Annotated in this window: 64 protein-coding genes and 2 pseudogenes (2 of these 66 cut by a window edge); 62 read left to right on the forward strand and 4 right to left on the reverse strand. The window is 68.7% G+C overall.

The window, feature by feature from the left end; genetic code table 11:
- The 7 genes from ACIF8S_RS02860 to ACIF8S_RS02890 all read left to right on the forward strand — a co-directional run.
- Positions 1–1,627, forward strand: partial view of a DNA-directed RNA polymerase subunit beta' gene (locus tag ACIF8S_RS02860; protein WP_399996948.1) — the 3' end only. The gene continues 2,282 nt to the left of window position 1, outside the view; 1,627 of the gene's 3,909 nt are visible here — the last part of the coding sequence; the start codon falls outside the window, past its left edge; it ends in the stop codon at positions 1,625–1,627.
- A gap of 170 nt (positions 1,628–1,797) precedes the next feature.
- Complete coding sequence (locus ACIF8S_RS02865) at positions 1,798–2,331, forward strand: DUF1707 and DUF4190 domain-containing protein (protein ID WP_399996949.1); 534 nt, start codon at positions 1,798–1,800, stop codon at positions 2,329–2,331.
- A 576-nt stretch (positions 2,332–2,907) separates the two neighbouring features.
- Positions 2,908–3,279: a 30S ribosomal protein S12 gene (gene rpsL, locus ACIF8S_RS02870; RefSeq protein WP_003948652.1), complete on the forward strand. Its 372-nt coding sequence runs from the start codon at positions 2,908–2,910 to the stop codon at positions 3,277–3,279.
- 2 nt (positions 3,280–3,281) lie between these two features.
- Positions 3,282–3,752 carry a 30S ribosomal protein S7 gene (gene rpsG, locus ACIF8S_RS02875; protein ID WP_003998848.1) on the forward strand — a complete coding sequence of 157 codons (471 nt, stop codon included), beginning with the start codon at positions 3,282–3,284 and terminating at the stop codon, positions 3,750–3,752.
- Between the two features lie 39 nt (positions 3,753–3,791).
- Positions 3,792–5,918 carry an elongation factor G gene (fusA, locus tag ACIF8S_RS02880; protein WP_399996950.1) on the forward strand — a complete coding sequence of 709 codons (2,127 nt, stop codon included), beginning with the start codon at positions 3,792–3,794 and terminating at the stop codon, positions 5,916–5,918.
- Positions 5,919–6,087: 169 nt separating this feature from the next.
- Positions 6,088–7,281 carry an elongation factor Tu gene (gene tuf, locus ACIF8S_RS02885; protein WP_024883185.1) on the forward strand — a complete coding sequence of 398 codons (1,194 nt, stop codon included), beginning with the start codon at positions 6,088–6,090 and terminating at the stop codon, positions 7,279–7,281.
- A gap of 319 nt (positions 7,282–7,600) precedes the next feature.
- Complete coding sequence (locus ACIF8S_RS02890) at positions 7,601–8,077, forward strand: hypothetical protein (protein WP_399996951.1); 477 nt, start codon at positions 7,601–7,603, stop codon at positions 8,075–8,077.
- 131 nt (positions 8,078–8,208) lie between these two features.
- On the opposite strand, the gene ACIF8S_RS02895 is transcribed toward ACIF8S_RS02890, so the two are convergent.
- Positions 8,209–8,832: a TetR/AcrR family transcriptional regulator gene (locus ACIF8S_RS02895; RefSeq protein WP_399996952.1), complete on the reverse strand. Its 624-nt coding sequence runs from the start codon at positions 8,830–8,832 to the stop codon at positions 8,209–8,211.
- Positions 8,833–8,967: 135 nt separating this feature from the next.
- Here ACIF8S_RS02895 and ACIF8S_RS02900 point away from each other — a divergent pair, with 135 nt between their 5' ends.
- The 4 genes from ACIF8S_RS02900 (at position 8,968) to gdhA (ending at position 14,136) form a co-directional block, all read left to right on the forward strand.
- A complete protein-coding gene (locus ACIF8S_RS02900) occupies positions 8,968–9,990 on the forward strand; it encodes an aldo/keto reductase (protein WP_399996953.1) in 1,023 nt (340 codons plus the stop codon).
- Positions 9,991–10,151: 161 nt separating this feature from the next.
- A complete protein-coding gene (locus tag ACIF8S_RS02905) occupies positions 10,152–10,997 on the forward strand; it encodes an LLM class flavin-dependent oxidoreductase (RefSeq protein WP_399997071.1) in 846 nt (281 codons plus the stop codon).
- A 133-nt stretch (positions 10,998–11,130) separates the two neighbouring features.
- Positions 11,131–12,312, forward strand: coding sequence for an endo-1,4-beta-xylanase (locus ACIF8S_RS02910; protein WP_399996954.1), 1,182 nt, complete (start codon positions 11,131–11,133; stop codon positions 12,310–12,312).
- A 465-nt stretch (positions 12,313–12,777) separates the two neighbouring features.
- Positions 12,778–14,136: an NADP-specific glutamate dehydrogenase gene (gene gdhA / locus ACIF8S_RS02915; protein ID WP_399997072.1), complete on the forward strand. Its 1,359-nt coding sequence runs from the start codon at positions 12,778–12,780 to the stop codon at positions 14,134–14,136.
- Between the two features lie 57 nt (positions 14,137–14,193).
- Here the strand turns inward: gdhA and ACIF8S_RS02920 are convergent, their stop codons facing one another.
- Positions 14,194–14,952 carry a YqjF family protein gene (locus ACIF8S_RS02920; RefSeq protein ID WP_399996956.1) on the reverse strand — a complete coding sequence of 253 codons (759 nt, stop codon included), beginning with the start codon at positions 14,950–14,952 and terminating at the stop codon, positions 14,194–14,196.
- Positions 14,953–15,040: 88 nt separating this feature from the next.
- Here ACIF8S_RS02920 and ACIF8S_RS02925 point away from each other — a divergent pair, with 88 nt between their 5' ends.
- The 43 genes and pseudogenes from ACIF8S_RS02925 (at position 15,041) to truA (ending at position 44,232) form a co-directional block, all read left to right on the forward strand.
- Positions 15,041–15,373 carry a cupin domain-containing protein gene (locus tag ACIF8S_RS02925; protein WP_399996957.1) on the forward strand — a complete coding sequence of 111 codons (333 nt, stop codon included), beginning with the start codon at positions 15,041–15,043 and terminating at the stop codon, positions 15,371–15,373.
- A 100-nt stretch (positions 15,374–15,473) separates the two neighbouring features.
- A complete protein-coding gene (locus tag ACIF8S_RS02930) occupies positions 15,474–16,121 on the forward strand; it encodes a hypothetical protein (protein WP_399996958.1) in 648 nt (215 codons plus the stop codon).
- Between the two features lie 42 nt (positions 16,122–16,163).
- Positions 16,164–16,637: a hypothetical protein gene (locus ACIF8S_RS02935; RefSeq protein WP_399996960.1), complete on the forward strand. Its 474-nt coding sequence runs from the start codon at positions 16,164–16,166 to the stop codon at positions 16,635–16,637.
- A 177-nt stretch (positions 16,638–16,814) separates the two neighbouring features.
- Complete coding sequence (locus tag ACIF8S_RS02940; protein WP_399996961.1) at positions 16,815–21,287, forward strand: DUF6531 domain-containing protein; 4,473 nt, start codon at positions 16,815–16,817, stop codon at positions 21,285–21,287.
- Positions 21,272–21,823, forward strand: coding sequence for a hypothetical protein (locus ACIF8S_RS02945; protein WP_399996962.1), 552 nt, complete (start codon positions 21,272–21,274; stop codon positions 21,821–21,823). The genes ACIF8S_RS02940 and ACIF8S_RS02945 overlap by 16 nt, the downstream gene beginning before the upstream one ends.
- 3 nt (positions 21,824–21,826) lie before the next feature.
- A pseudogene (locus ACIF8S_RS02950) lies at positions 21,827–22,024 on the forward strand (polymorphic toxin type 28 domain-containing protein); the annotation flags it as partial.
- Between the two features lie 82 nt (positions 22,025–22,106).
- Positions 22,107–22,523 carry a contact-dependent growth inhibition system immunity protein gene (locus tag ACIF8S_RS02955; protein ID WP_399996963.1) on the forward strand — a complete coding sequence of 139 codons (417 nt, stop codon included), beginning with the start codon at positions 22,107–22,109 and terminating at the stop codon, positions 22,521–22,523.
- A 166-nt stretch (positions 22,524–22,689) separates the two neighbouring features.
- Positions 22,690–23,112, forward strand: a complete 423-nt coding sequence (locus ACIF8S_RS02960) for a hypothetical protein (protein ID WP_399996964.1) — start codon at positions 22,690–22,692, stop codon at positions 23,110–23,112.
- An 89-nt stretch (positions 23,113–23,201) separates the two neighbouring features.
- Positions 23,202–23,443 (forward strand): annotated as a pseudogene (locus ACIF8S_RS02965) (Scr1 family TA system antitoxin-like transcriptional regulator); the annotation flags it as partial.
- Positions 23,440–23,625 carry a DUF397 domain-containing protein gene (locus tag ACIF8S_RS02970; RefSeq protein WP_058916784.1) on the forward strand — a complete coding sequence of 62 codons (186 nt, stop codon included), beginning with the start codon at positions 23,440–23,442 and terminating at the stop codon, positions 23,623–23,625. The pseudogene ACIF8S_RS02965 and the gene ACIF8S_RS02970, both read left to right, overlap by 4 nt.
- Positions 23,626–24,174: 549 nt before the next feature.
- On the forward strand, positions 24,175–25,149 hold the full coding sequence (locus ACIF8S_RS02975; RefSeq protein ID WP_230229084.1) for an SUKH-3 domain-containing protein: 975 nt from the start codon (positions 24,175–24,177) through the stop codon (positions 25,147–25,149).
- 696 nt (positions 25,150–25,845) lie between these two features.
- Positions 25,846–26,334: a hypothetical protein gene (locus ACIF8S_RS02980; protein WP_399996966.1), complete on the forward strand. Its 489-nt coding sequence runs from the start codon at positions 25,846–25,848 to the stop codon at positions 26,332–26,334.
- Positions 26,335–26,767: 433 nt separating this feature from the next.
- A complete protein-coding gene (rpsJ, locus tag ACIF8S_RS02985) occupies positions 26,768–27,076 on the forward strand; it encodes a 30S ribosomal protein S10 (RefSeq protein WP_003948644.1) in 309 nt (102 codons plus the stop codon).
- 16 nt (positions 27,077–27,092) lie between these two features.
- Positions 27,093–27,737 carry a 50S ribosomal protein L3 gene (gene rplC, locus ACIF8S_RS02990; protein WP_024883197.1) on the forward strand — a complete coding sequence of 215 codons (645 nt, stop codon included), beginning with the start codon at positions 27,093–27,095 and terminating at the stop codon, positions 27,735–27,737.
- 8 nt (positions 27,738–27,745) lie between these two features.
- A complete protein-coding gene (rplD, locus tag ACIF8S_RS02995) occupies positions 27,746–28,405 on the forward strand; it encodes a 50S ribosomal protein L4 (RefSeq protein ID WP_349790926.1) in 660 nt (219 codons plus the stop codon).
- Positions 28,405–28,824, forward strand: a complete 420-nt coding sequence (rplW, locus tag ACIF8S_RS03000; RefSeq protein ID WP_399996968.1) for a 50S ribosomal protein L23 — start codon at positions 28,405–28,407, stop codon at positions 28,822–28,824. Before rplD ends, rplW begins: the two co-directional genes overlap by 1 nt.
- 38 nt (positions 28,825–28,862) lie before the next feature.
- Positions 28,863–29,699: a 50S ribosomal protein L2 gene (rplB, locus tag ACIF8S_RS03005; RefSeq protein ID WP_033272458.1), complete on the forward strand. Its 837-nt coding sequence runs from the start codon at positions 28,863–28,865 to the stop codon at positions 29,697–29,699.
- Positions 29,700–29,711: 12 nt separating this feature from the next.
- Positions 29,712–29,993, forward strand: coding sequence for a 30S ribosomal protein S19 (rpsS, locus tag ACIF8S_RS03010; RefSeq protein ID WP_031076666.1), 282 nt, complete (start codon positions 29,712–29,714; stop codon positions 29,991–29,993).
- Positions 29,994–30,037: 44 nt separating this feature from the next.
- The gene (gene rplV, locus ACIF8S_RS03015) at positions 30,038–30,385 is read left to right on the forward strand and encodes a 50S ribosomal protein L22 (protein ID WP_006130776.1); all 348 of its coding nucleotides are present in this window, start codon (positions 30,038–30,040) and stop codon (positions 30,383–30,385) included.
- Complete coding sequence (gene rpsC / locus ACIF8S_RS03020; RefSeq protein WP_004927271.1) at positions 30,385–31,212, forward strand: 30S ribosomal protein S3; 828 nt, start codon at positions 30,385–30,387, stop codon at positions 31,210–31,212. The genes rplV and rpsC overlap by 1 nt, the downstream gene beginning before the upstream one ends.
- A gap of 5 nt (positions 31,213–31,217) precedes the next feature.
- Positions 31,218–31,637 carry a 50S ribosomal protein L16 gene (gene rplP / locus ACIF8S_RS03025; RefSeq protein ID WP_004984526.1) on the forward strand — a complete coding sequence of 140 codons (420 nt, stop codon included), beginning with the start codon at positions 31,218–31,220 and terminating at the stop codon, positions 31,635–31,637.
- A complete protein-coding gene (gene rpmC / locus ACIF8S_RS03030; RefSeq protein WP_003974259.1) occupies positions 31,637–31,861 on the forward strand; it encodes a 50S ribosomal protein L29 in 225 nt (74 codons plus the stop codon). Before rplP ends, rpmC begins: the two co-directional genes overlap by 1 nt.
- Positions 31,858–32,145: a 30S ribosomal protein S17 gene (rpsQ, locus tag ACIF8S_RS03035; protein ID WP_019526950.1), complete on the forward strand. Its 288-nt coding sequence runs from the start codon at positions 31,858–31,860 to the stop codon at positions 32,143–32,145. The genes rpmC and rpsQ overlap by 4 nt, the downstream gene beginning before the upstream one ends.
- A 128-nt stretch (positions 32,146–32,273) precedes the next feature.
- Positions 32,274–32,642 (forward strand): 50S ribosomal protein L14, encoded by a 369-nt coding sequence (gene rplN, locus ACIF8S_RS03040; protein ID WP_003998823.1) that lies wholly within the window; start codon positions 32,274–32,276, stop codon positions 32,640–32,642.
- A 2-nt stretch (positions 32,643–32,644) separates the two neighbouring features.
- Positions 32,645–32,968, forward strand: coding sequence for a 50S ribosomal protein L24 (gene rplX / locus ACIF8S_RS03045; RefSeq protein ID WP_024883202.1), 324 nt, complete (start codon positions 32,645–32,647; stop codon positions 32,966–32,968).
- Positions 32,968–33,525, forward strand: coding sequence for a 50S ribosomal protein L5 (gene rplE, locus ACIF8S_RS03050; protein WP_006130773.1), 558 nt, complete (start codon positions 32,968–32,970; stop codon positions 33,523–33,525). The genes rplX and rplE overlap by 1 nt, the downstream gene beginning before the upstream one ends.
- A 5-nt stretch (positions 33,526–33,530) precedes the next feature.
- On the forward strand, positions 33,531–33,716 hold the full coding sequence (locus ACIF8S_RS03055; protein ID WP_003948630.1) for a type Z 30S ribosomal protein S14: 186 nt from the start codon (positions 33,531–33,533) through the stop codon (positions 33,714–33,716).
- A 211-nt stretch (positions 33,717–33,927) separates the two neighbouring features.
- Positions 33,928–34,326: a 30S ribosomal protein S8 gene (rpsH, locus tag ACIF8S_RS03060; protein ID WP_024883204.1), complete on the forward strand. Its 399-nt coding sequence runs from the start codon at positions 33,928–33,930 to the stop codon at positions 34,324–34,326.
- 24 nt (positions 34,327–34,350) lie between these two features.
- Positions 34,351–34,890, forward strand: a complete 540-nt coding sequence (gene rplF, locus ACIF8S_RS03065; protein ID WP_024883205.1) for a 50S ribosomal protein L6 — start codon at positions 34,351–34,353, stop codon at positions 34,888–34,890.
- Positions 34,891–34,893: 3 nt separating this feature from the next.
- Entirely contained in the window at positions 34,894–35,277 is a 384-nt protein-coding gene (gene rplR, locus ACIF8S_RS03070) for a 50S ribosomal protein L18 (RefSeq protein ID WP_004927235.1), read from the forward strand.
- A 41-nt stretch (positions 35,278–35,318) separates the two neighbouring features.
- Complete coding sequence (gene rpsE, locus ACIF8S_RS03075) at positions 35,319–35,924, forward strand: 30S ribosomal protein S5 (protein ID WP_004927232.1); 606 nt, start codon at positions 35,319–35,321, stop codon at positions 35,922–35,924.
- Between the two features lie 2 nt (positions 35,925–35,926).
- Positions 35,927–36,109 carry a 50S ribosomal protein L30 gene (rpmD, locus tag ACIF8S_RS03080; RefSeq protein WP_003974250.1) on the forward strand — a complete coding sequence of 61 codons (183 nt, stop codon included), beginning with the start codon at positions 35,927–35,929 and terminating at the stop codon, positions 36,107–36,109.
- A gap of 2 nt (positions 36,110–36,111) precedes the next feature.
- The gene (gene rplO, locus ACIF8S_RS03085; RefSeq protein WP_024883206.1) at positions 36,112–36,567 is read left to right on the forward strand and encodes a 50S ribosomal protein L15; all 456 of its coding nucleotides are present in this window, start codon (positions 36,112–36,114) and stop codon (positions 36,565–36,567) included.
- 242 nt (positions 36,568–36,809) lie between these two features.
- A complete protein-coding gene (gene secY / locus ACIF8S_RS03090) occupies positions 36,810–38,123 on the forward strand; it encodes a preprotein translocase subunit SecY (protein WP_024883207.1) in 1,314 nt (437 codons plus the stop codon).
- A complete protein-coding gene (locus tag ACIF8S_RS03095; protein ID WP_399996970.1) occupies positions 38,123–38,776 on the forward strand; it encodes an adenylate kinase in 654 nt (217 codons plus the stop codon). The genes secY and ACIF8S_RS03095 overlap by 1 nt, the downstream gene beginning before the upstream one ends.
- Before the next feature lie 162 nt (positions 38,777–38,938).
- Positions 38,939–39,775 carry a type I methionyl aminopeptidase gene (gene map, locus ACIF8S_RS03100; protein WP_399996971.1) on the forward strand — a complete coding sequence of 279 codons (837 nt, stop codon included), beginning with the start codon at positions 38,939–38,941 and terminating at the stop codon, positions 39,773–39,775.
- A gap of 170 nt (positions 39,776–39,945) precedes the next feature.
- Complete coding sequence (gene infA / locus ACIF8S_RS03105; protein ID WP_004927214.1) at positions 39,946–40,167, forward strand: translation initiation factor IF-1; 222 nt, start codon at positions 39,946–39,948, stop codon at positions 40,165–40,167.
- Positions 40,168–40,226: 59 nt separating this feature from the next.
- Positions 40,227–40,340, forward strand: a complete 114-nt coding sequence (gene rpmJ / locus ACIF8S_RS03110) for a 50S ribosomal protein L36 (protein WP_003974245.1) — start codon at positions 40,227–40,229, stop codon at positions 40,338–40,340.
- A gap of 192 nt (positions 40,341–40,532) precedes the next feature.
- Positions 40,533–40,913: a 30S ribosomal protein S13 gene (gene rpsM, locus ACIF8S_RS03115; protein ID WP_004984507.1), complete on the forward strand. Its 381-nt coding sequence runs from the start codon at positions 40,533–40,535 to the stop codon at positions 40,911–40,913.
- Positions 40,914–40,977: 64 nt separating this feature from the next.
- Positions 40,978–41,382, forward strand: coding sequence for a 30S ribosomal protein S11 (gene rpsK / locus ACIF8S_RS03120; RefSeq protein WP_003956432.1), 405 nt, complete (start codon positions 40,978–40,980; stop codon positions 41,380–41,382).
- A gap of 145 nt (positions 41,383–41,527) precedes the next feature.
- Positions 41,528–42,550: a DNA-directed RNA polymerase subunit alpha gene (locus ACIF8S_RS03125; protein WP_003966937.1), complete on the forward strand. Its 1,023-nt coding sequence runs from the start codon at positions 41,528–41,530 to the stop codon at positions 42,548–42,550.
- A gap of 191 nt (positions 42,551–42,741) precedes the next feature.
- Entirely contained in the window at positions 42,742–43,245 is a 504-nt protein-coding gene (rplQ, locus tag ACIF8S_RS03130) for a 50S ribosomal protein L17 (RefSeq protein WP_399996973.1), read from the forward strand.
- A 147-nt stretch (positions 43,246–43,392) separates the two neighbouring features.
- Complete coding sequence (gene truA, locus ACIF8S_RS03135) at positions 43,393–44,232, forward strand: tRNA pseudouridine(38-40) synthase TruA (RefSeq protein ID WP_399996974.1); 840 nt, start codon at positions 43,393–43,395, stop codon at positions 44,230–44,232.
- A 15-nt stretch (positions 44,233–44,247) separates the two neighbouring features.
- Here truA and ACIF8S_RS03140 read toward each other — a convergent pair whose 3' ends face one another.
- On the reverse strand, positions 44,248–45,129 hold the full coding sequence (locus tag ACIF8S_RS03140; protein WP_399996975.1) for a hypothetical protein: 882 nt from the start codon (positions 45,127–45,129) through the stop codon (positions 44,248–44,250).
- A 74-nt stretch (positions 45,130–45,203) separates the two neighbouring features.
- Here ACIF8S_RS03140 and ACIF8S_RS03145 point away from each other — a divergent pair, with 74 nt between their 5' ends.
- The 4 genes from ACIF8S_RS03145 to glmM all read left to right on the forward strand — a co-directional run bounded on the left by ACIF8S_RS03145 (position 45,204) and on the right by glmM (position 49,369).
- A complete protein-coding gene (locus tag ACIF8S_RS03145) occupies positions 45,204–46,409 on the forward strand; it encodes a glycosyltransferase family 87 protein (protein WP_399996976.1) in 1,206 nt (401 codons plus the stop codon).
- A 244-nt stretch (positions 46,410–46,653) separates the two neighbouring features.
- A complete protein-coding gene (rplM, locus tag ACIF8S_RS03150; protein ID WP_019526965.1) occupies positions 46,654–47,097 on the forward strand; it encodes a 50S ribosomal protein L13 in 444 nt (147 codons plus the stop codon).
- A 42-nt stretch (positions 47,098–47,139) separates the two neighbouring features.
- The gene (gene rpsI, locus ACIF8S_RS03155; protein WP_033272447.1) at positions 47,140–47,652 is read left to right on the forward strand and encodes a 30S ribosomal protein S9; all 513 of its coding nucleotides are present in this window, start codon (positions 47,140–47,142) and stop codon (positions 47,650–47,652) included.
- A 358-nt stretch (positions 47,653–48,010) separates the two neighbouring features.
- On the forward strand, positions 48,011–49,369 hold the full coding sequence (gene glmM / locus ACIF8S_RS03160) for a phosphoglucosamine mutase (protein WP_399996978.1): 1,359 nt from the start codon (positions 48,011–48,013) through the stop codon (positions 49,367–49,369).
- Between the two features lie 736 nt (positions 49,370–50,105).
- On the opposite strand, the gene coaA is transcribed toward glmM, so the two are convergent.
- Positions 50,106–51,074, reverse strand: a complete 969-nt coding sequence (gene coaA / locus ACIF8S_RS03165; RefSeq protein ID WP_349790919.1) for a type I pantothenate kinase — start codon at positions 51,072–51,074, stop codon at positions 50,106–50,108.
- Positions 51,075–51,250: 176 nt separating this feature from the next.
- On the opposite strand from coaA, the gene ACIF8S_RS03170 reads away from it, so the two are divergent.
- The 4 genes from ACIF8S_RS03170 to ACIF8S_RS03185 all read left to right on the forward strand — a co-directional run.
- A complete protein-coding gene (locus ACIF8S_RS03170) occupies positions 51,251–52,039 on the forward strand; it encodes a hypothetical protein (RefSeq protein WP_399996979.1) in 789 nt (262 codons plus the stop codon).
- Between the two features lie 102 nt (positions 52,040–52,141).
- Positions 52,142–53,989, forward strand: coding sequence for a glutamine--fructose-6-phosphate transaminase (isomerizing) (gene glmS, locus ACIF8S_RS03175; RefSeq protein ID WP_399996980.1), 1,848 nt, complete (start codon positions 52,142–52,144; stop codon positions 53,987–53,989).
- Positions 53,990–54,036: 47 nt separating this feature from the next.
- On the forward strand, positions 54,037–54,408 hold the full coding sequence (locus ACIF8S_RS03180) for a holo-ACP synthase (protein ID WP_024883220.1): 372 nt from the start codon (positions 54,037–54,039) through the stop codon (positions 54,406–54,408).
- 106 nt (positions 54,409–54,514) lie between these two features.
- On the forward strand, positions 54,515–54,791 hold the 5' portion of the coding sequence (locus tag ACIF8S_RS03185) for an RNA polymerase sigma factor SigF (protein WP_037722414.1). It continues 560 nt past the right edge of the window; the window shows 277 of its 837 coding nt (coding positions 1–277); its start codon is at positions 54,515–54,517; the stop codon falls past the right edge of the window.

Below are 54,791 nucleotides of genomic sequence, written 5' to 3' on the forward strand. Positions count from 1 at the left end.
TCTGATCACCAAGGACGAGCGCACGCAGGAGCTCATCGCGATCTGGACCAAGGCGACCAACGAGGTCGCCGAGGCGATGAACGACAACTTCCCGAAGACCAACCCGATCTTCATGATGGTGAACTCGGGTGCACGAGGCAACATGATGCAGATGCGTCAGATCGCCGGTATGCGTGGTCTGGTGTCGAACGCGAAGAACGAGACGATTCCGCGTCCGATCAAGGCGTCGTTCCGTGAGGGCCTGTCCGTGCTGGAGTACTTCATCTCCACGCACGGTGCCCGTAAGGGTCTGGCGGACACCGCTCTGCGTACCGCCGACTCGGGTTACCTCACCCGTCGTCTGGTCGACGTCTCCCAGGACGTCATCATCCGCGAGGAGGACTGCGGCACCGACCGCGGTCTGCGCCTCAAGATCGCGGGCCGCGACGCGGACGGCGTGCTGCGCAAGGCCGAGGACGTCGAGACGTCCGTGTACGCGCGCTGCCTCGCCGAGGACATCGTCGTCGACGGTCAGGTGCTGGCCCCGGCCGGCACCGACCTGGGCGACGTCCTCATCGAGGAGCTCGTCTCCCGCGGCGTCGAGGAGGTCAAGACCCGTTCGGTCCTGACCTGCGAGTCCGCCGTCGGCACCTGCGCGATGTGCTACGGCCGTTCGCTGGCCACCGGCAAGCTGGTCGACATCGGTGAGGCGGTCGGCATCATCGCCGCCCAGTCCATCGGTGAGCCCGGCACCCAGCTGACGATGCGTACCTTCCACACCGGTGGTGTGGCCGGTGACGACATCACCCAGGGTCTGCCGCGTGTCGTCGAGCTCTTCGAGGCCCGTACCCCGAAGGGTGTCGCCCCGATCTCCGAGGCCTCCGGCCGCGTGCGGATCGAGGAGACGGAGAAGACGAAGAAGCTCGTCGTCACTCCGGACGACGGCAGCGACGAGACGGCGTTCCCGATCTCGAAGCGCGCCAAGGTCCTGGTCTCCGAGGGCGAGCACGTCGAGGTGGGCCAGCAGCTCACCGTGGGTGCCACCAACCCGCACGACGTGCTGCGCATCCTGGGTCAGCGTGCCGTCCAGGTCCACCTGGTCGGCGAGGTCCAGAAGGTCTACAACTCGCAGGGTGTGTCGATCCACGACAAGCACATCGAGATCATCATCCGGCAGATGCTGCGCCGGGTGACGATCATCGAGTCGGGCGACGCGGAGCTGCTGCCCGGCGAGCTGGTCGAACGCTCGAAGTTCGAGCAGGAGAACCGTCGTGTGGTCCAGGAGGGCGGTCACCCCGCCTCCGGTCGTCCGCAGCTGATGGGTATCACCAAGGCCTCGCTGGCGACGGAGTCCTGGCTGTCGGCCGCCTCCTTCCAGGAGACGACCCGGGTGCTGACGGACGCGGCGATCAACGCCAAGTCCGACAGCCTCATCGGCCTCAAGGAGAACGTCATCATCGGTAAGCTCATCCCGGCCGGTACGGGTCTGTCCCGCTACCGCAACATCCGGGTCGAGCCGACCGAGGAGGCCAAGGCCGCGATGTACTCGGCCGTCGGCTACGACGACATCGACTACTCGCCGTTCGGCACCGGCTCCGGCCAGGCCGTTCCGCTGGAGGACTACGACTACGGTCCGTACAACCAGTAAGCGAGTCGCCTGAACCGAAGGGCGGTCACCCCGTGCGGGGTGGCCGCCCTTCGGCGTGTCCGCATCACGCGCGGCGGGGGCCTCCGTGGAACCGAACGCCCCGTGCGGTGCGTTCAAGAGGGTGAAAACTCATACTGGGACGTGTCCGTCCCGGCCCTGGGGAGGCAGCCGTGTCGTATCCGACTCCGTGGCAGGGCAACCCCCTGCAGGGACCCGGTGCCCCGTCGATGCTGGCCTCCCACGCCGACCGCGAGCGGGCGGTGGACGTCCTGCGCGCCGGGTACGGGGAGGGCCGGCTGGACCACCCGGAGTTCGAGAAGCGGGTGGCGCGCGCCTACTCCGCCCGTACGGTGGCCGAACTGTCGCTGCTGGTGGCCGATCTGCCGCAGGGCCCGATGCCCCAGCCGCTGACGACCCCCCAGGGTCCGGTGCCGCCGACGTTCCTGCCCCGGCCGCAGCCCCGGACCAACGGCAAGGCGCTCGCCTCCATGGTCTGCGGGGTGCTGTGCGTGGCCACCGGCGGCCTCACGGGGCTGCCGGCCGTCATCCTCGGGCACATGGCGCAGTCGGAGATACGCCGCACCGGGGAGAGCGGTGACGGTCTCGCGCTCACCGGGCTGGTGCTGGGCTGGCTGTCGGTGGCCGGCTGGCTGATCTTCCTGGGGCTGTTCGGACTCCTGGCCGTGATGGCGACCTCGACCTGACGGCATCGACGGGCGGCGTGCCGACCGACGTACGGCGCGTACCCAGCCGTTCCACGGCCCGCTGCGGCACCCCACCCGCGCCGCCTCATGGCGCGACGGCCCGCGGCGACGCGCCCCCGCAGGGGCGTGGGGAACTGCGTGCTCAGCCATCACCGGACCGGCAGACAGTCGCCCAGGTCAGAGCCCCGGCTCCGTCCCCTCCCGGGCCCGCTGCGGCGACGGCACGGCCGGCCGGCGGCCGGGTGGCGCGTGCGGCCCGGGACCGATCCAGGAGCCCCGCCGGAGGATGCACGGGACCCGGCAGGAGGAACCGCAAAAAGTCGGGCGTGTCGAAGCTCGCTCCATTTGTTTTGACCGGAGTCCGTGAGGTAGGTACGCTCAGTCCTTGTGCCTGGGGTGTGCCCTGGCCTTCGTGCGTGCCATCACACCGCACCGGGGGCCGCGAAACGGCCACCGCAATTCAGCGCTTCCTTCTGCTTTGCGGTGGGAGTCCGCCGGATTCGACACACCCGACCGCGTGGGTCGGAGATGTTCCAGGTTAGCTGTACCCATCGGCACACAGAAACCGGAGAAGTAGTGCCTACGATCCAGCAGCTGGTCCGGAAGGGCCGGCAGGACAAGGTCGAGAAGAACAAGACGCCCGCACTCGAGGGTTCCCCTCAGCGCCGTGGCGTCTGCACGCGTGTGTTCACGACCACCCCGAAGAAGCCGAACTCGGCCCTGCGTAAGGTCGCGCGTGTGCGTCTGACCAGCGGGATCGAGGTCACCGCCTACATTCCGGGTGAGGGACACAACCTGCAGGAGCACTCCATCGTGCTCGTGCGCGGCGGCCGTGTGAAGGACCTGCCGGGTGTTCGCTACAAGATCATCCGCGGCTCGCTCGACACCCAGGGTGTCAAGAACCGCAAGCAGGCTCGCAGCCGTTACGGCGCCAAGAAGGAGAAGTAAGAATGCCTCGTAAGGGCCCCGCCCCGAAGCGCCCGGTCATCATCGACCCGGTCTACGGTTCTCCTCTGGTGACCTCCCTGATCAACAAGGTGCTGCTGAACGGCAAGCGCTCGACCGCCGAGCGCATCGTGTACGGCGCCATGGAGGGCCTGCGCGAGAAGACCGGCAACGACCCGGTCATCACGCTGAAGCGCGCTCTTGAGAACATCAAGCCGACCCTCGAGGTCAAGTCCCGCCGTGTCGGTGGTGCCACCTACCAGGTTCCGGTCGAGGTCAAGCCCGGCCGTGCCAACACGCTGGCGCTGCGCTGGCTGGTCGGTTACTCCCGCGCCCGTCGCGAGAAGACCATGACCGAGCGTCTGCTGAACGAGCTCCTCGACGCCAGCAACGGCCTGGGTGCCGCTGTGAAGAAGCGCGAGGACACGCACAAGATGGCCGAGTCCAACAAGGCCTTCGCGCACTACCGCTGGTAGTCGCAGACCCCATCGAGACCGAGAGAAGACTGAAGCCTTATGGCTACCACTTCGCTTGACCTGGCCAGGGTCCGCAACATCGGGATCATGGCCCACATCGACGCGGGCAAGACGACGACCACCGAGCGGATCCTGTTCTACACCGGCGTTTCCTACAAGATCGGTGAGGTCCACGACGGCGCTGCCACCATGGACTGGATGGAGCAGGAGCAGGAGCGTGGCATCACGATCACCTCTGCTGCCACCACCTGCCACTGGCCGCTGGAAGACGTCGACCACACCATCAACATCATCGACACGCCGGGTCACGTCGACTTCACCGTCGAGGTGGAGCGTTCCCTGCGCGTGCTCGACGGTGCCGTGACGGTGTTCGACGGCGTCGCCGGCGTCGAGCCCCAGTCCGAGACCGTGTGGCGTCAGGCGGACCGCTACGGCGTTCCGCGTATCTGCTTCGTCAACAAGCTCGACCGCACCGGTGCCGAGTTCCACCGCTGCGTCGACATGATCAGCGACCGCCTGGGTGCGCAGCCGCTCGTCATGCAGCTGCCCATCGGTGCCGAGGCCGACTTCCAGGGTGTCGTCGACCTCGTGACGATGAAGGCCTTCGTGTGGTCCGCCGAGGCGGCCAAGGGCGAGATGTACGACGTCGTCGACATCCCGGCCACGCACACCGAGGCCGCCGAGGAGTGGCGCGGCAAGCTGCTCGAGGCCGTCGCGGAGAACGACGAAGAGCTGATGGAGCTGTACCTCGAGGGCCAGGAGCCCTCCGTGGAGCAGCTGTACGCGGCGATCCGTCGTATCACCATCGCCTCCGGCAAGGGCGACGGCACCACCGTCACCCCCGTGTTCTGCGGCACCGCGTTCAAGAACAAGGGCGTGCAGCCCCTGCTCGACGCCGTCGTGCGCTACCTGCCCTCCCCGCTGGACGTCGAGGCCATCGAGGGCCACGACCCCAAGGACGCGGAGCAGGTCGTCGCGCGCAAGCCGTCGGACGAGGAGCCCCTCGCCGCGCTCGCGTTCAAGATCATGAGCGACCCGCACCTCGGCAAGCTCACCTTCGTCCGCGTGTACTCCGGCCGTCTGGAGTCCGGCACCCAGGTGCTGAACTCCGTGAAGGGCAAGAAGGAGCGCATCGGCAAGATCTACCGCATGCACGCCAACAAGCGTGAGGAGATCGAGTCGGTGGGCGCCGGTGACATCGTCGCCGTCATGGGCCTGAAGCAGACCACCACCGGTGAGACGCTGTCCGACGACAAGAGCCCGGTCATCCTGGAGTCCATGGACTTCCCGGCGCCGGTCATCCAGGTCGCCATCGAGCCCAAGTCGAAGGGCGACCAGGAGAAGCTCGGCGTCGCGATCCAGCGGCTCGCCGAGGAGGACCCGTCGTTCCAGGTCCACTCGGACGAGGAGACCGGCCAGACCATCATCGGCGGTATGGGCGAGCTGCACCTCGAGGTGCTGGTCGACCGCATGCGCCGTGAGTTCAAGGTCGAGGCCAACGTCGGCAAGCCCCAGGTCGCGTACCGTGAGACGATCCGCAAGACCGTCGAGCGCGTGGACTACACCCACAAGAAGCAGACCGGTGGTACCGGTCAGTTCGCCAAGGTGCAGATCGCGATCGAGCCGATCGAGGGCGGCGACGCCTCGTACGAGTTCGTGAACAAGGTGACCGGTGGCCGCATCCCGAAGGAGTACATCCCTTCGGTGGACGCCGGTGCCCAGGAGGCCATGCAGTTCGGCATCCTGGCCGGCTACGAGATGACGGGCGTCCGCGTCACGCTCATCGACGGTGGCTACCACGAGGTCGACTCGTCCGAGCTCGCGTTCAAGATCGCCGGTTCGCAGGCCTTCAAGGAGGCCGCGCGCAAGGCTTCGCCCGTGCTCCTGGAGCCGATGATGGCCGTCGAGGTCACCACGCCCGAGGACTACATGGGTGAGGTCATCGGCGACATCAACTCCCGCCGTGGCCAGATCCAGGCCATGGAGGAGCGGGCCGGTGCCCGCGTCGTGAAGGGTCTCGTGCCCCTCTCGGAGATGTTCGGTTACGTCGGCGACCTGCGCAGCAAGACGTCCGGCCGTGCCAGCTACTCCATGCAGTTCGACTCCTACGCCGAGGTTCCGCGGAACGTCGCCGAGGAGATCATCGCGAAGGCCAAGGGCGAATAAGGGGCTCCGTTTAACGGACTCCGTATCAACGCTTTAGGCTTGACCCCGGAGCCTGCAAGTGGGCATTCCGCCGTCACACGACGGAATGCCCCGGGCCCGGGTTTCCCAGCAAAGATCACCTGGCGCCGATGAAGTAAGGCGTACAGAACCACTCCACAGGAGGACCCCAGTGGCGAAGGCGAAGTTCGAGCGGACTAAGCCGCACGTCAACATCGGCACCATCGGTCACATCGACCACGGTAAGACGACCCTCACGGCCGCCATTACCAAGGTGCTGCACGACGCGTACCCGGACCTGAACGAGGCCTCGGCCTTCGACCAGATCGACAAGGCTCCCGAAGAGCGCCAGCGCGGTATCACCATCTCCATCGCGCACGTCGAGTACCAGACGGAGACGCGTCACTACGCCCACGTCGACTGCCCCGGTCACGCGGACTACATCAAGAACATGATCACGGGTGCGGCGCAGATGGACGGCGCCATCCTCGTGGTCGCGGCCACCGACGGCCCGATGCCGCAGACCAAGGAGCACGTGCTCCTGGCCCGCCAGGTCGGCGTTCCGTACATCGTCGTCGCCCTGAACAAGGCCGACATGGTGGACGACGAGGAGATCCTGGAGCTCGTCGAGCTCGAGGTGCGTGAGCTCCTCTCCGAGTACGAGTTCCCGGGCGACGACGTTCCGGTCGTCAAGGTCTCCGCTCTGAAGGCCCTCGAGGGCGACAAGGAGTGGGGCAACTCGGTGCTCGAGCTCATGAAGGCCGTGGACGAGTCCATCCCGGAGCCCGAGCGCGACGTCGACAAGCCGTTCCTGATGCCGATCGAGGACGTCTTCACCATCACCGGTCGCGGTACGGTCGTCACCGGCCGCATCGAGCGTGGTGTCCTCAAGGTCAACGAGACCGTCGACATCATCGGCATCAAGCAGGAGAAGACCTCCACCACGGTCACCGGTATCGAGATGTTCCGGAAGCTGCTGGACGAGGGTCAGGCCGGTGAGAACGTCGGTCTGCTGCTCCGCGGCATCAAGCGCGAGGACGTCGAGCGCGGCCAGGTCATCATCAAGCCCGGTTCGGTCACCCCGCACACCGAGTTCGAGGCCCAGGCCTACATCCTGTCGAAGGACGAGGGTGGCCGTCACACCCCCTTCTTCAACAACTACCGCCCGCAGTTCTACTTCCGTACGACGGACGTGACCGGCGTCGTGACCCTCCCCGAGGGCACCGAGATGGTCATGCCGGGTGACAACACCGAGATGAAGGTGGAGCTCATCCAGCCCGTCGCCATGGAGGAGGGCCTGAAGTTCGCCATCCGTGAGGGTGGCCGGACCGTGGGCGCCGGCCAGGTCACCAAGATCAACAAGTAAGCTTGTTGTTCTGACCTGGTAGCTCCTACCGCGAGCACCTGAAGGGGCCCGCACGACTTCGGTCGTGCGGGCCTCTTCGTTTTGACGCGGGACGCGGGAGCTCTGGGCGTCAACGCGCGCCGGGGAGTTCGCTCGGTCGCGTGATCGTTCGGCATATCCGCCAGGCGTATGCCAGCGCGCCCCTGGTTTCGCCCCATGGTCAGCTCATCCCATGAGGCCCTGCCCCGGATCTTCAGCAGGACCCGGGGCTCTCATCGGACCACGGCAGTGGTGCTCGCTCCGCCTGCGCCCTCTCGTCCTCGGTCCCGACGACCTGCCGGTGATCGACAGTCCGGACGAAGCCGCGCGCGACATCCCGCTCACCGTCCTGTCCGCGGCGCTGCACCGCCGTGATCCGGGCGCCGGTGCCATACTGAACGCGCTGGCCAAGGCACTCAAGGGCTTGTCGGCCGACGACGAGAACACCGCGACCACCTGCATCGAACTCACGGAACAGGGCCTGGGCGCGACGCAGGCCGCGGAATTGTGGAGGCATCTCATGGCCGTCGACCTTTCGTTCTTCCAGTCGCAGACCGCGCAGCAGCTTCGGGCGGAGGGCCGGGCGGAGAGCCGGGCGAAGGACCTGCTGATCCTCCTGGGGCACCGGGGTGTCGAGGTCTCCGAGGAGGACCGGGAGCGCGTCGTCGGCTGTGGTGATCCCGATGTGCTGGGCCTGTGGTTCAGGAAGGCTCTCACCGCGGCGTCGACGGCGGAGGTCTTCGCGTCGGACGGGGAGGCCGGGGCGGACGCCGGCTGACGGGTCTCCAGGTCGGGTTTCCCGGGCGGCGGCGGCAGCCGACGCCGCCGTCGGTCACCGTGTTGCCCGGCAGGAGGGGGGCCCGTCACCCCGGTTTCCTGGAGAGGCGGGACTGTGTCCCTCGCCGGTCGTCAGTGCGTTCGCCGGAGCCCGTCGACCAGGGTGGCGGCGAGGCGGCGGGCGTCGTAGTCCGGGTCGGTCTCCGCGCCGATGCAGAGGTTGCCCACACCGCGCATGAGGGTCAGGGCGCTGATGTCCACGCGGATCTCACCGGCCGCGGAGGCGGCGTCGAGCAGCTGGGTGCAGACGGGGACGAGCCGGTCGAGGAAGTACGCGTGCAGGCCCTCGAAGCCCGACTGGTCGGAGCGCAGGACGGCAGCCAGGCCGTGCTTGGTGACCAGGAAGTCGACGAACAGGTCGATCCACTGCCGCAGGGCGTCGTGCGGGGTCGGGGCGGACTCCAGGAGGGCCGGGCCGGCCTCGGCGCACGCCTCGACCTGGTGCCGGTACACGGCGATGATCAGGTCCGCCCGGGTGGGGAAGTGCCGGTAGAGGGTGCCCAGGCCGACTCCGGCCCGGGAAGCGATGTCGCGCACCGGGGCGTCCACGCCCGACGCGACGAAGGCCGCGGCGGCCGCCTCCAGCAGCGTCTCCTTGTTGCGCTGCGCGTCCTTGCGTCGTGACGCGGTGCCGCCCGCGTCGCCGCCCGTCTGCTTCACCGTGTCCGTTCCTCCACCTCGCGCATGCCTCCGCATGGTCTCACGCACGCCTGAGGGTGCTTCCGCATACCCAGTTTCTCTCCCCGCCTAGCAAAACGGAACGTTGTTCCGTATCGTTGGGCGCGTACCGGAACGCTGTTCCGTTTCACCTTCCCCGGAGGAGAGATCGTCATGCAGTACCGCACCCTCGGCCGCACCGGCGTCCAGGTCAGCGCGCTCGCGCTCGGCGCCATGAACTTCGGCGCCATCGGGCGCACCACGCAGGAGGAGGCCACCGCCATCGTCGACGCGGCCCTGGAGGCCGGCGTCAACGTCATCGACACCGCCGACATGTACGGCGACGGCGAGTCCGAGGAGATGGTCGGCAAGGCCATCGCCGGCCGCCGCGACGACATCGTGCTGGCCACGAAGGCGACCATGCCGATCGGCGAGGAGCGCAACCACCGCGGCAGCTCCCGCCGCTGGATCCACACCGCCCTGGACGACAGTCTGCGCCGCCTCGGTGTCGACCACGTGGACCTCTACCAGATGCACCGCTGGGACCCGACGACCAGCGACGAGGAGACCCTGGCGGCCCTCACCGACCTCCAGCGGGCGGGCAAGATCCGCTACTTCGGCTCCTCCACCTTCCCCGCGTACCGCATCGTGCAGGCGCAGTGGGCCGCCCGCGAGCACCGGCTGAGCCGCTACGTGACCGAGCAGCCCAGCTACTCGATCCTGCAGCGCGGCATCGAGGCCCACGTCCTGCCCGTGACGGAGGAGTACGGCATGGGCGTGCTGGCGTGGAGCCCGCTGGCTTCGGGCTGGCTGGCGGGGGCGGTGCGCGCCGGGCAGGAGGTCGCCACCCACCGCTCGGCGATCCTGCCGGAGCGCTTCGACCTCTCGCTCCCGCACAACCAGGCCCGGTACGCCGCCGTCGAGCGGCTGAGCAAGATCGCCGACGAGGCCGGGCTCACCCTGATCCAGCTGGCGCTCGGTTTCGTCACCGCGCACCCCGCCGTGACGGCCGCGCTCATCGGCCCCCGCACGGTGGAGCACCTCCACTCGCAGCTCGCCGCCGCGGACACGGTGCTGTCGGCCGACGTCCTCGACGCGATCGACGAGATCGTCACCCCCGGCACCGACCTGGCCCCCGGCGAGAAGTTCGACACCCCGCCCGCGCTGCTCGACGCCTCCCTGCGCCGCCGTCGCTGACCACCACCACCCGAACCGTAAGGGGGCCCCCGCCCATGCCCGACATGGCACGTCCGCCCGACGCGACCCGTCCGCCCGACGCGACCCGTCCGCCCGACGCGACTCGTCCGCTCGACACGACACGTCCGACCGTCCGGCCCGGGCGGCCCAGCTTCGGCATCATGACCGCGCCCTCGCAGGTCGGCTACGACGACCTCGTCCGCGTCTGGCGCGAGGCGGACGAGGTACCCGAGATCGAGCACGCCTGGCTGTTCGACCACCTCATGCCCATCTTCGGCGACCCCGACGGGCCGACGTTCGAGGGCTGGACGCTGCTGGCGGCCCTCGCGGCGCAGACCCGGCGGATGCGGCTGGGCGTCATGGTCACCAGCAACCGGTTCCGGCCGCCCGCCGTACTCGCCAAGATCGCGACGACCGTCGACATCGTCTCGGGCGGCCGGCTCGACTTCGGCATAGGCGTCGGCTCGCGCCCGTATCCGCCCGAGGCGTGGCGTGAGTATCCGGCGCACGGCCTGCCGTTCCAGGAGCCGGCGCGGGCGGTGGCCAGTCTCGCCGAGGCATGCGTGCTGATCAAGCGGCTCTGGACGGAGGAGAAGCCCTTCGACTTCCCCGGCGAACACCACCGGTTGACGGGGGCGTTCGGCAACCCGAAGCCGGTGCAGCGCCCGCACCCGCCCCTCCTCGTCGGTGGCCGTTCGTCCGCGACGCTGCGCGTGGTCGCCGAGCACGCCGACCTGTGGAACGTCCCGGGTGGCGACATCGACGACGTGCTGCGCCGCAGCGCCCTGCTCGACCGGTACTGCGCCGACATCGGCCGCGACCCCGCGTCGATCGTCCGGTCGGTCCACCTCCCCGTCGACACCGGCCGGCCCGACGCCGTACGGGAGGCGGTGGGGGAGGTGCTGGACGCGGGGTTCGCGCACATCGTGCTCGGGCTGCCGGCGCCGTTCCCCGAGGGCATCGCCCGCTGGGTCGCGGAGGAGGTGATCCGCCCGTCGGTGGGGTGAGGCGGCCCGAAGGCCCGGTCCGTGCACGGGTATTGACGCGCCGCTCGGCCGGATCGTACGGTCCGGCCATCCCTAATGTTTCGGATACGGCTTCGAAACATTCGAGAACCACGACGGGAATGAGAGCCCCCGCATGAGACCGTTCCGTTTCGCCACCGTGGCCCTCGCCACCGCAGCACTGGCCCTGCCGCTTCTTGGCGGTTCCGCGTCCGCCGCCCCGTCGGCCGGACCGAAGCCGCCGCCGCACTCCCACGCCTCGCACGACCGGCTCCGCGCGGCGGCCCCCGAAGGTTTCGTGATCGGCACCGCCGTGGCGGGCGGCGGCCACCACCTGGAGCAGGACTACCCGGACCCCTTCACGTACGACAAGGAGTACCGGAAGGTCCTGGGGCGGGAGTTCAGCTCCGTCTCGCCCGAGAACCAGATGAAGTGGGACTACATCCACCCCGAGCGCGACCGCTACGACTTCAAGCAGGCGGACGCGATCGTGGAGTTCGCCCGCCGCAACCACCAGGTCGTGCGCGGACACACGCTGCTGTGGCACAGCCAGAACCCGGCCTGGCTGGAGGAGGGCGACTTCACCAAGGCGGAGCTGCGCGGGATCCTGCGCGAGCACATCACCAAGGTGGTCGGCCGGTACAAGGGCAAGATCCAGCAGTGGGACGTCGCCAACGAGATCTTCGACGACCAGGGCAACCTGCGCACGCAGGAGAACATCTGGATCCGTGAGCTCGGTCCGGAGATCGTCGCGGACGCGTTCCGCTGGGCGCACCAGGCGGACCCCAAGGCGAAGCTGTTCTTCAACGACTTCAACGTCGAGAGCGTCAACGCGAAGAGCGACGCCTACTACGCCCTGATCAAGGATTTGCGCGCGCAGCGGGTGCCGGTGCACGGCTTCTCCGTGCAGGGCCACCTGAGCACGCGGTACGGCTTCCCCGGCGACCTGGCGGACAACCTGCGCCGCTTCGACGCCCTCGGCCTGGAGACCGCGATCACCGAGCTGGACGTCCGCATGGACGTGCCCGAGGGCTCGCTCCCGACCCCGGCCCAGGAGAAGCAGCAGGCCGAGTACTACCAGCGGACGCTGGAGGCGTGCCTGGACGTCGAGGGCTGCAACTCCTTCACCATCTGGGGCTTCACCGACAAGTACTCGTGGGTCCCGGTGTTCTTCGAGGGCGAGGGCTTCGCGACGGTCATGACGGACGACTTCGACCGCAAGCCGGCGTACCACGCCCTGCGCGACACCCTGAAGGACGCCCGCCACGACGACTGCGGGAAGGGCGGCCCGAAGGGCCCGAAGCACCGCAAGCACTGAGCGGTCCCCGCACGTCCCCCGCACCGCCGCCCCGCACCGCCGCCCCGGCCCGGTCGCCCGTCACCGGCCCGGGGCGGTCCCATGCGGCAGCCGCCCCCGGCACCGTCCACGTCCGCGACTCCAAGGCCCATCCCGGCCGGCCCCCGCCTCGCCCTCGCGCCTGCCGCGTGGGCCCGCTTCGTGACGCATTCCTCGAAGCGCTGAAGCGCACACCGGCCCGCCGTGCGGGGCATCCGTACTCCGTACACCACGTCCAGATAGCGGACGATCGGGCTCGCCCCTTGGTATCCGCTTAACGCAGGAGTAACACTGGGAGGGTCGGCCGTCCTGTCGTATACGAACGGGCGGCCGCCGTCCCGCGCGCGGCAACGGCGCCGAGCGCTCCTCACCGGTTCCCGTCCATGGGTCCCCCATGCGCCCGCGAACCGGCCGCCCGCCGTGCAAGAAAGGGACCCCGTGACCTCCGTGACCTCACGCCCCGACCCCAAGATCTCGCTCGACCAGCTCCGTGCCGAGGTGGAGCGCCGCAACCCGGCCGAGCCGGAGTTCCACCAGGCAGCGCGTGAGGTGCTGGAGACACTCGCCCCCGTACTCGCCGCGCGCCCCGAGTACGCCGACCCCGGCCTCGTGGAGCGGCTCGTCGAGCCCGAGCGGCAGATCATGTTCCGGGTGCCGTGGACGGACGACAACGGCCGCGTGCACGTCAACCGGGGCTTCCGTGTCGAGTTCAACAGCGCCCTCGGCCCGTACAAGGGCGGCCTGCGCTTCCACCCCTCGGTGAACCTCGGGATCATCAAGTTCCTCGGCTTCGAGCAGATCTTCAAGAACGCGCTCACCGGGCTCGGCATCGGCGGCGGCAAGGGCGGCAGCGACTTCGACCCGCAGGGCCGCAGCGACGCGGAGGTCATGCGCTTCTGCCAGTCGTTCATGACGGAGCTGTACCGGCACATCGGCGAGTACACCGACATTCCCGCCGGTGACATCGGCGTCGGCGCCCGCGAGATCGGCTACCTCTTCGGCCAGTACCGGCGCATCACCAACCGCTGGGAGGGTGGCGTCCTCACCGGCAAGAGCGCCGGCTGGGGCGGCTCGCTCATCCGCCCGGAGGCCACCGGGTACGGCAACGTGCTGTTCGCCGAGGCCATGCTGCGCGCCCGCGGCGAGGAACTGCTGGGGCAGACCGCGGTGGTCTCCGGCTCCGGCAACGTCGCGATCTACACCATCCAGAAGCTCGCCGCCCTGGGAGCCAACCCGATCACCTGCTCCGACTCCGGCGGCTACGTCGTCGACGAGAAGGGCATCGACCTGGAGCTGCTGCGCCAGATCAAGGAGGTCGAGCGCGGCCGGGTGAGCGACTACGCGGACCGCCGGGGCGCCTCCGCGCGGTTCGTGCCCGGCGGACGGGTCTGGGAGGTCCCCGCGGACGTCGCCCTGCCGTCGGCCACGCAGAACGAGCTGAACGCCGTCGACGCCGACGCCCTCATCCGCAACGGTGTGAAGGCGGTCTCCGAGGGCGCGAACATGCCGACCACGCCGGAGGCCGTGCAGCTCTTCCAGCGGGCCGGCGTCGCCTTCGGCCCCGGCAAGGCGGCCAACGCGGGCGGTGTCGCCGTCAGCGCGCTGGAGATGACGCAGAACGCGTCGCGCACCAGCTGGAAGGCCGACCAGGTCGAGGCCGAGCTGGCCCGGATCATGACCGACATCCACAGCACCTGCGCGGAGACCGCCGAGCGCTACGGTGCCCCCGGCGACTACGTGACCGGCGCGAACATCGCCGGCTTCGAGCGGGTCGCGGACGCGATGCTGGCGCAGGGCGTCATCTGAGGCGTACGGCGTACGGTCGTGGGGCCGGGGGCATCGCGCCCTCGGCCCCGCCGCCGTTCAGGGGGTGGGGATGCCCGCCGGACGGGCCGGGCGGCCGAAGCGGGCGGGGACGCCCGGGGAGTACAGCACGCTGACCGGTGCCCCGGCCGGTGCCGGCAGCCCGGCCGCCGCGACCAGGTCCTCCTCGCACTCCAGCAGCTCGGCCCGGTACAGGGGCCAGCGCGGATGGGCGTTCGGGAGATACATCGACCGCCCGAAGAACGTGCCGTGCATGCCCCAGCGGGCGGTGAGGAAGTGCTCCAGCTCCGTCGGCTCGGCGATAGCCTCTCCCCGCCGCACGGTGAGCCGCGTACCGGCGCCGCGCGGGCCGGGCCAGCGCCGGGCGGCCGTGTACGTGACGGTGCGGTCGTCGACGTGCCGCACCCGCATCCGCGACCAGAGGTACGGCATCCCGAAGCCGAGGCGGCCGGCCAGCACCGGGATCAGCCGGGAGGCGTCCAGGGAGAGGAACACCACCCCGCGCCGCCCGTGGTCGTCCACCGAGTAGAGGCGGACGTTGGTCTCCGGGAAGTTCCCCAGGTACGGCACGCCCGGCAGCCTCAGCCAGCCCACCCGGTGCATACGGAACGCGACGAGACCGACGTACGTGACCCCGTCGAGGGTGTCGGGCACGGCGCCCGGCGGCAGCAGCCCCGCCACGTCGGCCGGGTCCACCGCCCAGTGCACGAAGGTCAGGTCGAGCCAGGACTGGGTGAGCAGCGGACGCGCGATCGTCTCCGGCGGGTCGGGCGTCACGGGCTGCGGGGTGGAGGGCACGGCGCCAGTATCGCGGAGGCGCCGCGGTGTTCAGCGGTGGCCCATGTGGCCCTGGCCGCGGCGCGGAGGCGTCGGCCACGCTGGACGTATGCAGAAGCTCTCGCTCGACGCCCTCGTCCGCACCCACCTGGAGCAGGCCGCCACCGCCTCCAGCGGCCGCAGCGCGACCACCGTCCACGGCGGCCACGAGCACACCCTGCGCCAGACGCTGCTCGCGCTGACCGCCGGCACGAGCCTCGCCGAGCACGACAGCCCCGGCGAGGCCACCCTGCTCGTCCTGCGCGGCCGCGTCCGCCTCACCAGCGACGCCGCGGACTGGGAGGGCCGCACCGGCGACCTCCTCGCCATCCCGGACGCCCGGCACGGCCTGCACGCCCTGGAGGACGCGGCGGTGCTGCTGACGGTCGCGAAGGAGGGCTGACGTCGGTGAACTTGGACGACTGAGGGCCCCGCGCCGCACGCGATGACGGTGCGATGACACGATGTCGGCACGTCATCGACCGAAGGGGGACGCCGGCGACATGGCCCGTTACATGGAAACGCTGACCGTCGAACGGGGCGGTTTCCGGATCAAGGTGCCGGAGAGCTGGTGGGAGTTCGACGTACGGCCGGAGTCGCGGGACGACTCGATCCACCGCATGGTGACCGAACGCCTGCGCGCCCACCCCGAACTGGCCCCGCACCGCGACACGTACATCTCCTTCCTGCGCAAGGCCGCGGCGGACGCCTGGAAGTCGGGCGCCCTGTACTGCGGCTGCATGGCGGAGACCTTCGGGGGCGACACCCCGATCACCGGCTCGGTCACCGTCTCGCTGGTCGGCGGCCGCACCAGCAAGGGCGACCCGCTCCCCACCGACCCCGAGGCGGTCACCGCCCAGCTCGCGGTCAAGGAGGCGAAACGGGAGGGCGACTCCTGGCGCGAGGTGACCACCGTCGACATCCCGGGCGTCGGCCCGGCGGCCCGGACGTACGGCATCGAGGACGTGCCGGTACCGGGCGACGAACTCGGCCGCACGATCCGGGCGGTGCTGATGCAGACGTTCATCCCGGTGCCGGGGCAGGAGGGCAAGGTCGCCCTGGTCGCGGGCAGCAGCCAGGTCCTGGACCTGGCGGAGTCCTTCTTCGACATCTTCGACGCGATCACGTCGACGTTCCGGTTCGCGGACTGAGCGGACTGAGCGGACTGAGCGGGCTGAGCGGGCTGAGCGGGCATGACGCGGTCGTGGGACTGGGCGACCGGGGAGGGCCTCCTGGGGCTCGACAACCCGGAGGAGTGGGACGCCGCATTCGAACGCGGTGAGCGGAGTCTGGGCACGGCGGCGATCGGCCTGGCCTTCAACTGCCCGCTGGAGGACGCCTCCCCGCGTCTCGTCCGCGCGACGCAACTCCGGGACACCGCCCAACGAGGCTTCGCCTTCACGGCGGTGGGGACGGCGGCAAGGCTGAACGGGGCGCTGACACCGGAGCTGTACGAGGTGCTGCGGGCGGCGGGTCCCGGCCGCAGAAGCATCGCGGTTAACGCCGTCGACGACACCCTGACCTTCGTACCGTTCCGCGACCTGCCGCCGTGGTTGAAGCGGTGGGCGGTGTACCGGGCGGTGCGGGACAAGGCGGAGGGGTGGTGGCTGCGAGGGGAAGACGCGGTGGGGGATGCCTGGCGGGCTCTGCGGAAGCGCCGTTCCTGAACACGGGCGGCAGCTGTCCGGCCTTTCAGTCGAACAGCCGTGCCCGGTAAGTTCACGTGTGCATACGGGTGTTGGCGATGTGCGCGTGACGGGGGTTGCGGGATGGCGGGTCATCGGCCGAGTGATTGGCATGTCCTTGATCTGGACAAGGATCCGACGCCCGGCGACCCGGAGCGGGTGCGCAAGCTCGCGAGGTTCCTGCACGACTTCGCCGATGACGTCTCCGAGGCGTTGCGTCTGGTCAAGGGAATGGCCGGTGAGGGGACGTTGGCGGAGTGGGCCGGCAAGTCGGCGAAGGTGTTCAAGGAGGAGTTCTCCGGCGTTCCCAAGAATCTGCGGAAGCTGGAGAAGTCGTACGCGCTGTGCGGGGACGCGCTGGCGGACTACTGGCCGAAGCTGGAGCGGGCGCAGGCGCTGGCGGACAAGGCGTTGGCGAAGGCGCGTGAGGCGCAGGCGGACCTGACGTCGGCGAAGTCGAAGCTGGCGTCGGCGGAGTCGTGGGTGGGGCGGGCGACGAAGGAGGCCGACAAGTACAAGGACGACCCGACGGGGTCGAAGTCGGACGCGGACAAGCCCGACGAGGCGAAGGTGCGGGCCGCGACCCGGGACGTGCAGAGCGCCAAGAGCGCGCACACGAAGGCGCAGTCGGATGTGACGTCCGCGCAGAACGCGCTGGACGCGGCGAAGAAGATGGCCGCGGACGCGCGGAAGATGCGCGAGGAGGCGGCGCGGGACGCGAAGTCGAAGATCGACGAGGCCTCAGACGCGGGGATCCAGAACCGGTCGTGGTGGGAGGAGATCGGCGACTGGTTCACCGACAACTGGGACAACATCGTCGCGGCCTGCAAGATCGTGGTGGCGGTCGTCGGCATCGTCGCGATGATCATCGGCGGGCCGATCCTCGGCGCGATCGTCCTCATCGCCGCCCTCGTCGTCCTCGCCGACACGCTCTACAAATATTCCAAAGGCCAGGCCTCCCTCTGGGACGTCGGGCTCGCCGCGTTGGGTTGCATACCCGGCATGAAGGGGCTGACCACCCTCGGCGGACTCGCCCGGGGTGCCAAAGCCCTGGGGCAAGGCGGCCTCAGGGGCATGGCGGCGGCCGTACGGGGTCTGGGCAAGAGCGCCCGCAGCATGGTCACTGGTACCAAGGGGGCCTGGAACCGGCTGAGCAAGGTGGTCCGCTCCAAAGGCAGCGACCCCGTGGACATGGCCACGGGCGCGATGTACCTGCCGCAGTCGGACATCGAGTTGCCGGGTCTGCTGCCGCTCGTCTTCACGCGACGCGTCGCCTCCGACTACCGGTGCGGCTGGTGGTTCGGTCCCACCTGGGCCTCGACCATCGACCAACGACTCGAGGTCGACACGGCCGGCATCGTGTATGTCACCGAGGACGGACTGCTGATCGCGTACCCGCATCCGGTAGACGTACAGACACCAGTACTTCCCGTGGCAGGGCCGCGGTGGCCACTGACTCGCACCGAGGGCGGCGGCTACCGGATCGACGACCCGGCGACCGGGCACACCCGTCACTTCGCCCGCCCCGACGGTCAGGGCATCGCACTGATCACAGGTATCAGTGACCGCAACCACCACACGATCACCTTCGACCACGACGAGCACGGCACTCCGCTCGCAATGCGTCACTCCGGCGGCTACCACCTCGCCTTCACTACCGAAGGTGGCCGGGTCACCACCCTCAGTCTGCTCGGCGCCGCCGAGGACGGGTCGGACGTCGTCGTCAGGCGTTACGGCTACACCGAAGGCAGTCTGACCGAAGTGATCAACTCCTCGGGCCTGCCACTGCGTTTCACCTACGACCACCGTCTCCGCGTCACGTCCTGGACAGACAGGAACAACAGCCGTTACGCGTACACCTACGACGAATGGGACCGCTGCGTCGCCGAAGGCGGCGAGGCCGGCCACATCACCGTCACCCTCGACTACGACGGCATCGACTCCAGGTGGCCCGACTGCCGCGTCACCACTCTCACCACGGCCGAAGGCGCGGTCAGTCGTTTCGTCGTCAACGCCGGCAGCCAGGTCGTCGCCGAGATCGATCCTCTCGGCGGGATCACACACACCGCCTACGACGACCACCACCACGTTGTCTCTCAGACCGACGAACTCGGCCACACCACCGAGTACGTGAACGACGAACTCGGCCGCCCCCTAGTCATCCGCTATCCGGACGGGACCCGGACGACGATCGCGTACGACGAGCTGGGCCTGCCCGTCGAGACGGCGATGCCGGACGGAGGACGGTGGCTGCGCACGTACGACGCACGTGGCAACGGTCTCACCCTCACCGACCCCACGGGAGCGACGAGCCGTTTCCGCTATGACGAGCAGGGCGGTCTCGTGGAGTTCACGGACGCCCTCGGAGCGGTCACCCACCTCGTGAACAACGACGCGGGCCTCATCGTGGAGGCCACGGACCCGCTCGGCGGACGAACACTGCTGCAACGTGACGCCTTTGGCCGGAGGCTCTCGGAGACCGGCCCACTGGGCACCGTGACCTGGTGGCGCTGGAACACGGAGGGCGAGCTGCTCGGCCTCACCCGTCCCGACGGGTCCACCGAGTCCTGGACGTACGACGCGGAGGGCAACTGCACGGGCCACACCGACGCGATGGGCGCCGAGACCCGCTGGTCCTACACCCACTTCGACCTGCCCAGCGCCCGCGCCAACCCCGACGGGACGGAGTACCGCTTCGAGTACGACCCGTCGCTCCGGCTGACACGGGTGACCGGCCCGACGGGCCGTACCTGGGACTACACCTACGACGCCGCAGGGCGTCTGACCGAGGAGTCGGACTTCGAGAACCGGGTCGTCCGCTATGCGTACGACGCGTCGGGCCGGCTCACCGCACGGACCAGCGCGGCCGACGAGGTCATCCGTCACACCCGGGACGTAATGGGGCGGTTGGTACGCACCGAGTCCGGTGGTGAGGCCACGGACTTCACCTACGACGCGTCCGGCCGCCTCACGGGGGCCGTATGGCCGGGCGGACGACTGTCCCGCTCGTACGACGCCTCGGGGCAGCTGACGGAGGAGACGATCAACGGGCACACACTGCACCTCGCGTACGACCCGGCGGGGCAGCTCATCCGGCGCCGCACCCCCTCCGGTGCCGACACGACGTACTCTTTCGACGCCGCCGGCCGGAGGACCGGGCTGACCTCGGGCCGACACACCGTGGCCTCGGCCCATGACGCGGAAGGTCGGGAGACGAGCCGGACCTGGGAGCAAGCCCTTCACCTGGCGCAGGCGTGGGACTCCGCCGGCAGGCTGGTCGGCAGCCGGGTGCGCGGGCCCGACGGCTCGGTGGTGTCTTCGCACGAGTACCTGTGGAGGCCGGACGGTGCACCGTCCGGAGCCGGGCCACGGAGTTACAGCCTCGACACCGCCGGGAGGGTCGTCCAGGTACACGCGGCCGACTGGACCGAGACGTACGTCTACGACCGAGAGGGCAACCAGTCGGAGGCCCACTGGCCCCCGACGCACCCCGGTACCGAGGCTTCGGGGCCGCGCGAGTACGCAGGAGCGCGGCTTGTCGCCGCCGGACGGACGCGGTACGAGCATGACGCGAGCGGGCGGCTCACCGTACGGCGCCGCACCCGCCTGTCCCGGAAGCCGGACGTGTGGCGTTACACCTGGGACGCGCAGGACCGGTTGTCGGAGGTCATTACCCCCGACGGGACCGTTTGGCGCTACCACTACGACCCGCTCGGGCGCCGTACGGCCAAGCAACGCCTGGGCGACGACGGGCGGACCGTGCTGGAGGAGACCCGGTTCACCTGGCACGAGGGGATTCTGGTCGAGCAGTGCACGACCATGGCCGGAGTGCCCGTTGCCCAGACCATGACCTGGGAGTTCGACGAGAGCGGTATGGAGCCGCTGGCACAGGCGGAGCGGTACACGCGTGTCGAAGGCCTGCCGCAGGACGAGGTGGACAGCCGCTTCTACGCCATCGTCACCGACTCCATCGGGCTCCCCAGTGAGTTGCTCGACGAGCACGGCACCGTCGTCTGGCGCCGTACCTCGACCTTGTGGGGGGTGACCACATGGAACCCCGACGCGACGGCGTACACGCCCCTGCGCTTCCCGGGCCAGTACCACGATGCCGAGACGGGGCACCACTACAACCTGCACCGCCACTACGACCCCGAGACGGGTCGGTACCTCAGCCCGGATCCCCTGGGTCTGACCGCGGCCCCGAACCCGGACACGTACGTCCACAACCCTCTGACGTGGCTCGACCCCTACGGGCTCTCCCCGTACCCGCCGATCAGGGTGAGGCCGGGGCAGCAGGTGAAGAAGGGCACGCCGTACGAGATGAGCCCGCCGGAGCGGGAGTTCGTGGAGAAACTTCTGGAGAAACGAACGAACTTGCGCGTCTACCGTACTCACGGAAAGCAGGCAGAGGGAGATTTCGTGATCGTGGACATGACCAACAAGAATCATAAGGTCGGGTGGGTGGTCGACCACAAGATGAATGCCGACAAGGTCACCAAGGGTAACCAATTCACAAATGCGGCTCGAGCGGCGAAGAGTCTCGGTCTTGAGAAGTACGAGATTGCGACGGGTGACACCGGAAAATTGTTGAGCATTCTCAGTCGTGGTCGCGGCGCGTGGGGCGGAAGCTGATCATGATTGTATTTCCCAGGCTCCTCAGTGATCTGCTGGACGAGATGGACGGTCCGCGAGCGGGCCATCTGGCGTTGGACTTCGCATGGCATGTGCTGGATCTGGAGCGGGAAGGAATCGAGGAACCGGTACTGTCCGCGTGCTTGGAGTACATCGAGGCGGCTCATGAGGCGATTGACCTAGGAGAGGCCGTGCCTCGCTTGTTGGAAGTCAGGGAACGCCTGGATGCGGTTGCCGAGCGGAGGGTTTCCAACATGTTTTTCCTTGCCGGCGAAGCGCAGTTCACGGTGGATGCGGCGCGTGTCGGTGTGGGATTGATGCTGGACAAGGCGTACGAGCGGGGTCCGTTCAGTCACCCTTCCTGCCTGTCCGTCGCCCGCCAACTGCAGGCGGAGGTCGGCCGCTGGGTCGCCCAACATTGTGAGGGCGGTGCCGATGAGCGTCTTGTAGCTCGCCGGGCCCGTTGGGAGGAAGCCCGTTGGCAGGTGTTGCACATCCTCAGGACGGAACCCAATCCGCACAATGACGCCGGGTGACCTCTGTACCGCCCGCGTCGCACCACCCCGGCCGGCACGGTCAGTACGTACGCGTACGACGCCGCCCACAACCCCGTTGAAATGGGCGCCGCCCGGCGCGAGGCCAACGGTCTGAACAGCATCCGCAAGATCATCGAGCGGGAGATGCAGAGCCCGCCGCAGGGGTTCACCGAACGGGGACTGGAAGTACTGATCAAGAAACGGAGGGAGAGGCTTACCGGCCAAGGAGCCGGGCCGGGAAGGTGCTCCCCCTGCCAGTCGGCAATCGCGAAAGGACTCCTCGGTGTCCCAGCCCGTCGACCCCACCCAGTCCCTGGAACGGCTCGAGGGGCAGCGCTGGACCGAGCCGCCGGAGGACGCCACTGCGCTGGTCAGAGCGGTCCACGAACTGCGGCGTCGCCCTGTCGGCGACCTTCGGCCCGACGAGCTGGCCCGCCTGATCACCCAGGACGTCGGGCTGCTCTGGCTGCTCCCACTCGCGGTCCGCATCCTCCGGGACACGGCCCCGTCCCAGATCGCGGGAGGTTGGTACGACGACGACCTTCTGTACGCAGTGGTGACGCGGAAGACGCAGGTGTGGGAACAGTTCCCGGAGCTGGCCCGTGAGCTGAAGGCGACTGTCGAGACACTGGTCGACCTCTCGCGCTATGTACGGGAGGAGGCCGCTGCCTTCTGCGCCGCAGTTCCCGAGGCATCGTGATGGCCGATGCCCACGACATAGCGCGGACAGTGTCGCCACCTCCCGTACGGTCGGGCCGCATGGTGGCTTTGGATACCAAGTGACGTCTCGTGTGGAGTTCGGGTGGAGGCAATGGTGCGGTATGGCGTCTGAATGTGACTGGGAAGGTGGCGAAGGGCTGCTGGGCATGGACGACCCGGCAGAATGGGACGCGGCATGCGAGCGTGGTGAAAACCATCTCGGCACCGCGGCGATCGGGCTGGCCTACAACTGTTCGTTGGAGGAGGCGGCGCCGCGAATTGTCAGAGCGATGCAGTTTTCGGATTCCGAGCAACGAAGGTACGCGTTCACTGCCGCGGGTGCGGCGGCGCGGGTCAATCGAAATCTGACGCCGCAACTGTACGCAGCCCTCCGCGATGAAGGGCCGAAAGGCCTTGCCATGCACGCCATTGCAGACACTCTCTACGCCGTACCGTTCCGGAATTTGCCCCTGTCGTTCAAGTGGCGGAAGGTGCGGTCGAAGGCGCGGAACAAGCTGGAGAGTTGGTGGCTGCGCTCCGGTGAAGCGGTGGGTGACGCCTGGCGGTCCCTGCGCGGTCGGCGTTCCTGAGGAGCGACAGGCCGGCCGGGCCATGGCCGGCACTGGGGCGCGGGATGTCGCGCGTGCCTCGGTGGCTGGCTGGTTGAGCCGTCATCGGAGTGGAGCTTCAGGTGATGCCGACCACCCGCGCGAACCATCCCGAACTGGGGGCCGTATCCAAGTGCTGAAGTTCGCAGATGGTACGGGGATGGGGCGTACCGATGCTGACTTCGGAGGCCGCCCGGTGTCGAACCCCAGGCAGCTCCGCGTCCTGGACCTGCGCCATGGCATCATCCGGGCTCAGGCGCTCACACCAGAGGAGTCTCTGGCATCCATCGAGCAAACGCTGAGAGAGCCATGAGCACGCCCGAACTTCACTGGTTCAAAAGCAGCTACAGCGACAGCAGTAACGGCAATGACTGCATAGAAATCGCCCCCACCACCACCGTCCACGTCCGCGACTCCAAGAACGCATCCGGCCCGCGGCTCACGCTCACGCCGGAGGCGTGGGGGGACTTCGTGACCTACGCGTCGCAGAGCTGACCCCACGACGCCCGCGCCCCACGCGAAGCTGAAGTCTCGCGTGGGGTGTTCCGCGCCGGTGACGGATCAGTCGTCGGGGCTCCGCACGCACCCCCTGTGCGACGCCCGTGCCTCACTGCGCGATCTGATCTGGCTGAATTCCACCATGCCGAGAACGCATCGCGGCCGAGCAGCCCGCGGTGCTGGACGAGTACCTCGTGAAGGCTGCGACCACTGACGTGTAGTGCGTACTCCTCGCCGAAGCCCCAGCAGCTGTCCTCCAGGATGCGGTGGAGTTCGTCATGTTCCTTGACACGTGGCTTCGCTTCCGGAACGAGGACGAGGTCTGCCAGAGCGGCGAGGAAGTCGATGCGGTCGGCCACGCGGTCGAGGCCTTGATCAGCGCTGAGACGGTGGTCCGGTCCAGGAGCCGGACCAGCTCGCCCCTGCGGGACGATGGCGGCCGTGAACTCACGTGCGGAGGGCAATCCGGTGCACGGAACACCGAAGGCGCCGTGCCCGTCCTGTGTTCATGTGCTGGATCAACTGGGAGTTCGGGCGGTGGTGTGAGTGAGTAACGACCTGACACGCGGGTGGTCGCGGGAGACCGGGGACGTGCTGCGCCGTGCGGGCTGGAAGCCTGGACGTGCCGTGCCCACGGGGACCTGGGGGTCGGTACTGGGCGAGCGCGGGGCATTCGTGCTCCATGGCGCCGCCGAGGCGTTCCTCGCCGAGTTCGGCGGCCTTGTCACGTACGGCTGGCCGGCCGACTCGATCACCACCGCGTCGGCGGTCCGGTTCGACCCCCTGGGGGCCGCGTGGCAGAGGGAGCGCTTCGCCGAGGCCTGCCGGGAAGCGGGAACGTCGTTGTGTCCGGTGGGCACCGCGGACCAGGGAGCAAGCCTTCTCGGCATCAGCGAAGACGGTGTGATCCACCTCGTGCGGGAGAGTGCGGAACCGATAGGGACGAGCATCGATCAGGCGCTGGACCGCCTGGTGGAGACACAGCGGGCGCAGTCCGGGCTCTGGTCACCTGGAGGGGCAGCCCAGGAGCACCCCTTCTGGCGGCGCTTCCGTGCCGGGCACGCCGGTCCGGACACCGAGTCGCGTCGACCTGAGGAGACGGGACGTGTGCTGAGGGCGGCGGGCTGGTCCCCGGGCCGGAAAGTGGCCACGGACACGTGGGAGAGCATTCTCCTGCACACCGATGAGTTCGAGTTGCACGACGCCGCCCGCCGCTTCCTCGCCGAGTTCGGTGCCCTGGGCGTCCCCCACCGGGAGCCCGCGGACTCGATGCCGTGGATGGAGTTCTCGCTCGACCCCCTCGCGGCGATGTGGGACGCCGAGATCATCGACGACCTCGCCGAACAGGCGGGTGCCGAGCTGTACCCCATCGGTACGCGGGACCGCGGCAACCAGTACCTCGCCATGGCGGAGGACGGCGCCGTGTACGCGGGCATGGACCAGGTCCACCTGCTGGCCCCCACCCCTGACGAAGCCCTGCGCAGGCTCACCTCCCGGATCCGCCCGGAGGCCACCCCATGACCGCCCGGGCCCCCTCGGCCGTCCGCCGGCGCCGAACCACTACGCGTACGTCAAGAATCCACCGCAGCGGAAGGATCCACTCGGGCTGGAAGCCCTGTGCACGGTGGATCTGTGCCATGGCACCTTCCGAAGCGCCGCCGACAACATCATCACCAATGGAATCAACCCCGACATCAGCCCGCACGGTGCGTCCGTCGGGGACCTCACGGGGTGGGAAACGCGGTCGGCCCCTCCGAAGGGCTCACACGTCTGGACGCTCGCCGAGTGCACGCCCCGGAGCCAGGGTCCCTGGATCCGGGCTGTCCCCGATCCTGCCGGCGGCATCGCGGAGACCGGCGCCCTTCGCGCCAAGCGAGAACTCGCGAGGAGGGGGGGCGAATGACAGAGACGTTCATTCAGGAAGTCGGAGAGGGATACTCATGCACGTGACGATGGAGACATGATGGATGTTCGGGCAGAAGTGACCCGGTTCGCGGGAGCTTCCCCCTGCCGGGCCTCGTCGACGCCTGGCACTGGTCGCCGGCGCCCGGGATCGACTTCGCCGGGGCGCTTTCGAGGGACGGCGAGAGGCTGCTGCAGCTCAGTGGCAGGGATTCGTACGACGCGGAGCTCGCGACGCGCACCCTTGCCTTCGCTCGCGAGCACGAGGACGAGATCTTCGCGCGCAATGCCTTCGTCGGCGCTCTTGAGGGCTTCGTGGCCCCGGAGGGCACGCGCTCCGACGCCGTCGTCGGCATCGCTCCCGAGGTGCACCGGTTCTACAAGAACGAGAGGCCCGAGCTGACGCCGCGCGTACGGCTCGCCTTTCCCGCGTACTCCTGCGAGTTCTCCGGCAACGAGACACTCGACGAGGCGATCACCCGCTACCGCACGCTCGGTCTGACCGACCTGCGCCGAGGTCCCTCGCCCTTCCTGAAGATGAGGTATGCCAACACCAGGACCAGAGGGCGCAGCACCGACCCAGGGCGTGGTCTCGCCGACCCCGACCGGCTCCTCGACGAGCTGCGCGCGATCGAAGGCGGCGCCGGCAGCTTCGTCGAGTTCGAGAACCGGCACGGTGACGTCTGGCGGGTCGAATGGCACGGGGCGTACCACATCGCGGAGTGGAACACAGGAGACGGCAGGCCGCGGGAGATCGGAGTCGACGACCTCCTGGACTTCGCCGTCGCACGTCTGCACGCATAGTCGCACTGGTTCGAAACCCGCCCGCCGACAGCGGGTGGGTTTGCTCACGCCACCCCCCGGGGTACTCTCTTCCGCCCGATTGGCCAGTCCCCCTCCCTCTGTGGCAGACTGTCCGAGTTGCTCGGTCGAGCGTTGATGCTGCGCGCCTCCCGCCGGGAGGACCGGAAGCGAGTCCCACAGTACTCGTCGTCCCTGATTAGGGGCGGACGTACGGGAATCTTCCGGGAAGTGTGGTGCGGCGCCGGCCAGGCGCCCGGTGGGCCTTTCGCCCCCGGTCCGCGGTTCTGGTAGGGCCGTGTCAATCCCGCAGGGATGTTCGAACAAGGGACATCTGTGTCAGCGGGAGCGCGACACGCCCGACCGCGTGGGTCGGAGGTGAGGGGAGCCGCTCCGGGTTCCAGAGCGTAATGAGAGACAGGACTACGAAGTAGCCATGGCGGGACAGAAGATCCGCATCCGGCTCAAGGCCTACGACCACGAGGTCATCGACTCTTCGGCGAAGAAGATCGTCGAGACGGTGACTCGCACTGGTGCGTCGGTCGCGGGCCCGGTGCCGCTGCCCACTGAGAAGAACGTGTACTGCGTCATCAAGTCGCCGCACAAGTACAAGGACTCGCGCGAGCACTTCGAGATGCGCACGCACAAGCGCCTGATCGACATCCTCGACCCGACCCCCAAGACCGTTGACTCTCTGATGCGACTCGACCTCCCGGCCGGTGTCGACATCGAGATCAAGCTCTGAGGCCGGTGATCTAGAGATGGCAAAGCAGATCAAGGGCATCCTGGGCGAGAAGCTCGGCATGACGCAGGTGTGGGACGCGAACAACCGCGTCGTCCCGGTCACCGTCGTCAAGGCCGGCCCCAATGTCGTCACCCAGGTCCGCACGAACGACGTCGACGGCTACGAGTCCGTCCAGATCGCCTTCGGCGAGATCGACCCGCGCAAGGTGAACAAGCCCCTCAAGGGTCACTTCGCCAAGGCCGACGTCACCCCCCGTCGTCACCTCGTCGAGATCCGCACGTCGGACGCCTCCGAGTACACGCTGGGCCAGGAAGTCACCGCCGAGGTCTTCGAGTCCGGCGTGAAGGTCGACGTCACCGGCAAGAGCAAGGGCAAGGGCTTCGCCGGTGTCATGAAGCGTCACAACTTCAAGGGCCTCGGCGCCGGTCACGGCACCCAGCGCAAGCACCGCTCGCCCGGTTCCATCGGTGGCTGTGCCACCCCGGGTCGTGTGTTCAAGGGCCTCCGCATGGCGGGTCGTATGGGCAACGAGCGGGTCACCACCCAGAACCTGACCGTCCACGCCGTTGACGCGGAGAAGGGTCTGCTGCTCATCAAGGGCGCGGTTCCTGGTCCGAACGGCGGCCTCGTCCTGGTCCGCACCGCGGCCAAGGGGGCCTGAGGTAACCGATGAGCACTGTTGACATCCTTTCGCCGGCGGGCGACAAGGCCGGTACCGTCGAGCTCCCCGCGGAGATCTTCGACGTCGAGAAGGTCAGCGTTCCGCTGATCCACCAGGTCGTCGTCGCGCAGCTGGCCGCTGCCCGCCAGGGCACCCACAAGACGAAGACCCGTGGCGAGGTCCGTGGTGGCGGCAGGAAGCCGTACCGCCAGAAGGGCACCGGCCGCGCCCGTCAGGGCTCGACCCGCGCGCCGCAGTTCGCCGGTGGTGGCGTCGTGCACGGTCCCGTGCCGCGCGACTACTCGCAGCGCACGCCCAAGAAGATGAAGGCTGCCGCCCTGCGTCACGCCCTCACCGACCGGGCGCGCCACAACCGCATCCACGTCGTCACCGGCGTGGTCGAGGGCGAGAACCCCTCGACGAAGGCCGCCAAGACGCTGTTCGGCAAGATCTCGGAGCGCAAGAACCTGCTCCTGGTCGTCGACCGCGCCGACGAGGCCGCGTGGCTTTCCGCCCGCAACCTGCCCCAGGTCCACATCCTGGAGCCGGGCCAGCTGAACACGTACGACGTTCTCGTCTCGGACGACGTGGTCTTCACCAAGGCCGCTTTCGAGTCCTTCGTCGCCGGCCCGAACAAGGCCAACGACAACGAAGGGAGCGAGGTCTGATGGCTGCCCGTCACCCCTCGATCGCCTCGAAGGCCGCCAAGGCGGCCAAGGCCCGTCGCGTCGCCAAGGCGCGCCGCCACGAGGCCGAAGGCAAGAACACCGTCGTCACCCCGGCGAGCAAGTCGTACACGGACCCCCGTGACGTGCTGCTCAAGCCGGTCGTGTCGGAGAAGAGCTACGCGCTGATCGACGAGAACAAGTACACGTTCCTCGTCGACCCCAACGCGAACAAGACCCAGATCAAGCAGGCCGTCCAGGCGGTCTTCGAGGTCAAGGTCACCGGGGTCAACACGATCAACCGCATCGGCAAGCGCAAGCGGACCCGCACCGGCTTCGGCCAGCGTGCGGCGACCAAGCGCGCGATCGTGACCCTCGCCGAGGGCGACCGTATCGACATCTTCGGCGGTCCGACCGCGTAAGCGGTCAGGATCGTTCGATATCGGACGAGGACTGAGAAATGGGTATCCGCAAGTACAAGCCGACGACTCCGGGCCGTCGTGGCTCCAGCGTCGCCGACTTCGTCGAGGTCACGCGGTCCACGCCGGAGAAGTCGCTGGTCCGTCCCCTGCACAGCAAGGGCGGCCGTAACAATTCCGGTCGTGTGACCGTCCGCCACCAGGGCGGTGGCCACAAGCGCGCCTACCGCGTGATCGACTTCCGTCGTCACGACAAGGACGGCGTGCCGGCGAAGGTCGCGCACATCGAGTACGACCCCAACCGCACCGCGCGCATCGCGCTCCTGCACTACGCGGACGGCGAGAAGCGCTACATCCTCGCGCCGCGTGGCCTGAACCAGGGCGACCGCGTCGAGAACGGTCCCGGGGCCGACATCAAGCCGGGCAACAACCTTGCCCTGCGCAACATCCCCGTGGGTACGACGCTGCACGCCATCGAGCTGCGTCCCGGCGGCGGCGCCAAGTTCGCCCGCTCCGCCGGCGCCTCGGTGCAGCTGCTCGCGAAGGAGGGCACCATGGCCCACCTCCGCATGCCCTCCGGTGAGATCCGCCTGGTCGACCAGCGCTGCCGCGCCACGGTCGGCGAGGTCGGCAACGCCGAGCAGAGCAACATCAACTGGGGCAAGGCGGGCCGCAAGCGGTGGCTGGGCGTCCGCCCGACCGTCCGCGGTGTCGTCATGAACCCGGTGGACCACCCGCACGGTGGTGGTGAGGGCCGGACCTCCGGTGGCCGTCACCCCGTGTCCCCCTGGGGCAAGAAGGAAGGCCGTACTCGTTCGCCCAAGAAGGCGTCGAACAAGTACATCGTCCGCCGCCGCAAGACGAACAAGAAGCGCTAAGGACGGGTTGAGATGCCTCGTAGCTTGAAGAAGGGACCCTTCGTCGACGACCACCTGATCAAGAAGGTGGACTCGCAGAACGAAGCCGGTACCAAGAACGTCATCAAGACCTGGTCCCGTCGCTCGATGATCGTCCCGGCGATGCTGGGCCACACGATCGCGGTGCACAACGGCAAGACCCACATCCCGGTGTTTGTCACCGAGTCGATGGTCGGCCACAAGCTCGGCGAGTTCTCGCCGACCCGCACCTTCCGGGGCCACGTCAAGGACGACCGGAAGTCGAAGCGCCGCTAGTCGGCGGGGTGCAATCGACCATGACAGACACTGAAGGGACAACCATGGAAGCCAGGGCCCAGGCGCGGTACATCCGCGTCACGCCCATGAAGGCCCGCCGCGTGGTGGACCTCATCCGTGGCATGGACGCCACGGAGGCTCAGGCGGTCCTGCGTTTCGCCCCGCAGGCCGCGAGCGTGCCGGTGGGCAAGGTGCTGGACAGCGCCATTGCCAACGCCGCGCACAACTACGACCACACCGATGTCGACAGCCTCTTCATTTCCGAGGCCTACGTCGACGAGGGCCCGACCCTGAAGCGGTTCCGTCCGCGCGCCCAGGGCCGCGCCTACCGGATCCGCAAGCGGACCAGCCACATCACCGTGGTCGTCAGCAGCAAGGAAGGAACCCGGTAATGGGCCAGAAGGTTAACCCGCATGGGTTCCGGCTCGGTGTCACGACCGACTTCAAGTCGCGTTGGTACGCCGACAAGCTGTACAAGGACTACGTCAAGGAAGACGTCGCCATCCGTCGGATGATGACGTCCGGCATGGAGCGCGCCGGCATCTCCAAGGTCGAGATCGAGCGCACCCGCGACCGTGTGCGTGTGGACATCCACACCGCGCGTCCGGGCATCGTGATCGGCCGCCGTGGCGCCGAGGCCGACCGCATCCGCGGCGACCTCGAGAAGCTCACCGGCAAGCAGGTCCAGCTGAACATCCTCGAGGTCAAGAACCCCGAGACCGACGCTCAGCTGGTCGCCCAGGCCGTCGCCGAGCAGCTCTCCTCCCGCGTCTCCTTCCGCCGCGCCATGCGTAAGAGCATGCAGTCGGCCATGAAGGCGGGCGCCAAGGGCATCAAGATCCAGTGCGGTGGCCGCCTCGGTGGCGCCGAGATGTCCCGCTCGGAGTTCTACCGCGAGGGCCGTGTGCCCCTGCACACGCTCCGCGCGAACGTGGACTACGGCTTCTTCGAGGCCAAGACGACCTTCGGCCGCATCGGCGTGAAGGTCTGGATCTACAAGGGCGACGTCAAGAACATCGCCGAGGTCCGCGCCGAGAACGCCGCTGCCCGCGCCGGCAACCGCCCGGCCCGTGGCGGTGCCGACCGCCCGGCCCGTGGTGGCCGCGGTGGCGAGCGTGGCGGTCGCGGTCGCAAGCCGCAGCAGGCTCCCGCTGCCGAGGCCCCCAAGGCCGAGGCTCCGGCGGCCGCTCCGGCTGAGAGCACCGGAACGGAGGCCTGACCACCATGCTGATCCCCCGTAGGGTCAAGCACCGCAAGCAGCACCACCCGAAGCGCAACGGCATGTCGAAGGGTGGCACGCAGGTTGCGTTCGGCGAGTACGGCATCCAGGCGCTCACCCCGGCGTACGTGACGAACCGTCAGATCGAAGCGGCTCGTATCGCCATGACCCGCCACATCAAGCGTGGCGGCAAGGTCTGGATCAACATCTACCCGGACCGCCCCCTCACCAAGAAGCCGGCCGAGACCCGCATGGGTTCCGGTAAGGGCTCCCCGGAGTGGTGGGTGGCCAACGTCAAGCCCGGACGCGTCATGTTCGAGCTGTCGTACCCCAACGAGAAGATCGCGCGCGAGGCCCTGACCCGTGCGGCTCACAAGCTGCCGATGAAGTGCAAGATCGTCAAGCGCGAGGCAGGTGAAGCGTGATGTCGGCCGGTACCAAGGCGTCAGAGCTGCGCGAGCTGGGCAACGAGGAGCTTCTGGCGAAGCTCCGCGAGGCCAAGGAAGAGCTGTTCAACCTCCGCTTCCAGGCGGCCACGGGTCAGCTCGAGAACCACGGTCGGCTCAAGGCCGTCCGCAAGGACATCGCGCGGATCTACACCCTGATGCGTGAGCGCGAGCTGGGCATCGAGACGGTGGAGAGCGCATGAGCGAGAACAACGTGACTGAAGAGACGAAGGCCGCCCGCGGTTTCCGTAAGACCCGTGAGGGTCTGGTCGTCAGCGACAAGATGGACAAGACCGTCGTCGTCGCCGTCGAGGACCGCGTCAAGCACGCGCTGTACGGCAAGGTCATCCGCCGTACCAACAAGCTCAAGGCGCACGACGAGCAGAACGCCGCCGGTGTCGGCGACCGCGTCCTCCTCATGGAGACCCGGCCGCTGTCCGCCACGAAGCGCTGGCGCGTCGTCGAGATCCTCGAGAAGGCCAAGTAGGTAATTCCCGCAAGGGAATTCCAAACAGTACGTTCCTGCGGGGCATTCCTCGCAGGACAGTTCCGCCAGGCTCCGGGGGCCGTTCCTGAACGGCCCCCGGGGAACCGGCAGACAAACAGGAGATAGACGTGATCCAGCAGGAGTCGCGACTGCGTGTCGCCGACAACACTGGTGCGAAGGAAATCCTTTGCATCCGTGTGCTCGGTGGCTCCGGTCGCCGCTACGCGGGCATCGGTGACGTCATCGTCGCCACCGTCAAGGACGCGATCCCCGGTGGCAACGTGAAGAAGGGTGACGTCGTCAAGGCGGTCATCGTTCGCACCGTCAAGGAGCGCCGCCGTCCGGACGGCTCGTACATCCGCTTCGACGAGAACGCCGCCGTCATTCTGAAGAACGACGGCGACCCTCGCGGCACCCGTATCTTCGGCCCCGTGGGCCGTGAGCTGCGCGAGAAGAAGTTCATGAAGATCATCTCCCTCGCGCCGGAGGTGCTGTGAGCATGAAGATCAAGAAGGGCGACCTGGTTCAGGTCATCACCGGTAAGGACAAGGGCAAGCAGGGCAAGGTCATCGCGGCCTTCCCCCGCGAGGACCGCGTCCTGGTCGAGGGTGTCAACCGGGTCAAGAAGCACACCAAGGCCGGTCCGACCGCAGGCGGTTCGCAGGCCGGCGGCATCGTGACCACCGAGGCCCCGATCCACGTCTCCAACGTCCAGCTGGTCGTGGAGAAGGACGGCAACAAGGTCGTCACGCGCGTCGGTTACCGCTTCGACGACGAGGGCAACAAGATCCGCGTTGCCAAGCGGACGGGTGAGGACATCTGATGACGACCACCACCACTCCGCGTCTGAAGACGAAGTACCGCGAGGAGATCGCGGGCAAGCTGCGTGAGCAGTTCTCCTACGAGAACGTCATGCAGGTTCCCGGCCTCGTCAAGATCGTGGTCAACATGGGTGTGGGCGACGCCGCCCGCGACTCCAAGCTGATCGAGGGCGCCATCCGCGACCTCACCACGATCACCGGTCAGAAGCCGGCCGTCACCAAGGCCCGCAAGTCCATCGCGCAGTTCAAGCTGCGTGAGGGCCAGCCGATCGGTGCCCACGTCACCCTCCGTGGCGACCGCATGTGGGAGTTCCTGGACCGCACCCTGTCGCTCGCGCTCCCGCGCATCCGCGACTTCCGCGGTCTGTCCCCCAAGCAGTTCGACGGCCGGGGCAACTACACCTTCGGTCTCACGGAGCAGGTCATGTTCCACGAGATCGACCAGGACAAGATCGACCGTGTCCGGGGTATGGACATCACCGTGGTGACCACGGCGACCAACGACGAAGAGGGCCGTGCCCTTCTCCGTCACCTCGGCTTCCCGTTCAAGGAGGCGTGAGCGAGATGGCGAAGAAGGCTCTCATCGCGAAGGCTGCTCGCAAGCCCAAGTTCGGAGTGCGCGGCTACACCCGCTGCCAGCGCTGCGGCCGTCCGCACTCCGTGTACCGCAAGTTCGGCCTGTGCCGCGTCTGCCTTCGTGAGATGGCTCACCGTGGCGAGCTGCCGGGCGTGACCAAGAGCTCCTGGTAGTCGGGTACTTCCCCACTCCCAGGACTCTCGGTAAGCAACTGGGGCGGCAGGACGCCCACTCCCCATGGCTTAGGCTTGTGGGGTTGGGCGCCTGCCGTGCCCATACGACTTACTACGCCGTAGGTCCACCGCGCCGCACCCGTCCCGTCTCGGATCGGGGAGAGGGATGGCGCACCAGGAAACCCCGGCGAGAGAGGCCGAAGGCCAATTCATGACCATGACTGATCCGATCGCAGACATGCTTACGCGTCTGCGGAACGCGAACTCGGCGTACCACGACACCGTGGCGATGCCGCACTCGAAGATCAAGTCGCACATCGCGGAGATCCTCCAGCAGGAGGGCTTCATCACGGGCTGGAAGGTCGAGGACGCCGAGGTCGGCAAGAGTCTCGTCCTGGACCTCAAGTTCGGTCCCAACCGTGAGCGCTCCATCGCGGGCATCAAGCGGATCTCCAAGCCCGGTCTCCGGGTGTACGCGAAGTCCACCAACCTGCCGAAGGTGCTGGGCGGCCTCGGCGTGGCGATCATCTCCACGTCGCACGGGCTCCTCACCGACAAGCAGGCCGGCAAGAAGGGCGTGGGTGGGGAAGTCCTCGCCTACGTCTGGTAGCGGAAGGGAACGGAGGAAACAGCTATGTCGCGCATCGGCAAGCTCCCCATCGCGGTTCCCGCCGGCGTGGACGTCACCATCGACGGCCGTACGGTTTCGGTCAAGGGCCCCAAGGGCTCGCTGACCCACACCGTCGTGGCGCCGATCGAGATCGCCAAGGGTGAGGACGGCGTTCTGAACGTCACCCGCCCCAACGACGAGCGTCAGAACAAGGCCCTGCACGGCCTGTCCCGCACGCTGGTGGCGAACATGATCACCGGCGTGACCCAGGGTTACGTGAAGAAGCTCGAGATCAGCGGTGTCGGTTACCGCGTTGTCGCCAAGGGTTCGAACCTGGAGTTCTCCCTCGGCTACAGCCACCCGATCACGGTCGAGGCCCCCGAGGGCATCACCTTCAAGGTGGAGGCCCCCACCCGTTTCTCGGTCGAGGGCATCGACAAGCAGAAGGTCGGCGAGGTTGCGGCCAACATCCGCAAGCTGCGCAAGCCCGACCCGTACAAGGCCAAGGGCGTCAAGTACGAGGGCGAAGTCATCCGCCGCAAGGTCGGAAAGGCGGGTAAGTAAGCCATGGCATACGGGCAGAAGATCCTCAAGGGCGACGCCTACAAGCGTGCTGCTATCAAGCGTCGTCACATCCGGATCCGCAAGAAGGTCGCCGGCACCGCCGAGCGTCCTCGCCTGGTCGTGACTCGTTCCAACCGCCACATCGTGGCGCAGGTGATCGACGACCTGAAGGGTCACACCCTGGCGTCGGCGTCCACCCTGGACGCGTCCGTCCGCGGTGGCGAGGGCGACAAGTCCGCGCAGGCCAAGCAGGTCGGCGCCCTGGTCGCCGAGCGCGCCAAGGCCGCCGGTGTCGAGGCCGTCGTGTTCGACCGTGGTGGCAACCAGTACGCCGGGCGCATCGCCGCTCTGGCGGACGCCGCCCGCGAAGCCGGACTGAAGTTCTGAGCCGGTTCCGTAGCTAGCGGAAACAGAGAGAGGTAATTCCAATGGCTGGACCCCAGCGCCGCGGTGGCGGTGCCGGTGGCGGCGAGCGGCGGGACCGGAAGGGCCGTGACGGCGGCGCAGCTGCCGCCGAGAAGACCGCATACGTTGAGCGCGTCGTCGCGATCAACCGTGTCGCCAAGGTTGTGAAGGGTGGTCGTCGCTTCAGCTTCACCGCGCTGGTCGTGGTGGGCGACGGTGACGGCACCGTGGGTGTCGGATACGGCAAGGCCAAGGAGGTGCCGGCCGCCATCGCCAAGGGTGTTGAGGAGGCCAAGAAGCACTTCTTCAAGGTCCCCCGCATCCAGGGCACCATCCCGCACCCCATCCAGGGTGAGAAGGCTGCCGGCGTCGTGCTGCTCAAGCCCGCGTCGCCCGGTACCGGTGTGATCGCCGGTGGTCCGGTGCGCGCCGTGCTCGAGTGCGCCGGTATCCACGACGTGCTGTCGAAGTCGCTCGGCTCCGACAACCAGATCAACATCGTGCACGCGACCGTGGAGGCTCTCAAGGGCCTGCAGCGTCCCGAGGAGATCGCGGCCCGCCGCGGTCTGCCCCTCGAGGACGTCGCTCCCGCGGCTCTTCTCCGTGCGCGTGCCGGGGCGGGTGCGTAATCATGGCGCAGCTCAAGATTACGCAGGTCAAGTCCTACATCGGCAGCAAGCAGAACCACCGTGACACCCTGCGCTCCCTTGGTCTCAAGGGCATCAACACGCAGGTCGTCAAGGAGGATCGTCCCGAGTTCCGCGGCATGGTGCACACCGTCCGCCACCTCGTGACGGTCGAGGAGGTCGACTGATCATGGCGGAGAACAACCCGCTCAAGATCCACAACCTCCGTCCCGCCCCCGGTGCCAAGACCGCGAAGACCCGTGTCGGTCGTGGTGAGGCGTCGAAGGGTAAGACGGCCGGTCGTGGTACCAAGGGCACCAAGGCCCGTTACCAGGTTCCGGAGCGCTTCGAGGGTGGGCAGATGCCCCTCCACATGCGTCTCCCGAAGCTCAAGGGCTTCAAGAACCCGTTCAAGACCGAGTTCCAGGTCGTGAACCTGGACAAGCTCGCCTCCCTCTACCCCGAGGGCGGAGAGGTCACGGTCGAGGACCTGGTCGCCAAGGGCGCCGTACGCAAGAACAGCCTCGTCAAGGTCCTGGGCCAGGGCGAGATCTCCGTGGCGCTGCAGGTGACGGTCGACGCCGTCTCCGGCTCCGCCAAGGAGAAGATCACCGCCGCCGGCGGTACCGTCACCGAGCTCGTCTGACCCGTCAGGTGTCTTGATGACGTAGAGCGATCCCGACCGGGGATACCCCACAAATGGGGTATCCCCGGTTGGTCGTTCCTAGGGCGGCAGTCTCGCCGGTAAGGTGGCCTGCGCTGCCCGTTGACCTCGGGCGCCCCACGCGGGGCACTCAGGGCGGCAGTTGACCGTTACGTATTCGTCCTCAGTCGGAATCTCAGACCATCACCCTTGACGCAGTTGCGCGGGGGGTCGCAGGAGGCACCGTGCTCACCGCGTTCGCCCGGGCGTTCAAGACGCCCGACCTGCGCAAGAAGCTGCTCTTCACGCTCGGCATCATCGTGGTGTACCGGGTCGGTACGCACATTCCCATCCCGGGTGTCGACTACCGGAACGTCCAGACCTGTATCGACGCCGCCCAGGCGAACCAGGGTCTGTTCGGTCTGGTGAACATGTTCAGCGGCGGTGCGCTGCTCCAGATCACGGTCTTCGCGCTCGGCATCATGCCGTACATCACGGCGAGCATCATTCTGCAGCTGCTGACCGTGGTGATCCCGCGCCTGGAAGCCCTCAAGAAGGAGGGACAGGCCGGCACGGCGAAGATCACGCAGTACACCCGTTACCTGACGGTCGCGCTCGCCATCCTGCAGGGCACCGGCCTGGTGGCCACCGCCCGCAGCGGCGCCCTCTTCCAGGGCTGCCCGGTCGCGGGCCAGATCGTCCCCGACCAGTCGATCTTCGTGACCATCACCATGGTCATCACCATGACCGCCGGTACGGCCATGGTCATGTGGCTCGGTGAGCTCATCACCGACCGCGGCGTCGGCAACGGCATGTCGATCCTGATGTTCATCTCGATCGCCGCCACCTTCCCCTCCGCCCTGTGGGCCATCAAGGAGCAGGGCAGCCTGGCGGGCGGCTGGATCGAGTTCGGCACCGTCATCGCCGTGGGCCTGGTCATGGTCGGCCTGGTCGTCTTCGTCGAGCAGGCCCAGCGCAGGATCCCCGTCCAGTACGCGAAGCGCATGATCGGGCGCCGCTCCTACGGCGGCACGTCCACCTACATCCCGCTGAAGGTGAACCAGGCCGGTGTGATCCCGGTCATCTTCGCCTCGTCGCTGCTGTACATCCCGGCGCTGATCGCGCAGTTCTCCAGCGGCACCTCAGGCTGGAAGACCTGGATCGAGTCGCACCTCGTCCGCGGTGACCACCCGATCTACGTGACGCTGTACTTCTTGCTCATCGTGTTCTTCGCGTTCTTCTACGTGGCGATCTCGTTCAACCCCGAGGAAGTCGCGGACAACATGAAGAAGTATGGTGGCTTCATCCCGGGCATCCGGGCTGGCCGACCGACCGCTGAGTACCTGAGTTACGTACTCAACCGGATCACCTGGCCGGGTTCGCTGTACTTGGGGTTGATCGCTCTCGTACCGACGATGGCGTTGGTTGGTTTCGGGGCGAACCAGAACTTCCCGTTCGGCGGGACCAGCATCCTGATCATCGTGGGTGTCGGTCTCGAGACCGTGAAGCAGATCGAGAGCCAGCTCCAGCAGCGCAATTACGAAGGGTTCCTCCGCTGATGCGAATCGTCCTCGTCGGGCCGCCGGGTGCTGGGAAGGGCACGCAGGCAACCCGCCTTGCCGAGAAACTGCGCATCCCGCACATCTCCACGGGCGACCTGTTCCGCGCCAACATCAGCCGGCAGACCGAGCTCGGGAAGCTCGCGAAGTCCTACATGGACGCCGGTAACCTCGTCCCCGACGAGGTCACCATCGCCATGGCCAAGGACCGCATGGAGCAGCCCGACGCCGAGGGCGGTTTCCTGCTGGACGGCTTCCCGCGCAACGTGTCGCAGGCCGAGGCGCTGGACGAGCTGCTGAAGACCGAGGGCATCAAGCTGGACGCGGTGCTCGACCTCGAGGCCCCCGAGGACGAGGTCGTGAAGCGGATCGCCGGCCGGCGCGTCTGCCGCAAGGACTCCGCGCACGTGTTCCACGTGACCTACAGCCCCTCGAAGCAGGAGGGCGTCTGCGACGTCTGCGGTGGCGAGCTGTACCAGCGTGACGACGACTCCGAGGAGACCGTCCGCACGCGGCTGGAGGTCTACCACACGCAGACCGAGCCGATCATCGACTACTACCGGGCCCAGGGCCTGGTGGTGACCATCTCCGCGATGGGTCCCGTCGACGAGGTCACCGGCCGGGCGCTGGAGGCGCTGAAGAGCCGCCAGTAGCCCCGCTCCCGCCGTTCACAGCCGCGGTTCCCCTCCGAGGGGCCGCGGCTGTGGCGTGGGCGGGACCCGCTTTGCCGCCCCTCGGCGGGAACCGGGGCGGCGGACGCCCGTATCGTTGGAAGCGTTCGTCTTTACCTCTGGTCCAGAAAGGCCGTCGTCCCCATGGTGCAGATCAAGAGCCCTGAGCAGATCGCCAAGATGCGCGAGGCGGGGCTGGTCGTCGCCGCCATCCACGCGGCCACCCGGGAGGCCGCGGTGCCCGGGGCCTCCACGAAGGATCTGGACCAGGTCGCCCGCAAGGTGCTCGCCGAGCACGACGCCAAGCCGAACTTCCTCGGCTACGGCGGCTTCCCCGCCACCATCTGCACCTCGGTGAACGAGGTCGTGGTGCACGGCATCCCGTCCGACGACGTGATCCTCAAGGACGGGGACATCATCTCCGTCGACTGCGGCGCGATCATCGACGGCTGGCACGGCGACGCCGCGTACACCGCGTTCGTCGGCTCGGGTCACTCCCCGGAGCTGATCGAGCTGTCGCGGGTGACCGAGGAGTCGATGTGGGCCGGCATCGCGGCCATGAAGCAGGGCAACAGGCTGGTCGACATCTCCCGGGCCGTCGAGACGTACATCCGCCGCCAGCCCAAGCCCGGCGGCGGCAAGTACGGGATCATCGAGGACTACGGCGGCCACGGCATCGGCACCGAGATGCACATGGACCCGCACCTGCTGAACTACGTGGACCGCAAGCGCGGCAAGGGCCCCAAGCTGGTCCCCGGCTTCTGCCTGGCGATCGAGCCGATGGTCTCCCTCGGGACCCCCCGGACCGAGGTCCTCTCCGACGACTGGACCGTGATCACCACCGACGGCACCTGGTCCTCGCACTGGGAGCACTCGGTCGCCCTGACCGAGCAGGGCCCGCTGGTCCTCACCGCTCCCGACGGCGGCAAGGCGAAGCTCGCCGAGATGGGCATCACGGCGGCGCCGGACCCGCTGGCCTGACGATGGCCGGCGCTCGGTTAAGGATCTCCCGGATGGGGCAGGATCTCTCGATTCGTTTTTCCGGGTGCGCTGACGTAGACTGACTCGTCGGCTCTTGTGCACCCGCATGTCTGCATGTGGTCATGGTGCACGCGAGAGTCGATCAAGGTAGTCGATTCGAAGGGCGAAGCGTGGCCAAGAAGCAAGGTGCCATCGAGATCGAGGGCACTGTCGTCGAGTCTCTTCCGAACGCCATGTTCAGGGTCGAGCTCCAGAACGGCCACCAGGTCCTGGCACACATCAGCGGCAAGATGCGTATGCACTACATCCGCATCCTCCCTGACGACCGGGTCGTGGTGGAGCTGTCTCCGTACGACCTGACGCGTGGCCGGATCGTCTACCGGTACAAGTAGATCTTGCCCGCTCCCCGGCCCGCCGGGGTGATGGCACTGACCCGGAGAACCTCACACCCATGAAGGTCAAGCCGAGCGTCAAGAAGATCTGCGACAAGTGCAGGGTGATCCGCCGTCACGGCCGGGTCATGGTCATCTGCGACAACCCGCGCCACAAGCAGCGCCAGGGCTGACCGCAGCACTGATCCACCCTCTGCGACTTCCGCAGACTTCGCGCGACGCGAGCAACACACGTTCATACGCAGGACCCGAGCCGCACGGCTCGACACCCCCGGCTCGGAGGCCGGGGACCCGGCCCGTACCTGGTACGGCGGGCGGGGATCCGGTCCTGTGGAAGACCTCCGACAATCAACTGGAGCCATTGAATGGCACGCGTTTCCGGTGTTGACATCCCGCGCGAAAAGCGCGTGGAGATCGCCCTCACCTACGTGTTCGGCATCGGCCGGACCCTTTCGCAGCAGACGCTGGCCGCCACCGGCGTCGACCCGAACACCCGCGTTCGCGACCTCTCCGAGGAGCAGCTCGTCGCGATCCGCGAGTACGTCGACAACAACATCAAGACCGAGGGTGACCTCCGTCGCGAGATCCAGGCCGACATCCGCCGCAAGGTCGAGATCGGTACCTACCAGGGTCTGCGTCACCGTCGCGGTCTGCCCGTCCGCGGTCAGCGCACCAGCACCAACGCGCGTACCCGCAAGGGCCCGCGTCGCGCCATCGCCGGCAAGAAGAAGCCGGGCAAGAAGTAGTCCTCAGCGGACGCTCATCCAGCGGTCTTGCTGCAGGACCGACCACCTCCCGTAGGAGTTATAGATGCCCCCCAAGGGTCGTCAGGGCGCTGCCAAGAAGGTGCGCCGCAAGGAAAAGAAGAACGTCGCTCACGGCCACGCGCACATCAAGAGCACGTTCAACAACACGATCGTCTCGATCACGGACCCGTCCGGCAACGTGATCTCCTGGGCCTCCGCCGGCCACGTCGGCTTCAAGGGCTCCAGGAAGTCCACGCCGTTCGCCGCGCAGATGGCCGCCGAGTCGGCTGCCCGCCGCGCCCAGGAGCACGGCATGCGCAAGGTCGACGTGTTCGTCAAGGGCCCGGGTTCCGGTCGTGAGACCGCCATCCGCTCCCTGCAGGCCACGGGCCTCGAGGTCGGCTCCATCCAGGACGTCACCCCGACCCCGCACAACGGCTGCCGTCCGCCCAAGCGCCGCCGCGTCTGAGGCACCGGTTTCCTGAGGTTCCGGGCGGTACGGCTCGCAAGGGCCGTATCGCCCGTACCCTTGCAGTACCCGCACTTGTCACCGGGTGCGGTTTCCGTCGGGCGTCAAATAGCGGGCGTCCACGAAAGAAGGATCTGATCCACACATGCTGATCGCTCAGCGTCCCTCGTTGACCGAAGAGGTCGTCGACGAATTCCGCTCCCGGTTCGTGATCGAGCCGCTGGAGCCGGGCTTCGGTTACACCCTCGGCAACTCCCTCCGCCGTACCCTCCTGTCGTCGATCCCCGGTGCCGCTGTCACCAGCATCCGCATCGACGGCGTCCTGCACGAGTTCACCACCGTGCCGGGCGTCAAGGAGGACGTCACCGACCTGATCCTCAACATCAAGCAGCTGGTCGTCTCCTCGGAGCACGACGAGCCGGTCGTGATGTACCTGCGCAAGCAGGGCCCGGGTCTGGTCACCGCCGCCGACATCGCGCCCCCGGCCGGTGTCGAGGTGCACAACCCGGACCTCGTCCTCGCCACGCTCAACGGCAAGGGCAAGCTGGAGATGGAGCTGACCGTCGAGCGCGGTCGCGGCTACGTCTCCGCCGTGCAGAACAAGCAGGTCGGCCAGGAGATCGGCCGGATCCCGGTCGACTCGATCTACTCGCCGGTCCTCAAGGTCACCTACAAGGTCGAGGCGACCCGAGTCGAGCAGCGGACCGACTTCGACAAGCTGATCGTCGACGTCGAGACCAAGCAGGCCATGCGCCCGCGTGACGCCATGGCGTCGGCCGGCAAGACCCTGGTCGAGCTGTTCGGTCTCGCCCGCGAGCTGAACATCGACGCCGAGGGCATCGACATGGGTCCGTCCCCGACGGACGCCGCCCTCGCCGCCGACCTGGCGCTGCCGATCGAGGAGCTGGAGCTCACGGTCCGGTCGTACAACTGCCTCAAGCGTGAGGGCATCCACTCCGTGGGTGAGCTCGTCGCGCGGTCCGAGGCGGACCTGCTCGACATCCGCAACTTCGGTGCGAAGTCCATCGACGAGGTCAAGGCCAAGCTGGCCGGCATGGGCCTGGCGCTCAAGGACTCGCCTCCCGGGTTCGACCCGACCGCCGCCGCGGACGCCTTCGGGGCGGACGACGACGCGGACGCCGGGTTCGTGGAGACCGAGCAGTACTGAGCTCGGGACCTGCGGTCCGTTGCTGACTGCCGGCCGGTTTCGGCTGGTCGCGCAGTTCCCCGCGCCCCTTCGGGGGCGCGGGTCCTCCAGGACGTCTGTGAAGGCGTCCTGGATCTCCGACAGGCGTCCGCCTGCTCGGATACTGACTCCGGTACCTGATACGGCCGGGGCAGACACACAGGAGATACATCATGCCGAGGCCCACCAAGGGTGCCCGTATGGGCGGCAGTGCCGCGCACGAGAAGCTGCTTCTCGCGAACCTCGCCAAGGCGCTGTTCGAGCACGGCCGCATCACCACCACCGAGGCGAAGGCGCGCAAGCTGCGTCCCTACGCCGAGCGTCTGGTCACCAAGGCGAAGAAGGGCGACCTTCACAACCGCCGTCAGGTGCTCCAGGTCATCACGGACAAGAGCATCGTCCACACGCTCTTCACCGAGATCGGCCCGCGGTACGAGAACCGTCCCGGTGGCTACACCCGCATCACCAAGATCGGTAACCGCCGTGGCGACAACGCGCCCATGGCCGTCATCGAGCTGGTCGAGGCGCTGACGGTGCAGCAGGCCGCGGTCGGCGAGGCGGAGGCGGCGACCAAGCGGTCCGCCAAGGACGCCGAGGCTGCGGAGGCCGTGGAGACCAAGGTCGACACGACCAAGGGCGACGACGAGGCCGCGGCCGAGGAGTCGAAGGACGCGTAAGCGTTTTTGGCGGGGACTGGGTGGTCGCCTTGGCTGCGGCTCTCGTCGTGGCTGGTCGCGCAGTTCCCCGCGCCCCTTCGGGGCGTACCGGTGGGCCCGCTTCTTTCGAGGAGCGGGCCCGCTTCGTTTGGGAATGGAGTTGTCCGGGTGAGTGGTGTGGTGCGGGTTCGGCTGGATCTTTCCTACGACGGGACCGAGTTCTCCGGGTGGGCCAAGCAGGCCGGCGGGCGGCGGACCGTGCAGGGGGAGATCGAGGACGCGCTGCGGACCGTGACGCGGTCCACGACGACGTACGAGCTGACCGTGGCGGGGCGGACCGACGCCGGTGTGCACGCCCGCGGCCAGGTCGCGCACGTGGACCTGCCGCGCGAGGTGTGGGCCGAGCACCGCACCAAGCTGCTGAAGCGGCTCGCCGGGCGGCTGCCGCGGGACGTACGGGTGTGGGCGCTGCGGGAGGCGCCGAGCGGCTTCGACGCGCGGTTCTCCGCGATCTGGCGGCGCTACGCCTACCGCGTCACCGACAACCCCGGCGGGGTCGACCCGCTGCTGCGCAACCACGTGCTGTGGCACGACTGGCCGCTGGACGTGGACGCCATGAACGAGGCGGCGCGCGGACTGCTGGGCGAACACGACTTCGCCGCCTACTGCAAGCGGCGCGAGGGCGCGACGACGATCCGGACGCTGCAGGAGCTGAGCCTGGTGCGCGGGGACGACGGGATCATCACGGCCACCGTGCGGGCCGACGCCTTCTGCCACAACATGGTGCGCTCGCTGATCGGCGCGCTGCTGTTCGTGGGCGACGGCCACCGCCCGCCGGACTGGCCGGCGAAGGTCCTGGCGGCGGGCGTACGGGACTCGGCGGTCCATGTCGTACGCCCGCACGGCCTGACCCTGGAGGAGGTCGGCTACCCGGCCGACGAGCTGCTCGCGGCGCGCAGTGTCGAGGCGCGCAACAAGCGGACCCTGCCGCCGGCCGGCTGCTGCTGACATCGCGCGGCGGCGCTATCCGACCGCCGCCGCCGACGCCTGCGCCTCGCCCCTGCGGCGGATCTGACGGTACGTGAACTCCTGGAGGTCGTCGCCGGTCTTGAAGACGGCCTTGTCCTTCTCCGTCACGTCCTTGCCGTTGGTGAAGCCGGCCAGGGTGAAGTAGGCGTAACGGCCGTAGGCGTTGGTCGTCGAGCGGCACACCGCGCCGACGCAGAAGTCCTTCACGCCGCCGCCCGACAGCGACTTGACGATGCTTTTCTTGTCCGCCTGCTGCTTGGCCTTCGTCGCCTGCGCCTCGGTAGCGAACACCGCCACGCCCACCGTCACCGCCACGCCGTCCCGGGTGTAGGTGACCCGGATCAGCCGCGTGCACGTGTTGTCGGTGAGGACCTTGGGGAGCGTCGCCTTGGCCGCGGAGCCGCAGTTGGTGGTGTCCGCCGTCGGGCCCTTCTTGTAGACCGTGTCGCCCATGGTCAGCTGCGTGCCCGGGAACAGGATGTCGGGGCTCAGCGGCGCCTTGTCCTTCTGCGCGCTGGCGACGAACTCCTTCGGGTCCAGCGGGGGCGGCGCGCTCGTCGGCGCGAACGACGGGACCGTGCCGGTGGGGCTCGGCAGGTCGGAGGTCCCCGGCAGCTGGGAGGAGGTGCCCGGGGAGGCCTGGTTGCTGCCGTTCGCGGACACGACGGCGACCGCCACGGCCGTGCCTATCGCGACGGTGGCGAGTGCGCCGCCGCCTATGAACAGCAGCCGGCGCCGCTTGGCGCGTGCCTCGGACGCGTCGGCGAGCGCGGCCCAGTCGGGTGACCCGCCGGCGCTGCCGCTGTTCCACTGCTGCTGGGAATTCGGTTTCCAGGGATCCCACTGCTGCGGAGGTCCCCCCTGCCCAAAGCTCATGGGGCGCATCTTAGACGGGGCAAGGGGTGTGCTGGTCCGCCTCAACGGGCCCGCGAGGCCCTAGCGTTGCGTCCATGGCGACGGACAAAAGCGACATCTCCGGGTGGTTGGTGCGACCTGCGGGTGCGCTCTGGTGGGCCGGACTGCTGGCGGTGCTGGGCGCGCTGACGACCCGTACGGTGCTGGTGACCTCGGACGGAGGCATGGACAACAGCATCGTCGTGGACGCGGCGCGCACCTGGCTGGACGGCGGATCGCCGTACGACGACGCGCACTTCCTCTATTTCCCGAGCGCGGTCGTCGCCGCCGCCCCGCAGGCGCTGCTGCCGCGGTCCGTGCTGGACGTCCTGATGCCGGTGCTGGTGACCGTCGCGCTCGTCCTGGGCTGGGTGTGCGCGCTGCTGCTGCACAGGGTCGCGCTGCACAGCAGGCTCGCCGTCCTCGGGCTGACCGGCCTGGCGGTCGGGTTCGCGCCGTTCGCGCAGCTGGTGCGGCTGGGCAACTGGACGGTGACGGCGGTACTGGCGCTGCCCCTGTGCCTGCTGCTGGCGAGCCGGGGCCGGTGGGTGGCGGCGGGCGCGGTGATCGGGGTGGCGGTGGCGCTGAAGCCGCTGCTCGCGCCGATGGCGCTGCTGTTCCTCTTCGCGCGCCGGTGGGGCGCGCTGGCCCTGGTGGTGCTGGTGCCGGCGGCGTCCTCGGTGGTGGCCGCGCTGTTCCTCCCCGATCCCACGGGCTTCCTCACGCAGACCCTGCCCTTCCTGTTCACCGCCGACGACGCCTTCCTGCGGCTCTACGAGGCGGGCCCCGCGGCCGTGCTGCCCCGGCTCGGCGTACCGCAGGCCCTGGCCACGGCGCTGGCGGTGGCCGCCGCCGCGGTGGGCGTGGTCTGCGCGTACCGGCGGTGGCGGGGGTCGGGGCCCGAGGCGCTGCGCCTGTCCGAGACGTCCGCCGGGCTGATGCTGTCCGCGTTCCTGGTGTCCCGGCCGTCCTACAACCACTACCTGCTGGTGGTGCTGCCGCTGCTGCTCGCCGGCCTGCCGTACGCGGGGTCGGTGGCCCGGCGGCCGTGGTTCTGGCTCGCGCTGGTGCCGCAGCTGCCGGGGGTGACCTGGCCGTGGCTGGAGTCGGACAAGCGGCGGGCCTTCCGGGACGCGGTCACGCTGTGTGTGCTGGCGGGGACGGTGGCGTACCACGGTGTGCGGGGGGCGCGCGGGGCGGCGGATCCGGGGGAGGAGCCGAAGGAGTGGCGTTCGCCCGTGGAGGGCGGGGTGCGGCCTTAGACTCGGGGGCGCCCCACGGTCGGCGGGCTCGTTTTGACCCGTCCGGCCGAGCGCGGGTATTCTGCATCTCTGTTGTGTGTAGTGGCTTACTCATTCTCACGTGAGGGGCCCTTACACCGGTCCACCGGGCCGATGACCAGCGACCAGCACGCGGTTTGCGTCACCGCTGTGCGGTCAGGGCTGTCGTGATCGTCTTCGGTGACCTTGTCAGGACCATTCACTGAAGAAGCGAAGGCTACGAACCGTGCGTACGTACAGCCCCAAGCCCGGCGATGTGACGCGCCAGTGGCACGTCATCGACGCTCAGGACGTCGTCCTGGGCCGTCTGGCCTCCACTGCCGCCTCCATCCTGCGTGGCAAGCACAAGCCGATCTACGCCCCTCACGTCGACACCGGTGACTTCGTCATCATCATCAACGCCGACAAGGTGCACCTCTCCGGCAACAAGCGGACCCAGAAGATGGCGTACCGTCACTCGGGCTACCCGGGTGGTCTGCGCTCCGTCCGCTACGACGAGCTGCTTGCCAAGAACCCCGAGAAGGCCATCGAGAAGGCCGTCAAGGGCATGCTCCCCAAGAACACCCTGGGCCGTCAGATGCTCTCGAAGCTGAAGGTCTACTCGGGCGACCAGCACCCGCACGCTGCCCAGCAGCCGGTGCCGTTCGAGATCACCCAGGTCGCGCAGTAAGTCCGGCCACCCCCTAAGACTGAAGAGAATCTGAGGAGAATCGTGGCCGAGACCACTGCCGAGCAGCCGCTCGAAGAGCTTGACATCGACAGCTACACCACCGAGTCGGACGCGCCCGTCGAGGGCGAGTACACCTCGGAGTCCATGGCCTCCCGCTTCGGCGAGCCCCAGCCGGCCGCCGGCCTGGGCCGTCGCAAGAACGCCATCGCCCGTGTCCGGATCGTCCCGGGCACCGGCAAGTGGAAGATCAACGGTCGCACCCTCGAGGACTACTTCCCGAACAAGGTGCACCAGCAGGAAGTCAACGAGCCCTTCAAGGTGCTCGAGCTCGAAGGCCGCTACGACGTCATCGCCCGCATCGCGGGTGGCGGTGTCTCCGGTCAGGCCGGTGCGCTCCGTCTCGGTGTCGCCCGTGCGCTGAACGAGGCGGACGTCGACAACAACCGCGGTCCGCTGAAGAAGGCCGGCTTCCTGCGCCGCGACGACCGTGCGGTCGAGCGGAAGAAGGCCGGTCTGAAGAAGGCCCGCAAGGCCCCGCAGTACAGCAAGCGCTAATCACAGGGCGCTCGCGCGTACTCCGAACGCCCCGGCGGCACGCCAACGTGCTGCCGGGGCGTTCGTTTATTCACTGCCGTGGGCGTATAACGGCACAAGGCGCTCAAACGCTAATGTGATCGGATGGTCGGGCGGTGACGCCGCGGTGTACGCCCGGTGAGGTCGTGGTGCGCGTTCCCGTCGCTCGGGAGCCGCGGACGGTCCGCGACCGTCGAACATTCAACGGTCGAACACAGTAGAAGCTCAGCTTTGTCAGTGGCACAGCCGTCGGCCGTACGGGCCGGTCCATCGCCTCGGCGGGACCTCGGTGGCGGGGCCCTGGACGGCTGTCGATACTGACGCATCCTCAGGAGGACAAGTGGGACGACTCTTCGGCACGGACGGCGTGCGCGGTGTCGCCAACGCGGATCTCACGGCGGAGATGGCGCTCGGCCTCTCCGTGGCCGCGGCGCACGTACTGGCCGAGGCGGGCACGTTCGAAGGGCACCGGCCCACCGCCGTCGTCGGGCGGGACCCGCGCGCCTCCGGTGAGTTCCTGGAGGCCGCCGTGGTCGCCGGCCTCGCCAGCGCGGGTGTGGACGTCCTGCGGGTCGGCGTGCTGCCGACGCCGGCCGTCGCCCACCTCACCGGCGCGCTCGGCGCGGACCTCGGCGTGATGCTCTCCGCGAGCCACAACGCCATGCCGGACAACGGCATCAAGTTCTTCGCCCGCGGAGGGCACAAGCTCGCCGACGAGCTGGAGGACCGGATCGAGGCCGTCTACGCGGAGCACCGCACCGGCGCTCCCTGGGAGCGGCCGACCGGGAGCGGGGTCGGACGTGTGCGGGATCACGAGGAGGGGCTGGACACGTACGTCGCCCACCTCGTGAGCGTGCTGCCGAACCGGCTCGACGGGCTGAAGATCGTGCTGGACGAGGCGCACGGGGCGGCCTCCCTGGCGTCCCCCGAGGCGTTCCGGCAGGCCGGGGCCGAGGTCGTCACCATCGGGGCCGAGCCGGACGGGCTGAACATCAACGACGGCTGCGGGTCCACGCATCTCGCGCAGCTGAAGGCCGCCGTCGTGGAGCACGGGGCCGCGCTGGGGATCGCGCACGACGGTGACGCGGACCGGTGCCTGGCCGTGGACCACACGGGCGAGGAGGTCGACGGGGACCAGATCCTCGCGGTCCTCGCGCTGGCGATGCGGGAGCGGTCCGCGCTGCGGTCCGACACGGTGGTCGCGACCGTGATGTCGAACCTCGGGTTCAAGCTCGCCATGGAGCGGGAGGGGATCCGGCTCGTCCAGACGGCGGTGGGGGACCGGTATGTGCTGGAGGAGATGAAGGAGCACGGGTTCGCCTTGGGCGGCGAGCAGTCCGGGCACGTCATCATCCTCGACCACGCGACGACCGGGGACGGGACGCTGACGGGGCTGCTGCTGGCGGCGCGGGTCGCGGAGAGCGGGCGGTCGTTGCGGGAGCTGGCTTCTGTGATGGAGCGGCTGCCGCAGGTGCTGATCAATGTGCCTGATGTGGACAAGTCGCGGGTGAAGACGTCGGCGGAGCTGGCCACGGCGGTGTCGGAGGCCGAGCGGGAGCTCGGCGAGACGGGGCGGGTTCTGCTTCGTCCGTCGGGGACGGAGCCTCTGGTGCGGGTGATGGTGGAAGCCGCTGACATCGACCAGGCGGGGTCGGTGGCGGGGCGGCTGGCTGATGCGGTGAAGTCGGCGCTGGGCTGAGGGTTGTGCCTGCGGCGCGGGTGCTGTCCGGTGGGGGGTGCGGTGTGACGCCTGCGGCTCTGCCGGGTGGGGCGTGCGGTGTGACGCCTGCGGGTCTGTCCGGTGGGGCGCGTGCGGTGTGCGGCTGTGGGTCTGTCCGGTGGGGGCTGAGGTTTGATGCCTGCGGCGCAGGGTTCTGTGCGGTGGGGGTTGCTGTAGCGCCCACGGTGGGGTGGTGGTGCGGGGCCGCGGCGGGGGCGGTCGTCCTCGGTCTGGCGCGAGAGTGCGTCTCGAGTGGCACAGCGCGCGGACGCGCCAGCCGCTGCGGGCGCCCACCCCCACCCCGTCCCCTCCCCGCCGCGGGCGGCTACCTCCCGCCTACGCCGGGTTCCTCACCTTCGCCGTACGCGGCTACCGGCCCGCGCGGGGCGGCGGGGCACCCGCTCCGTCAACCGCGCGTGCGCGGCCGGCGGCGGCCGCAAGTGTCGCCAACCGCGGGTATTCGTGCCTCCCCCAGTGCCTTGAGGGCCTGGGAGGTGCCCCCAGGGCGATGGAGGTCCCCCCGCTCGAGCGGAGCGCCGAGAGTGGGGGAGGGTGGGCGCGGCGGCACCCTGTGAGCGCCAGGTGCGCAGACACCCCCTGTCCACACCCACGCCGGGTACGTGAATAAGCACCGGGGTGTGCAACACGCCCTGGGCCCGCACCCGCGCCGGGTGGTCAATGCACCCGAGGTGCGAAAGGTGCCGTGACTCGGGGGTCAGAGTTTGCGTAGGCTCAGGCGTTGGACCTTGTGGTCCGGGCCTTTGCGGAGGACCAGCGTCGCCCGGCCCCGCGTGGGGGCGATGTTCTCGACGAGGTTCGGCTTGTTGATGGTCCGCCACATCGTGCCGGCGTAGTCCAGTGCCTCCTCCTCGGACACCTGCGTGTACTTCCGGAAGTACGAGGACGGATCCTGGAACGCCGTGTCCCGCAGCTTGCGGAACCGGTTCAGGTACCACCGCTCGATGTCCTCGGCCCGGGCATCGACGTACACGCTGAAGTCGAAGTAGTCGGCGAGACCGACGCGGGTGCGGCCGTCCTTGCCGGGAAGGGCCGGCTGGAGGACGTTGAGCCCTTCGACGATCAGGATGTCCGGCCGTCGCACCGTGAGTTTCTCGTCCGGGACGATGTCGTAGATGAGGTGGGAGTAGACGGGGGCGGTGACTTCGGCCTTGCCCGCCTTGATGTCGGCGACGAACCGCGTCAGCGCGCGGCGGTCGTAGGACTCGGGGAACCCCTTCCGCGACATCAGGCCGCGTGCCTGGAGTTCCCTCGTGGGCAGCAGGAAGCCGTCCGTGGTGACCAGTTCCACCCGTGGGTGTTCCGGCCAGCGGGACAGCAGGGCCTGGAGAAGGCGCGCCACCGTCGACTTGCCCACGGCGACGGAGCCGGCGACCCCTATGACGAAGGGCGTGCCGGACTGGGAGCCCTTCTCGCCGAGGAACGTGTTGAGCGCCCCCCGCAGGCCGTCGGTGGCGCGGACGTAGAGGTTGAGCAGCCGGGACAACGGCAGATAGATGTCCCGCACCTCGTCGAGGTCGATGACGTCGCCGAGGCCACGCAGCTGCTCGACCTCCGCCGCCGTCAGCGGCAGCGGCGTCTTGTCACGCAACGCGCTCCACTCGGAACGGGTGAGGTCCACGTAGGGAGTCGCCTCCGGCCGCTGCCGGTGGGCGCTCCGGGGCATCGGGGAGACCGGAGAGATCACAGTCCATTGTTAACGGAGTTCGACCGCGGCGACAGGTGGGCTGTGTCACGCCGGATGTCGTGGGGGACCCGATGATCAACTGTGAAGCAGCTGTGTTTAGAGTGCGCGCACGTGATGCGGATCATCACTTCGCACCTTCGAGAAAGAGTTCCTCCGTGAGAACCAGTTCCGTCCGTCGCACCGTGCTCGCCGCCTCCGCCGCCGCGCTGGCCCTGCTCGTCACCGCCTGCGGCGGTTCCGGCGACGACCAGGACACGGCCGACGAGGGCAAGGGCAAGGCCGCGCCCACCGCCTCCTCCGCCGCCCCGGCCAAGGCGCTCACCGCCGCCGAGCTGGAGAAGGCCGCCCTCGCACAGGCGGACGTCAAGAGCGGCAAGGTCGCCACCAAGCTCCCCGCGACGGACGACATCGCCGTCGACAAGGTGGAGACGAAGGACGCCGCCTGCCTGCCGCTGGCGCACGCCCAGGCCGGCGTGGCCCAGGGTGAGCCGGCCGCGTCCGTGAAGCGGTCCTGGACCGGCGACCCGGTGAAGCCGTCCGCGGACACCAAGCCCGAGGACGCGCTGCTGGCCGCGCTGGACACCGAGAAGATGCTCATCAACCTCGCCTCCTACGACGGCGACGGCGCCGAGCAGGCCGTGAAGGGCCTCGTCACGGCGGCCGAGAAGTGCGCGGGCGGGTTCAAGGCCACCGTCGTCGGCGAGCCGCTGGACGTCGCGAAGGTCGCCACCGGCGACGCGCCCGAGGGCGGCGACGAGGGTGCCGCCGTCACGCTGACCGTCGCCGCCGAGGAGGGCGTCGAGGCGCCCGCCAAGATCGTCGTCGTGCGCAAGGGCTCGACCGTGGTCACCTTCAGCGCCGTGAACCTCGCGTCCATGGCGACGGGCAAGGACTTCGAGGTCCCGGCCGACGTCGTAGCCGCCCAGGCCGGCAAGCTCGGCTGACGCGGAACCTCTCCCACCGGTGCCTCGCGCACCGGTGGGAATTTCCGATTTCGGGCACGCGGAGGCCGTTTCCGGCGGCTGACGGACCGTAGGCTGCCGCTCATGTGCGGAATCGTGGGTTATGTGGGGCCGCAGTCGGCGCTCGACGTCGTGACGGCCGGACTGAAGCGGCTGGAGTACCGGGGCTACGACTCGGCGGGCGTCGCCGTGCAGGCCGACGGCGGACTGGCCACGGCGAAGCGGGCCGGGAAGCTGGTCAACCTGGAGAAGGAGCTGAGCGAGCGGCCCCTGCCGGCCGGGACGACCGGGATCGGGCACACCCGGTGGGCCACCCACGGCGGGCCGACCGACGCCAACGCCCACCCGCACCTGGACAACGCGGGCCGGGTCGCCGTCGTCCACAACGGCATCATCGAGAACTTCGCCGCCCTGCGCGAGGAGTTGACCGAGCGCGGGCACGAACTGGGCTCCGAGACCGACACCGAGGTCGTCGCCCATCTGCTCGCCGAGGAGTACTCCGCCTGCGCCGACCTCGCGGAGGCCATGCGGCTGGTGTGCCGGCGGCTGGAGGGCGCCTTCACCCTCGTCGCCGTGCACGCCGACGAGCCCGACGTGGTCGTCGGCGCGCGCCGCAACTCGCCGCTGGTCGTGGGGGTCGGGGAAGGGGAGACGTTCCTCGCCTCCGACGTCGCCGCGTTCATCGCGCACACCCGCGAGGCGATCGAGCTGGGACAGGACCAGGTCGTCGAACTGCGCCGGGACGCGGTGACGGTGACGGACTTCGCCGGGGCCCCGGCCGACGTCCGTGAGTACCACGTCGACTGGGACGCCTCCGCCGCCGAGAAGGGCGGCTACGACTACTTCATGCTCAAGGAGATCGCCGAGCAGCCGAAGGCGGTCGCCGACACCCTGCTCGGCCGCATCGACGGGTCCGGTTCGCTCACCCTGGACGAGGTCCGCATCCCGGCGAACGTGCTGCGCGAGGTCGACAAGGTCGTCATCGTCGCCTGCGGCACCGCCTTCCACGCCGGGCTCATCGCCAAGTACGCCATCGAGCACTGGACGCGGGTGCCGTGCGAGGTGGAGCTCGCGAGCGAGTTCCGCTACCGCGACCCGATCATGGACCAGCAGACCCTGGTCGTCGCCATCTCCCAGTCCGGCGAGACCATGGACACGCTGATGGCGCTGCGGCACGCCCGGGAGCAGGGCGCCAAGGTGCTGGCCATCTGCAACACCAACGGGTCGACCATCCCGCGGGAGTCGGACGCCGTTCTCTACACGCACGCCGGTCCCGAGGTCGCGGTCGCGTCGACGAAGGCCTTTCTGACGCAGCTGGTCGCGTGCTATCTGGTCGCGTTGTACCTGGGACAGGTGCGCGGGACCAAGTACGCCGACGAGATCCGCGCGGTGGTGCGGGACCTCGCCTCGATCTCCGACGCCGTCGACCGGGTCCTGGAGACCATGGAGCCGGTGCGCCGGCTCGCGCGGTCCCTGGCGGAGAAGGACACGGTGCTGTTCCTGGGCCGGCACGTCGGCTACCCGGTGGCGCTGGAGGGTGCGCTGAAGCTCAAGGAACTCGCCTACATGCACGCCGAGGGCTTCGCGGCGGGTGAGCTGAAGCACGGGCCGATCGCCCTGATCGAGGACGACCTGCCGGTGGTGGTCGTGGTGCCGTCGCCGCGCGGGCGGTCCGTGCTGCACGACAAGATCGTGTCCAACATCCAGGAGATCCGGGCACGCGGCGCCCGCACCATCGTGGTCGCGGAGGAGGGGGACGAGGCGGTCGTCCCGTACGCCGACCATCTGATCCGCATCCCGGTCACGCCGACGCTGCTGCAGCCGCTGGTGGCCACGGTGCCGTTGCAGGTGTTCGCCTGCGAGCTGGCGACCGCCCGCGGCAACGAGGTCGACCAGCCGCGGAACCTCGCCAAGTCCGTGACCGTCGAGTAGCGGATGGGGACGGCGGGCCGCGTCGCCCGCGGAATTAGGGTGCCCGCATGAGCATCATCGGAGTCGGGATCGACGTCGCCGAGATCGAGCGGTTCGCCGCGTCGCTGGAACGCACGCCCGGGCTGGCCAGGCGGCTCTTCGTGGAGAGCGAGCTGCTGCTGCCCGGCGGGGAGCGGCGCGGCGTCGCCTCCCTGGCGGCCAGGTTCGCCGCCAAGGAGGCGCTGGCCAAGGCGCTCGGCGCGCCCGCCGGGCTGTACTGGACCGACGCCGAGGTGTGGTGCGAGGACAGCGGGCAGCCCCGGCTGAGGGTCAAGGGCACCGTCGCCGCCCGGGCGGAACAGCTCGGGGTGCGCTCCTGGCACGTGTCGCTGAGCCACGACGCCGGGGTGGCCTCCGCCGTCGTGATCGCGGAAGGCTGAGAGATTTTCTGAGAATGAGGTGCGTGCTTCGCCCGGACGGGGGTACATGCGGGGAGCCGGATGGAGCGGGGGCACACATAGGGAGGGTTTCACTGTGACGTCGACAATGGCGCGGACGGACCAGGCGCAGAGCGTGACCGAGCTGCCGGAGGTCGCGGATCCCGGCCAGGTGGCGCCGCAGGACGCGCGTGAGCTGTCCCGGCAGTTCTTCCGGCGGCTCACGGAGCTGGAAGAAGGTACGCACGAGTACCAGTACGCGCGCAACACGCTGATCGAGATGAACATGTCCCTGGTCCGCTACGCGGCCGGCCGGTTCCGCAGCCGCGGGCCGGAGGAGATGGAGGACATCGTCCAGGTCGGCATGATCGGACTGATCAAGGCCA

Origin of the sequence: Streptomyces sp. NPDC085937 (assembly GCF_044540535.1) — a bacterium.
GTDB lineage: Bacteria > Actinomycetota > Actinomycetes > Streptomycetales > Streptomycetaceae > Streptomyces.

Bases quoted from the DNA above. Each gene is read 5' to 3' on its own strand.
- rplR (WP_004927235.1), top strand. From the start codon at position 34,894: ATGGCATACGGGCAGAAGATCCTCAAGGGCGACGCCTACAAGCGTGCT.
- rpsE (WP_004927232.1), top strand. From the start codon at position 35,319: ATGGCTGGACCCCAGCGCCGCGGTGGCGGTGCCGGTGGCGGCGAGCGG.
- ACIF8S_RS03055 (WP_003948630.1), top strand. From the start codon at position 33,531: ATGGCGAAGAAGGCTCTCATCGCGAAGGCTGCTCGCAAGCCCAAGTTC.
- coaA (WP_349790919.1), bottom strand. From the start codon at position 51,074: ATGCCCCGGAGCGCCCACCGGCAGCGGCCGGAGGCGACTCCCTACGTG.
- rplE (WP_006130773.1), top strand. From the start codon at position 32,968: ATGACGACCACCACCACTCCGCGTCTGAAGACGAAGTACCGCGAGGAG.
- rpsK (WP_003956432.1), top strand. From the start codon at position 40,978: ATGCCCCCCAAGGGTCGTCAGGGCGCTGCCAAGAAGGTGCGCCGCAAG.
- rpsJ (WP_003948644.1), top strand. From the start codon at position 26,768: ATGGCGGGACAGAAGATCCGCATCCGGCTCAAGGCCTACGACCACGAG.
- rpsC (WP_004927271.1), top strand. From the start codon at position 30,385: ATGGGCCAGAAGGTTAACCCGCATGGGTTCCGGCTCGGTGTCACGACC.
- map (WP_399996971.1), top strand. From the start codon at position 38,939: ATGGTGCAGATCAAGAGCCCTGAGCAGATCGCCAAGATGCGCGAGGCG.
- rplX (WP_024883202.1), top strand. From the start codon at position 32,645: ATGAAGATCAAGAAGGGCGACCTGGTTCAGGTCATCACCGGTAAGGAC.
- rpsM (WP_004984507.1), top strand. From the start codon at position 40,533: ATGGCACGCGTTTCCGGTGTTGACATCCCGCGCGAAAAGCGCGTGGAG.
- ACIF8S_RS02910 (WP_399996954.1), top strand. From the start codon at position 11,131: ATGAGACCGTTCCGTTTCGCCACCGTGGCCCTCGCCACCGCAGCACTG.
- ACIF8S_RS02895 (WP_399996952.1), bottom strand. From the start codon at position 8,832: ATGCGGAGGCATGCGCGAGGTGGAGGAACGGACACGGTGAAGCAGACG.
- rpmC (WP_003974259.1), top strand. From the start codon at position 31,637: ATGTCGGCCGGTACCAAGGCGTCAGAGCTGCGCGAGCTGGGCAACGAG.
- ACIF8S_RS03095 (WP_399996970.1), top strand. From the start codon at position 38,123: ATGCGAATCGTCCTCGTCGGGCCGCCGGGTGCTGGGAAGGGCACGCAG.
- rplB (WP_033272458.1), top strand. From the start codon at position 28,863: ATGGGTATCCGCAAGTACAAGCCGACGACTCCGGGCCGTCGTGGCTCC.
- rpsG (WP_003998848.1), top strand. From the start codon at position 3,282: ATGCCTCGTAAGGGCCCCGCCCCGAAGCGCCCGGTCATCATCGACCCG.
- glmS (WP_399996980.1), top strand. From the start codon at position 52,142: ATGTGCGGAATCGTGGGTTATGTGGGGCCGCAGTCGGCGCTCGACGTC.
- rpsS (WP_031076666.1), top strand. From the start codon at position 29,712: ATGCCTCGTAGCTTGAAGAAGGGACCCTTCGTCGACGACCACCTGATC.
- rpsH (WP_024883204.1), top strand. From the start codon at position 33,928: ATGACCATGACTGATCCGATCGCAGACATGCTTACGCGTCTGCGGAAC.
- ACIF8S_RS02960 (WP_399996964.1), top strand. From the start codon at position 22,690: ATGGACGACCCGGCAGAATGGGACGCGGCATGCGAGCGTGGTGAAAAC.
- ACIF8S_RS03180 (WP_024883220.1), top strand. From the start codon at position 54,037: ATGAGCATCATCGGAGTCGGGATCGACGTCGCCGAGATCGAGCGGTTC.
- rpmD (WP_003974250.1), top strand. From the start codon at position 35,927: ATGGCGCAGCTCAAGATTACGCAGGTCAAGTCCTACATCGGCAGCAAG.
- rplO (WP_024883206.1), top strand. From the start codon at position 36,112: ATGGCGGAGAACAACCCGCTCAAGATCCACAACCTCCGTCCCGCCCCC.
- ACIF8S_RS02930 (WP_399996958.1), top strand. From the start codon at position 15,474: ATGGCCCGTTACATGGAAACGCTGACCGTCGAACGGGGCGGTTTCCGG.
- rplP (WP_004984526.1), top strand. From the start codon at position 31,218: ATGCTGATCCCCCGTAGGGTCAAGCACCGCAAGCAGCACCACCCGAAG.
- rpsQ (WP_019526950.1), top strand. From the start codon at position 31,858: ATGAGCGAGAACAACGTGACTGAAGAGACGAAGGCCGCCCGCGGTTTC.
- fusA (WP_399996950.1), top strand. From the start codon at position 3,792: ATGGCTACCACTTCGCTTGACCTGGCCAGGGTCCGCAACATCGGGATC.
- rplD (WP_349790926.1), top strand. From the start codon at position 27,746: ATGAGCACTGTTGACATCCTTTCGCCGGCGGGCGACAAGGCCGGTACC.
- ACIF8S_RS03145 (WP_399996976.1), top strand. From the start codon at position 45,204: ATGGCGACGGACAAAAGCGACATCTCCGGGTGGTTGGTGCGACCTGCG.
- ACIF8S_RS02900 (WP_399996953.1), top strand. From the start codon at position 8,968: ATGCAGTACCGCACCCTCGGCCGCACCGGCGTCCAGGTCAGCGCGCTC.
- rplQ (WP_399996973.1), top strand. From the start codon at position 42,742: ATGCCGAGGCCCACCAAGGGTGCCCGTATGGGCGGCAGTGCCGCGCAC.
- rplW (WP_399996968.1), top strand. From the start codon at position 28,405: ATGGCTGCCCGTCACCCCTCGATCGCCTCGAAGGCCGCCAAGGCGGCC.
- ACIF8S_RS02905 (WP_399997071.1), top strand. From the start codon at position 10,152: ATGACCGCGCCCTCGCAGGTCGGCTACGACGACCTCGTCCGCGTCTGG.
- rplF (WP_024883205.1), top strand. From the start codon at position 34,351: ATGTCGCGCATCGGCAAGCTCCCCATCGCGGTTCCCGCCGGCGTGGAC.
- ACIF8S_RS02970 (WP_058916784.1), top strand. From the start codon at position 23,440: ATGAGCACGCCCGAACTTCACTGGTTCAAAAGCAGCTACAGCGACAGC.
- ACIF8S_RS02935 (WP_399996960.1), top strand. From the start codon at position 16,164: ATGACGCGGTCGTGGGACTGGGCGACCGGGGAGGGCCTCCTGGGGCTC.
- rpmJ (WP_003974245.1), top strand. From the start codon at position 40,227: ATGAAGGTCAAGCCGAGCGTCAAGAAGATCTGCGACAAGTGCAGGGTG.
- ACIF8S_RS02925 (WP_399996957.1), top strand. From the start codon at position 15,041: ATGCAGAAGCTCTCGCTCGACGCCCTCGTCCGCACCCACCTGGAGCAG.
- ACIF8S_RS03140 (WP_399996975.1), bottom strand. From the start codon at position 45,129: ATGAGCTTTGGGCAGGGGGGACCTCCGCAGCAGTGGGATCCCTGGAAA.
- ACIF8S_RS03125 (WP_003966937.1), top strand. From the start codon at position 41,528: ATGCTGATCGCTCAGCGTCCCTCGTTGACCGAAGAGGTCGTCGACGAA.
- rplV (WP_006130776.1), top strand. From the start codon at position 30,038: ATGGAAGCCAGGGCCCAGGCGCGGTACATCCGCGTCACGCCCATGAAG.
- rplC (WP_024883197.1), top strand. From the start codon at position 27,093: ATGGCAAAGCAGATCAAGGGCATCCTGGGCGAGAAGCTCGGCATGACG.